This window comes from Ancylobacter tetraedralis (assembly GCF_014195655.1).
GTDB lineage: Bacteria > Pseudomonadota > Alphaproteobacteria > Rhizobiales > Xanthobacteraceae > Ancylobacter > Ancylobacter tetraedralis.
The window spans coordinates 225,499-283,169 of sequence record NZ_JACICD010000005.1; the positions used below are offsets into that span (position 1 = coordinate 225,499).

The following is a 57,671-nucleotide window of genomic DNA, read 5'->3' on the forward strand; positions in this document are numbered from 1 at the left end:
CTACTGGTACTATTACAAGCACGGCGACCATCTCGAGGGCCGCACGCTGGAAAGCGTCGATCCCGGCGGCAAGCAGTGGAACGGCCTGCGGCCGGAACGCGCCATCGGCTGCATCGTCTATCCCGCGACCGAAGTGGTCGAGCCGGGCGTCATCAAGCACGTCTATGGCGACAAGTTCCCGCTCGGCGAGCCCTCGGGCGAGATCACCGACCGTGTGACCAAGCTCTCGGAGGCCTTCGCCGCCGGCGACATGCGCGCGCCCGTGCTGCCCAACATCCGTGACGAGTTGTGGCTGAAGCTCTGGGGCAACCTCTGCTTCAATCCGATCAGCGCGCTGACCCACGCCACGCTCGACACCATCGCCTCCGATCCCGGCACCCGCGCGGTGGCCAAGTCGATGATGCTGGAAGCGCAGGAAATCGCCATCCAGTCCGGCGTCAACTTCCGCGTCGGTGTCGAGCGCCGCATTGACGGCGCGGGCGCGGTGGGCGCGCACAAGACCTCCATGCTGCAGGACCTCGAGCGGTCGCGCGCCATGGAGATCGACCCGCTCGTCACCGTGGTGCAGGAAATGGGTCGCCTCGCCGGCATCCCCACCCCCACCATCGACATCGTGCTCGCCCTGGTTCGCCAGCGCGCGCAGATCGCCGGCTGCTATAACTAGAGTCGACTAACAATGGCGCATTGGGTTCGTTTCAGCCACGCGGGCGTGACCGGCTTCGGCACGCTCGACGGGGCATCCATCACCGTTCACAGCGGTAACATGTTCAATGGCGCCCAGCCGACCGGAGAGCGCCTTGCGCTCTCCGAGGTCGCGCTGCTCGCCCCAACCGAGCCGACCAAGGTCATTGCGCTGTGGAACAATTTCCACGCGCTGGCCGCCAAGCTCAACTCGCCCGTGCCGGCCGACCCGCTCTATCTGCTCAAGGCCGGCTCCTCGCTCACCAGCCCCGGCGCGGTGGTGCACCGCCCGGCCTCCTATGACGGCAAGGTGGTCTATGAGGGCGAGCTGGGCATCGTCATCGGCACGCGCGCGAGCAGCGTCTCCGAGGAGGAGGCCGGCGCCTGCATCTTCGGCTATACCTGCGTGAACGACATCACCGCCGCCGATATCATCAACAAGGACGCCACCTTCGCCCAGTGGGTGCGGGCCAAGAGCTTCGACGGCTTCGGACCTTTCGGCCCGGTGGTCGCGACCGATGTCGATCCGGCCAGCCTCGTCGTGCGCACCGTGCTCAACGGGCAGGAACGGCAGAACTACCCGATCAGCGACATGATCTTCTCCGCCCGCCAGCTGGTGAGCCGGATCTCGCATGACATGACGCTCAATCCCGGCGATGTCATCTGCTGCGGCACCTCGGTCGGTGTCGGCACCATGAAGGATCCCTCCAACACGGTGGAAATCGTGATCGAGGGGATCGGGACGCTCAGCAACACTTTCGTGCAGTAGCGTCCTGGCGCGCTTGCGCCTATAGGGAAATAGGATACGCCAATCGACGGGAGAGCCATGCCGCCTCGCGCCATGCGCCCTCTCGGCCATCCGGTTGTGGAGGAGCGGGATTAATGAATATCCATGAATATCAGGCAAAGGGAGTGCTCCGCGAATTCGGAGTCCCGGTGCCCAACGGCGTTGCCATCCTGAATGCGGCCGAGGCCGACGACGCGGCGGCGAAGATTCCCGGCCCCGTGTGGGTGGTGAAGAGCCAGATCCATGCCGGCGGTCGCGGCAAGGGCAAATTCACGGAGGCCGATGCCGGCGAGAAGGGCGGCGTGCGCGTCGTCAAGTCCGCGGCGGACGCCGCCGCCAATGCCAAGCAGATCCTCGGCAAGACGCTGGTAACGATCCAGACCGGCCCCGCCGGCAAGCAGGTCAACCGCGTCTATATCGAGGAAGGCTCTGACATCGACAAGGAGTTCTACCTCTCGGCGCTCGTCGACCGCGCCACCTCGCGCGTTGCCTTCGTGGTTTCCACGGAAGGCGGCATGGATATCGAGGAAGTCGCGCATTCGACGCCTGAGAAGATCCACACCTTTGCCGTCGACCCCGTCACCGGCGTGATGCCCCATCATGGCCGCACGGTGGCGCAGGCGCTCGGCCTCACCGGCGATCTCGCCAAGCAGGCCGGCTCGCTGGTCGACAAGCTGTACAAGGCCTTCGTCGCCAAGGACATGGCGATGCTGGAAATCAACCCGCTGGTCGTGACCAAGACCGGCGAGCTGAAGTGCCTCGACGCCAAGATCTCCTTCGATTCGAACTCGCTCTACCGTCATCCCGATATCGTCGCCCTGCGCGACGAGACCGAGGAAGACGCCAAGGAGATCGAGGCGTCCAAGTATGACCTCGCCTATATCGCGCTCGATGGCACGATCGGCTGCATGGTCAACGGCGCCGGCCTCGCCATGGCGACGCTGGACATCATCCAGCTCTACGGTGAATCGCCCGCCAACTTCCTGGATGTCGGCGGCGGCGCAACGGAAGAGAAAGTGACGGCGGCGTTCAAGATCATCACCTCCGATCCGCAGGTGAAGGGCATCCTCGTCAACATCTTCGGCGGCATCATGAAGTGCGACGTCATCGCGCGCGGCGTCATCGCCGCGGTGAAGGCGGTCGGACTCGAGGTCCCGCTGGTGGTCCGGCTTGAGGGAACAAATGTCGAGGAAGGCAAACAGATCATCCGCGACAGCGGCCTGAACGTCATCCCGGCGGACGACCTCGACGACGCCGCCCAGAAGATCGTCAAGGCCGTGAAGGGAGCCGCCTGATGTCCGTCCTGCTGACCAAAGACACGAAGATCATCACCCAGGGCTTCACCGGCAAGAACGGCACGTTCCATTCCGAGCAGGCCCTCGCCTACGGCTCCAAGATCGTCGGCGGCACCTCGCCCGGCAAGGGCGGCTCGACCCATCTCGGCCTGCCGGTGTTCGACACCGTCGCCGAGGCGCGCGACAAGACCGGGGCCGACGCCTCGGTGATCTACGTGCCCCCGCCGGGCGCGGCCGATGCGATTCTCGAGGCGATCGCCGCCGAAATTCCGCTCATCGTGTGCATCACCGAGGGTATCCCGGTGCTCGACATGGTGAAGGTGCGCCGCGCGCTCGACGCCTCGAAGTCGCGCCTCATCGGGCCGAACTGCCCCGGCATCGTCACAGCCGGCGAATCGAAGATAGGCATTATGCCGGCTAATATCTTCAAGAAGGGCTCGGTCGGCGTGGTGTCGCGCTCGGGCACGCTGACCTATGAAGCGGTGTTCCAGACCAGCCAGGAAGGCCTCGGCCAGACCACGGCGGTCGGCATTGGCGGCGATCCGGTGAAGGGCACCGAGTTCATCGACGTGCTCGAACTGTTCCTCGCCGATGACGCCACCGAATCGATCGTGATGATCGGCGAGATCGGCGGCTCGGCCGAGGAAGACGCGGCGCAGTTCCTCAAGGACGAAGCCAAGCGCGGCCGCAAGAAGCCGATGGTCGGCTTCATCGCCGGCCGCACCGCCCCTCCCGGCCGTCGCATGGGTCATGCCGGCGCCATCATCTCCGGCGGCAAGGGCGGCGCGGAAGACAAGATCGCGGCGATGGAAGAGGCCGGCATCGTGGTCTCCCCCTCCCCCGCGCGCCTCGGCAAGACGCTGGTCGACGTGCTCAACAAGCGCGTCGCGGCCTGACGCTTCGCGCGTCTTGAAACATGAGAACCCCGCGCTGGCCTGGTGCCGACGCGGGGTTTTTCTTTGCGCAGCCGCCATTCAATGAAGAGCGGCAGACCGAACTGACCTGAGGAGCCGGCCGAGATCGCGCCTCTCCGATCGGAAGCGCTGGACAGCGCTCCCTCGCCAGCCGTAGCGACGTCGCCAAAGCTTGAGGAATTCCCGGAAGCCGCGCCCTCAGACCGGGAAGCACTCGGGCGGCAGCACTGCCATCTCATCGCTCTCCAGAGTCTGCGCGAGGAGGATGGTCATCCATGCATGGCACACAATCAGCAGCGGCAGCACGGGGAAAACCGTTTCCAACATCTGCAGTCTCCAAGTCTCGATCCTGTTGCACTGCAACCTAACCGACCCCGGCATTTCCTGGTATACCTAATGCCAAATACCAACCTTGCATTCGATGCATGGCTCCGCCACGCATCACCATGCACCCGTAAGCGTGCAGGGTGATGCGCGAGCCTTGCCAAATGTCAGGATATGGCGCGCCTCCACCTCCCGACAGGGAGGCGCTCCGCGCTCATGACGCGGTGAAGAACGGGCCGAAACCGGCAATTCACGACATCCGGCAGCGGAACTTCGGCAACGCCCGGCGAAAATGTTCTCGCGGGCTCTCTACCGTCACATCGCTGCGCGCGAACGATCTTTCAGTTCTCGTTGGGAACCGGCAATCCCCACGCCATGAAGGCCTGGCGGAAGGCAAGGTCGCCCGGAGGGCCCTTCTCGAGCACCATGATGGCCCGGCGCCCATTCTCGAAAGCCACCGGCAGATCAAGGAAGTTGCGGGTGATCAGCAGCCCGAGATTGCGCTGCTTGTCCGCATCGAGCGAAGACAGGCCGATCAGGAAGAAGCCCGGCGCCACACGCACGGCAAGGCCGGTGAGCGGCAGGCCCTGCGCGCTTTCCGATGCCTTGGCACGCATGCCCGGCACGCTGGTCGCGTTGCCGAGATCGAAATTCGGCGGCAGATCGAACTGCACCTCGACAATGTGCGAGGCCGGGATGCTGGGATCCTGATTGCGCCGGATGAGCAGCGTCACCTTGAAGTTGCGGTCGGGAATGGTCGCGACCGCGCGGATACCGATGTCAGGCGCCTGACCGTCGCCGGGCTGGAAGGTTTCCGCGCTCCAGACGACGCTGCCGACATATTGCTGCAGCCCCTGCTCGCCCCCGCCAGCGCTCTCCTCGAACATCACCGCGCGCTGCGGCGCATTGATGTTCACCGGATCCGTCCGTGCCGGCGTGGCAGCGGCAGCCGCCGGCGCGGATGGCGCGGGCTGGCCCGACGATGCCGCGGGTGGCGAATCCGTGGCGGAGGAACCGCCCGGCGCCTGCGCGATCCGGTCGTTCGATTTCGCCGCCGCTTCCGGCTCGGGCTGCGCAGCCGGCGCCTGCGCCACCTGCCGGGTGGGCCCGGACAGGCTGCGCACCAGCGTGAGGATCGTGTCGCGCTGCAGGAAGCCAACCACGCCGCCACCAACCAACAGCAGCAGGATGATTACGAAGGCAAGAATGCGGCCGTTACCACGGCGAGGGGAATACTGGCCTTGATCGGCAAATTCGACCGGATCCTCGCCATCGCCCTCGCTGAGCGCCGTCGCGACATCGGCATCGGGATTTGCCCCGGCGGTGGGCGCGCCCCTGGCGGACCAACCCGGCCCGTCGCGGCGGGAAACGCTCAGCCGGCTGACATAATCATCATCGTCATCGCCCCCCGTGGGCGCGGCAACGCCCGGCGGACGGGCCGGGGGAGCGCGTTCCGGCGGCTCGCGCAGCAGCGGACGGCCGGGCGGGGCGAGAGGAGCGGAAGGCGCCGCAGGCGTCGGGGCGGAAGGCGCCGCGTTCGCGGAAGGATCGCTCGCTCCTTGCGAAACCGGGCGGCCCATATCCCGCCCGAGCGGCGCGGCGGGCCGCGCGGGAGGCGGCGCGACGGGGCGTGAACCGCCCGTCGGAGCGCTCGCCGGAGCAGGCGAAGGTACGCCACGCCCGGCAGCGGGCGGCAGCGGGTTGGCAGGTGCAGGCGGCGCGCCCGGCGCGGGCTTGTCGCTCATCGCATTTGCCAGATTGGCACCGAGATTGCGGAAAGTGTCCGGCGTCCGGGCAAAATCCCGCTCAAGCCGGGCGATCGCCGCGTCGAGCGCCTGCTGCTCGCGCGTGACATCTCCTTCCCGCAGAGTCGGTTCGGCGGCGCGCAGCTGGTTCAGCAGCGCTCGCCGCGCACGATCGTACACGACTTTGCGGCCGGCCTCGGACTTGTCGGGGAGGCCTTCAATGGCACGCGCGAGAAGCGGATAGTAATCGGCCATGCGCTAGAGGTTCTTCACCGTTCAGGATTCGAAGGGATTCTGCACGAGAATGGTATCATCCCGCTCCGGGCTGGTGGAAAGCAAGGCCACGGGGCAACCGATCAGTTCTTCGATGCGACGCACATATTTCACCGCCTCGGCCGGCAGGTCGGCCCAGGAACGGGCTCCGGCGGTGGACTGGCTCCAGCCCGCAATGGTCTCGTAGATCGGCTCCACCGAGGCCTGCGCGTCCTGGCCAGCGGGAAGATAATCGATCTCCTTGTCGCCGAGCCGGTAGCGCGTACACACTTTCAGTTCATCGAAGCCGTCGAGCACATCGAGCTTGGTGAGCGCGATGCCGTTAATGCCGGAGGTACGCACGGTCTGGCGCACGATCGTGGCATCGAACCAGCCACAGCGCCGCGGCCGGCCGGTGACGGTGCCGAACTCGCGCCCGCGCTCGCCGATCTTGCGGCCGATCTCGTCATGCAGCTCGCTCGGGAACGGGCCCTCGCCGACGCGGGTCGTATAGGCCTTGGTGATGCCGAGCACATAGCCGATCGCGCCCGGGCCGAGGCCGGAGCCCGTCGCCGCCTGCGCCGCCACCGTGTTGGAGGAGGTGACGAAGGGGTAGGTGCCGTGGTCGACATCGAGCAGCGCGCCCTGCGCGCCCTCGAACAGGATCTTGGAGCCGTGCCGGCGCTCGTCGTCGAGCAGCGACCATACGCGGTCCATATAGGGCAGCACCTTGGGAGCCACCTCAAGCAGTTCGGCGCGCAGCCGGGCCGCATCGACTTCCTCGATGCCAAGGCCCCGCCGCAGCGGGTTGTGATGGGCCAGCAGCCGCTCGATCTTGGCATCGAGCGTCGCGGGATAGGCAAGGTCCATCAGCCGCACCGAACGGCGACCGACCTTGTCCTCATAGGCGGGGCCGATGCCGCGCTTGGTGGTGCCGATCTTGGTACCCGAGGCCGCCGCATTCTCGCGAATGGCGTCCAGTTCGCGATGCAGCGGCAGAATCAGCGCGACATTCTCGGCTATGCGCAGCCGCTCCGGCGTGACCGCGATGCCCTGCGCGCTGATGCGGCCGATTTCGTCGACCAGCGCCCACGGGTCCAGCACCACGCCGTTGCCGATAACCGAAAGGCGCGCGCCACGCACCAGGCCGGACGGCAGCAGCGACAGCTTGTAGGTGGTGTTGCCAACCACCAGCGTATGGCCGGCATTGTGACCGCCCTGGAAGCGAACGACGACATCCGCCTGCTCGCTGAGCCAGTCGACAATCTTGCCCTTACCCTCGTCGCCCCATTGAGAACCGACGACGACTACATTCGCCACGAGCCAAGCTCCTGATTGCGAGGTGCGGACGGACGAGAAGGCCACGCCCACACAGACAAAACCCCGGCGAAGCTGTCCGACCGGGGCTGAAACGTCTTAAGGGATCGCTCGGGGCGAGGCAAGGAATTGTCCGCCCGGCGCGCGCGCCGCACCCGTGCATTCGCGAGAACCGCGCGGGGCCTGCGCGCGCGGCAATGGGTGCCAAGTCAACCTTGCACCGCTGCAATGCGGCGTGCCTTGCCTTTGTACCCCGCGCGCAAGACCTATGGGTAATGGCGGGTTGCCGCCGGGGAGAGCGCCCATGACCGTCGCCGCATCGACTGATTCCGCCCCGATTTCGACCGCCGCCGGCCTGCCGGCCGGGCTCGCCTTGGGCGCGGTGCGCCTGCGCGTGCGTGACGCAGCCCGCGCGATCGCTTTCTATACCGGCACACTCGGCCTCAATCTCCTGGCGGAAGAATCGGACGGCATCGTGCGCCTCGGCGCGGGCGGGCATGTGCTGGTCGAGCTGGAAGAGCGGCGCGATGCGCGCCCGCGCCCGCGTGGCACCACCGGCCTGTTCCACGTCGCCATCCTGGTGCCGGACCGGCCCGCGCTCGCGGTGGTGTTGCGCCGCCTGGTGGCCCAGCGCGTGGCGATCGGCGCCTCCGACCACATCGTCAGCGAGGCGCTCTATCTCGACGACCCGGACGGCAACGGCATCGAGATCTACCGCGACCGTCCGGCGAGCGAGTGGCGCTGGGAGAACGGCACGGTGGCGATGGCGACCGATCAACTCGACGGGCGCGGCCTGCTGAATGAGGCGCCGGCGGCGACCCCGCTCGACGAGCCGCTGCCGGCCGGCACGCGGGTGGGCCATGTGCATCTGCAGGTCGGCGACCTCGCGGGCGCGCGGCGTTTCTATGTGGATCACCTCGGCTTCGACGTGACGACCGACCGCTATCCCGGCGCGCTGTTCGTCAGCGCCGGCGGCTATCACCATCATCTCGGCCTCAATGTCTGGCAGAGCCGTGGCGGCGGACCGGCCCCGCAGGACAGTGTCGGCCTTGTCCATTACGCCATCAAGCTGCCGGATGCGGCGGCGGTCGAGGCACTGCGCATCCGCCTCGAAGTGGCGGGGGAGAGCACCGCGCCGATCCCCGGTGGCTTTTCCGCCGCGGACCCCTGGGGAACGCGGGTGCGGGTGAGCGCGGCCTGAGACGGACGCCTGAGACGGACGCCTGCGACGGACGCCTGCGACGACCAGGCCCGCGGCGGGTGTCGCATCGGCGACAAGCGGTCAGCCATCAGATTATTTCATTCCCGGCCCCGCTTCGCGGAGGGCAAAAATGCTCTAGAGCAGGAGGCGACCAAGGCTCCGCCTGAAGGGCCACCCCCGGGAATACGCCATGTTCCGCCGCCTGCTCGATGCCCCCTATCTCATGCTGACCCTGGCTCCGCTCTTTTGGTCGGGCAACATCGTGCTGGGCCGCTATGTGGCGGGACAGGTGCCGCCAATGGCGTTGGCCTGGGTGCGGTGGGTGCTTGCCTTTCTCATCCTGCTGCCCTTCACCTGGCGCCATCTGCGCGCGGACTGGCCGGTCATCCGCACCCATATGGGCGTGCTGACCCTGCTCTCGCTTTCCGGCATCACGCTCTACAACACCCTCTATTACTGGGCGTTGCAGTACAGCCCGGCGCTGAACGGATTGCTGATGACCTCCACGGCACCGCTGCTGATTGCCGGCTGGGCCTTCCTGCTGCTGGGCGAGCGGCTGTCGCTCGGCCAGGCGGGCGGCATCGGCCTGTCGCTCGCCGGCGTTCTGGTCATCCTGTGCCGTGGCGATCTCGGCGTGCTGGCGAATATCGACTTCAACATCGGCGACGTGCTGTTCCTCACGGCGGTACTGCTCTACGCCCTGTATTCGGCACTGCTGGCCCGACGACCGACGATGAGCCGCTACGGGTTTCTCGCCTTCTCGCTCGGCTGGGGCGGGGCGATGCTCACGCCGGCCTTCATCTGGGAGCGCATCAGCGGCCCGCCACTGCATTTCGACCTGCTGACGCTCGCCTCCTTCGCCTATGTCGCGGTGTTCGCCTCGGTGCTGGCCTATCTGTTCTTCAATCGCGGCGTCGAGCTGGTAGGGCCGAACCGGGCCGCGCCGTTCTTCCACCTCATGCCGGTATTCGGCTCGGCGCTGGCGATCCTGTTCCTGGGCGAGACGCCCCATCTCTACCACGCGGTCGGCTATGCTCTGGTGCTTGGCGGCGTCGTCACCGCCACGCTGTTCGGCCGCCGCGCCGCGCTCAGCCGAGCTCGAAGCTCGTGACGCCATAGAGCCGGTCGAGCGCGACGGGGCGGATCGGCCCGGTATACATGCGCGCCGTCTCGAACACCGGGGCCAGCCCGTGCCGGCGGGCCAGCGCCAGCGCCGCCCCATTGGGCTCGGGCACATCGAAAATGATGTCGTCCGCGCCGATCTGCGCCATCAGTGCCGCGAACAGCGCCTCGGCCGCCGCCTCGTCCTGTGCCACCAGCGGGGCGATCTTCCAGCCCTGCCGCGCCGGCCGCGCGACGCCCCAGCCCGCCAGTCGGCCCCCGCGCAGCACCGCGCGGCCGATATGGCCCGGAGCGGTGAGCCATGCCCTCAGGAAAGCGGCGCGCGGGGCGGGAAACACCTGGGCATCGCTCGCCTCCACCTGCGCGAAGGGCACGCGCGCCAGATCCACCGCCTCCCCGCTCGTATCCCCGCCGTCCACCCGGCCGGCGAAGCGGATGTTGCGATAGGCAAGGTGAAATCCCTGGGACGCATAGTTCGCCTGCTGGGCGGGCACGCCGTCGAGCCCGATCGTGCGCGCGCCGGCATGGGCGATCCCGGCCTGCCAGAGCCGCCAGCCGATGCCGCGACCGCGCAGGTCCGGGCGGACGATGTAGAAGCCGAGAAACGCGAAATGCGCGTCGTAATTCACCACCGAGAGCGTCGCCGCCGGCCGCCCGTCCACCTCGGCGACGAGAAATCCGCCCGGGTCGACGCGGGCAAAGGCGCCGGCATCGACAAGGCCCGGATTCCAGCCTTCCGTGGCCGCCCAGTCGACCGCCAGCTGAATTTCGTCCCGATCGAGTGGGCGTATATGCACGGGGTCGCTCATGGCTCGACCTGCTGATTCGAAGACCTGGGGGGCATGATGGTCGAAGAGCTGATCGTCGGCATAGTGATGAACATCCTGGCGATGCTCGTGCATCTGGGAGCGAGCTTCGTGCTGGTCGCGCTGGTCATGCCGTTCGAGAAATGGCTGTGGAAACAGCCGCATCTCCGGCTGATGCTGGCCCTGCTCACCGCCAACACCATCCTGCTATGCGCCCACCTCATCGAGGTCGGCCTGTGGTCGTTCATCTATGCCTATCGCGAGCTCGTCGAGTTCCCGACCGATGCCTATTACTCGGCCTTCGTGAACTACACGACGCTCGGCTATGGCGACGCGCTGCAGAACACCCGCACGCGGCTGCTCGGGCCGCTCACCGCCGCCAGCGGCATCCTGATGTTCGGCTGGTCGACCGCGCTGCTGATTTATGTGCTGCAGAGCCACCTGCCGCACCTCGTGGTCCACCGGTCCGCCAAGAAGCCGCCGCCGGAGCATTAGCCCTTCCAGTACGCGCCGGGGAACGGCCGAGCGCCGCTAATCCTGCGTGCAGGTGGCGATGGGCGGAGCGTTCTCGCCCTTGGTGAGGTCGTAGAGGCTGGCGCTGTTGCCCTTGGTCCACCAGACGAAGCGGTCGCCGGCATATTTGGCGCCGGAGCCGGCCAGCACATTGGCCATCACCACGAACTCGTGGTCGAAGGCGATGGTCGCCAGCGCGGTCGGCGGGGCGTTGATATAGGTCGCCGCGACGTTTTTCACCTTGTCGCAGGTGTAGCCGACCTTGGTGGTGACGACCGAGGAGCCCTTCGGCAGCGCAATGACGATGCGATCCGCCGCCCGCGCCGCGCCCGCGCCGGCCAGCAGCGCGACGAGGACGGGCATGGCGACCCGCACCGCCGCGCGAAGGGAAAAACGCAAAGGCACCGCCGACGGAGTGGCGGAGCCGGAAGCGGCGAAGGCGATCATCGGTTCACTCCGGCTTGTGATGTTCGTGCCAGTGCCGGGCGATGTCGATGCGGCGCGTCACCCACACCCGGTCGTGCCGGGCGATGTGGTCGAGGAAACGCTCCAGCCCGACGATGCGGCCCGGCCGGCCCACGAGCCGGCAATGCAGCCCGATATTGAGCATCTTGGGCGCTTCCGCGCCCTCTGCATAGAGCGCATCGAAGCTGTCGCGCAGATAGGTGAAGAAGGGCTCGCCATTGCTGAAACCGGCCGGAATCGCAAAGCGCATGTCGTTGGTGTCGAGCGTGTAGGGAATGGACAGATGCGGCCCGCGCGGCCCCTCGACCCAGAACGGCAGGTCGTCGGAATAGATGTCGGAATCATAGAGGAAGCCGCCCTCCTCCATCACGATGGGGCGCGAGTTCACCGAGGTGCGCCCCGTGTACCAGCCGAGCGGGCGCTCACCGACGACGCGGGTGTGCAAGGCGATCGCCGCGTCGAAATCGGCCTTCTCCGCTTCATAGGAATGATCGCGATAGTCGATCCATTTGAGGCCGTGGCTGGCGATTTCCCAGTCCGCTTCCCGCATCGCCGCCACCGCCTCCGGGTTGCGCGCCAGCGCGGTGGCGACGCCATAGACCGTGACGGGAAGGTTGCGGCGGGTGAACAGGCGCCACAGCCGCCAGAACCCGGCCCGCGACCCATATTCGTAGATCGATTCCATGTTCATGTGCCGCTGCCCCGGCCAGGGCTGGGCGCCGACGATCTCGGACAGGAAGGCCTCGGACGCCTTGTCGCCGTGCAGGATCGAGTTCTCCCCGCCCTCCTCGTAATTGATCACGAACTGCACCGCGATGCGCGCCCCGCCCGGCCATTTCGGGTCGGGCGGATTGCGGCCATAGCCGATGAGGTCGCGGGGATAGGCGGAATCCAGCTTGAACATGTGATCTACTCGGCAGGCGCGGAATTGATTTTCCCAAGCTAATGCGGGATGGCGCGCTGCGGAACATTATCTCGCGACCGCCGCATAATTCTCCCCCTGCCCTCTCGACAAGGCCCGGCGGGCCGGTCTTGATGGGCGCAAACAGCCTGAAGGTGTCCGATGTCGCTTCCCGATCCCAGCCTCCTCCTCGCCCGTGCCCCGGTTGTGCCCGTCGTCACCGTGCCGAGCGTGAGCGCCGGCGTGAAGCTCGCCCGCGCGCTGGTGGAGGGCGGCCTGCCGCTCATCGAGGTCACGCTGCGCACGCCCGCAGCGCTCGAAGCCATAGCCGCCATCGCCGCCGAGGTGCCCGACGCCATTGTCGGCGCCGGCACGGTGACGCGGCCCGACCTCATCCAGAAGTCGATCGACGCGGGCGCGCGCTTCCTGGTGAGCCCCGGCTGCCCCACCGCGCTGGCCGAGGCGCTGGCGGAAGCCCCCGTGCCGGTCATGCCCGGCTGCGCCACCGCCACCGAGGCGATGACACTGCACGCGCTGGGCTTTCCCGTGCTGAAGCTGTTCCCGGCCGAATCGGTCGGCGGCGCCAATCTCATCAAGTCGCTGGCCGGCCCGCTGCCGGACCTGCGCTTCTGCCCCACCGGCGGCATCGGCCCGGACAATGTGGGCAAGTATCTCTCCCAGCCCAACATCCTGGCGGTGGGCGGCTCCTGGGTCTGCCCGAACGAGGCCATCGCGCTCGGCGACTGGGAGCAGATCGTCGCGCTTTCCAAGGCCGCCGCCAAGCTGCACCGGGCGGCCTTCCCGGGCTGAACGCGGAGGCGACGCGCGCCCGCGTCCTCTCGACGCCTGAATGACGAAAACCCGGCGACGCGCAGGCATCTCCGGGTTTCGTCCATTTTCGCTCGCCTCAGAACACCAGCGGCTTGGCCTGCTTGACCGAGGGGATCGCCTGCACCTTGGCGAGCAGCTCGGCCGGCACCACGCCGTCCACCTCGACCAGCGCGATCGCGTCGCCGCCCTGCCGGTCGCGGCCGAGCGCGAAGGTGGCGATGTTGATGCCGGCGTCGCCCAGCAGGCTGGCGAAGCGGCCGACGAAGCCGGGCCGGTCCTCGTTGGTGACATAGAGCATGGAGGCGGCGAATTCGGCGTCGACCTTGATGCCCTTGATGTCGACGATGCGCGGGCGCCCGTCGGCGAACACCGTGCCGGAGATGGAACGCTCCAGCTTGTCGGAGACCACGGTGAGCGTCACCAGGCTCTCATAGTCGCCGGCCACTTCGCGGGTGGTCTCCTCGACCACGATGCCGCGCTCCTTGGCGACGCTCGGCGCCGAGACGACATTCACGTCGGCCAGGGCCGGGCGCAGCAGGCCGGCCACCGCCGCCGAGGTGAGCGCCTTGATCTTCAGCTCCGCCACCGCGCCCTGATAGGTGATGCGCACGGTCTTGATGTCGGTGTCGGTGAGCTGGCCGGCAAACGAGCCGAGCTTCTCGGCGAGTTCGATGAAGGGTTTCAGCCGCGGCGCTTCCTCCGCCGTGATGGAGGGGAAGTTCACCGCGTTGGAAATGGCGCCGCGCAGCAGATAGTCGCTCATCTGCTCGGCCACCTGCAGCGCCACGTTTTCCTGCGCTTCCGTCGTGGAGGCGCCCAGATGCGGGGTGCAGATCACGTTGGGATGGCCGAAGAGCGGGTTTTCCGTCGCCGGCTCGGTGGAGAACACATCGAAGGCGGCGCCCGCGACCTGGCCGGAATCCAGCGCCGCGGCAAGGGCAGCCTCATCGACCAGGCCGCCGCGCGCGCAGTTGATGATGCGCACGCCCTTCTTCGTCCGGGCGAGCGCCTCGGCGGAGAGCACGTTGCGGGTCTTGTCGGTCAGCGGCGTGTGCAGGGTGATGATGTCGGCGCGGGCGAGAAGCTCGTCCAGTTCCACCTTCTCCACGCCGATGTCGCGCGCGCGCTCGATGCTGAGGAAGGGATCGAAGGCGATGACCTTCATCTTCAGCCCGATGGCGCGGTCGGCGACGATGGAGCCGATATTGCCGCAGCCGATGATGCCGAGCGTCTTGGCGGTCAGCTCCACGCCCATGAAGCGGTTCTTCTCCCACTTGCCAGCCTGGGTCGAGGCGTCGGCGGCGGGGATCTCGCGGGCCAGCGCGAACATCATGGCGATGGCGTGCTCGGCGGTGGTGATGGAATTGCCGAACGGCGTGTTCATCACGATCACACCCTTGGCGGTGGCGGCCGGGATGTCGACATTGTCGACGCCGATGCCGGCGCGGCCGACCACTTTCAGCCGCTTGGCGTTTTCGAGGATCTTCGGCGTGACCTTGGTCGCCGAGCGGATGGCGAGACCATCATAATTGCCGATGATCTCGGCCAGCTTGTCCTTGTCCTTGCCGAGGGCCGGCTGGAAATCGACCTCGATGCCGCGATCCCGGAAGATCTGCACCGCGGCGGGGGAGAGGGCATCGGAAATCAGAACGCGGGGAGCCATCGGCTTCATCCTGTTCAAGAATGGGAAAATCGACCCGCGCGACGCGGGAGCCATCCCCCGCCGCTGGCGGGAGAGGACGACGAAGCGTTCGTCGGGCAAAGGCCCTGAAGGCGCGACGGCGAGACGCGGCCGGGAGAGAAAAGCCAATTCGCCGTCGACGCGGAGCCTCGACCCCTTCGCCGTCCCCTCGCGTCAGCGGCGGGGCACGCACGAGAAGGCGTCAGGCGGCTTTGCGCAGGGCCGTTTTGGCGTCCGCGAAGGCCCAGTCGAGCCAGGGCAGCAGCGCCTCGAGATCGGCCGTCTCGACCGTGGCGCCCGCCCAGATGCGCAGGCCCGCCGGCGCGTCGCGATAGGCGCCGATGTCATAGGCGACCTTGGCCTTTTCCAGCGCGCCGGCGATCGCCTTGGCGAAAGCCGCCTGCGCGTCGGGCGCCAGCGCCTTCACCTCGGGATCGCTCACGATGAGGCAGACCGAGGTGTTGGAGCGCGTCGCCGGATCGGTCGCGAGGAAGTCGACCCACGGCGTGCGGGCGACATAATCGGCCAGAACCTTGAAATTGGCGTCCGAGCGCGCCCGCAGCGCGGCACCGCCGCCGATCGCCTTGGCCCAGTTCAGCGCGTCGAGATAGTCCTCCACGCAGAGCATGGACGGGGTGTTGATCGTCTCGCCCTCGAACAGGCCCTCGACCAGCTTGCCGCCCTTGGTCATGCGGAAGATCTTCGGCAGCGGCCAGGCCGGCACGTAGCTCTCCAGCCGCTCCACCGCGCGCGGCGAGAGGATGAGCATGCCGTGGCCGCCCTCCCCGCCCAGCACCTTCTGCCAGGAGAAGGTCACGACATCGAGCTTGGCCCAGTCCATGTCCTGCGCGAAGGCGGCGGAAGTGGCGTCGCAGAGGGTGAGGCCGGTGCGGTCCGCAGAAATCCAGTCGGCGTTCGGCACGCGCACGCCCGAGGTGGTGCCGTTCCAGGTGAAGACCACGTCATGGTCGAAATTCACCTGGGCGAGATCGGGCAATTCGCCATAGCCGGCCTTGAGAACGCGGGCGTCCTTGAGCTTGAGCTGCTTGACGACATCCGTCACCCAGCCCTCGCCGAAGCTCTCCCATGCCAGCAGGTCGACCGGGCGGGCGCCGAGCAGCGACCACAGCGCCATCTCCACCGCCCCGGTGTCGGAGGCGGGAACGATGCCGATGCGGTAGTCGGCGGGAATGTCGAGAATCTCGCGGGTGAGGTCGATGGCCAGCTTCAGCTTGGCCTTGCCCACCTTGGCGCGGTGCGAGCGGCCGAGCGGTGCGTCGCTCAGGCCTTCCAGCGTCCAACCGGGACGCTTGGCGCAGGGGCCGGACGAGAAATTGGGATTCGCCGGCTTGATCGCCGGCAGAGCGCTGTTCGTCATGGATAACCATCCTTCCAGATGGGTGCCCCTCGGTGGGGAGGGGTGGCCCGATCCGGGATGTACTCCCGCCCGGCGGGCGGCGCAAGAGGCCCCGCAGCCCAGCGCAGCCCCGCGCCAAAAGGTCGCCGCTCAGTCGAACAGGAAGCGCAGGCCGAGCCGGAATTCGTGCGCGTTCTGGTTGAGCGAGCTCCAGCCGCCGCCGATATCGGCGCTGTCGATGGCGATATAGCGGTAGCCCGCATCGACCACCCATTTCGGCGCGAGTTCCACCGACACGCCGGCCATCAGTGCCCAGGCGAAGCCCCAGCCATCACCGCCCTTGAGCGAGCCGGCGGGAAAGCTGATGTCGGAAATCGAGAGATAGCCGGCACCGGCGCCCGCGCCGACATAGGGCGTGAAGCCATGCCAGCTGCCGAGATCGACATAGGCATTGGCAAGGGTGGTGAAGACGCTCAGCTCCCCGGTACCGCCGGCCACGCGCAGATCCGCCTGCGTGCGGTAATCCGCCGTCACGTCGACCCGCAACCAGTCGTTGAGCCGCACGCCGGCGCCGATGCCCAGCATCCAGGCGTCGCCGGTATCGGCCGCCGCCGGAAGAAACCCGAAGCGCAGCCCGTCCGGGGTCTCGTTGACGACATAACCGAGATCGCCGCGCAGGTACCAGCCGGCCCCCTCCTCGATCTGCGGCGCGTTCGCCAGCAGATCGTGAGCGAACACGTCGTCCGCCGATTCGCTCGCCACCTCGTCGGCACGGGCCGGCGCGGCGACGACGGCATTCATCGCGAGGCCCGCCGCCACGAGGCCGACGGAAAGGGCGATGACGCCCCTCAACCGCGAGATGATGGCCGTCCCACGCATAAGCGACACCCCCGATGCGCCGGCACCTGCCGACGGCTTTCGATGGAGGCAATGTCGCGGGGATTGTTTAAGGAGCGATTAACCCTAACGATTAACCACGTTGCCGAGGGGAGCGTGCACCCAGGCTGATGCCGTCCCCCATGCCACAGCCGGTGGGAGGACCGCTCGCGGGAAACGCGGCGGGAGCGTTAACCCCGCCGCGTTTCCCGCCGCGTCCGCGCCACTCCCGTTATACTCTCACGGCTGCCGCGCCGCGCGGGCCGCCGCTTCTAGATGCGGCACCAGCTGCGCATCGAGCCGCAGCGCGCTGGCGAGGCGCGCGAGGAAGGCGCGCTCGGAAATGGTGTCGGCGTCGATGGTGAGCAGGGCCGCGATATAGACCTCGGCCGCCTGTTCCGGCGTCGCCGCCTCGCGCGCCAGCGCCTCGACGCTCGCCGGATTGGCCAGTTCGGCGGAGAGGAAACGCTCGGCCTCGTCCAGCCCGGCTCCCTCGTCGTTCAGCTTGGCGCCGATGGCGAGGCGCTCGCGCTCATCCACATGGCCATCCGCCAGCGCGGCCGCGATCATCGCGCGCAAGAGCAGCACCGGCAGACCATTCGCGCCGGCCTGCGCGGGGTGGAACGGCGATTGCGCGGGCGGCAAGGCCGCATCGGCCGGCAGCGGCGTTGCCGCCTGCTGCGGCTGCTGGCCCTGCTGGTAATTCTGGTAGGCCTTGTAGGCCAGCGTGCCCACGAGCGCGAGGCCGCCCAGCGCGACGGCGTTCTTGGCCACCTTGCGCCCGCCCTTCGAGCCGAGCACCAGCGAGACCAGCCCACCCGCCGCCGCGCCGGTGGCCAGCGAGCCGGCATTGCCGGAGAGATAGTCCCGGGCGCGGCCCATCAGGTCGCCACCGGCGCCCGGGGCGGATGGCGCGCCACCCTGCGCACCCGTCAGCCCGCCGGTGAGCCCGCCGATCAGGTCGCCCAGCGAGGAGCCCCCGGTCGCGCCGCCGTCCTGGCGGGCGGGGACACCGCCCTGCGTGCCTGCCGGGGCGCCGAGGAACTGGTCGAGGAGCCGCTTGGCATCGAAATTACCGCTGTTGAACATGTCGCGTCCCGTTCTGTTGTCCGCTCGCAGGTAAGGCCCGATCGTGACTTCCGTAAGGAGAGGACGGTGTGGCCGATCAGCTTTCGGTGATAGGCGCCCGCCCTCACGCTCGCATGACGCGCCGAGTGCCGCACGGCCGCGACGGCAGCCGCGATTTCGTGGGGGCGCGCGTCGCCGAATGACAAGGCATGTCGCATTCGTTCAACGCCTGCGCCGAAACGATGCTCGCTCTTCGAGCCGGTCCGCGCGAGCATGTGCCATCCGGTCATGCGGGATGTCAGACCGCAGACGACGACGTCACCGTCGGAGGCTCAACATGCAGAAATTCTCCGGCTTCGAGCTGTTCCGCCGCGCGCTTGGCGGCCACAAGAGCTGGCAGCCGCAATGGCGCAATCCTGAACCCAAGGCCGAATACGATGTGATCATCGTCGGCGCGGGCGGGCATGGGCTGGCGGCGGCCTATTACCTCGCCAAGGAGCACGGCATCACCCGCGTCGCGGTCATCGAGCGCGGCTGGCTGGGCGGCGGCAATACCGGGCGCAACACCACCATCGTGCGCTCCAACTACCTGTTCGACGAGAGCGCCGCGCTCTACGAGCACGCGGTGAAGCTGTGGGAGGGCCTCTCGCAGGACCTGAACTACAACGTCATGTATTCCGCGCGCGGCGTGCTCATGCTGGCGCACAACCATCACGACGAGATCAGCTTCAAGCGCCATGTCCACGCCAACCGCCTGAACGGCGTGGACAATGAGTGGCTGAGCGCCGAGCAGGTCAAGGAATTCTGCCCGCCGCTCAACATCCGCTCGATGCGCTATCCCATCATCGGCGGCGCACTGCAGCGGCGCGGCGGCACCGCCCGGCATGACGCGGTGGCCTGGGGCTTTGCCCGGGCTGCGGATTCGCGCGGCGTCGACATCATCCAGAACTGCGAGGTGACCGGCATCCGCCGCGGGCCGAGCGGCGCGGTCGAGGGCGTGGAAACCTCGAAAGGCTTCATCCGGGCGAAGAAGGTGGGCGTTTCCGCCGCCGGCCATACCAGCGTGGTGATGGCGATGGCCGGCGTGCGCATGCCGCTGGAGAGCTATCCGCTGCAGGCGCTGGTATCGGAGCCGGTGAAGCCGGCCTTCCCGACCGTCGTCATGTCCAACACCATCCACGCCTATATCTCGCAATCGGACAAGGGCGAGATGGTGATCGGCGCCGGCACCGACGCCTACACCTCCTATTCCCAGCGCGGCGCCCTGCACGTCACCACCCACACGCTGGACGCCATCTGCGAACTGGTTCCGCAGTTCCGGCGCCTGCGCATGCTGCGCAACTGGGGCGGCATCGTCGACGTGACGCCGGACCGCTCGCCGATCATCGCCAAGACGCCGGTGCCGGGCCTCTATGTGAATTGCGGCTGGGGCACCGGCGGCTTCAAGGCAACGCCCGGCTCGGGCAACGTGTTCGCCCACACCATCGCGAAGGACGAGCCGCACAAGATCAACGCGCCCTTCACGCTGGAGCGCTTCCGCGACGGCTTCCTGATCGACGAGGCGGCCGCCGCCGCCGTCGCGCACTGAGGGCGGAGAGACCGACATGCTCATCATCAATTGCCCGTGGTGCGGCGCCCGGCCGGAAATCGAGTTCCGCTATGGCGGCGAGGCGCATGTCGCCCGCCCGGCCGATCCCGCCGCCATGTCCGACCAGGAATGGGCCGACTTTCTCTATAACCGCACCAACCCCAAGGGCCTGCACGCCGAGCGCTGGCGGCACATCCATGGCTGCGGACGCTATTTCAACGCCGTGCGCGACACGGTGAGCGACTTCTTCGTCACCACCTACAAGGCCGGCGAGCCGCGTCCGGACATCGGGGAGAGCGGGCAATGATCCGTCCTCTTCTCCCTCTCCCCGGCGGGGAGAGGGTTGGGGTGAGGGGTCTTCCCTTCTCCCTCGCCGCCCTTCCCCTCACCCGCCGCTCCGCGGCGACCTCTCCCCGGCGGGGAGAGGTGAAGACAGCATCGGAGTCGCGGTCATGACCAACCGCTTCCGCACCCATTCGGGCGGCCGCATCGATCGCGGCGCGCCGGTCTCGTTCCGTTTCGACGGCAAGACCTATTCCGGCTTCAAGGGCGACACGCTCGCCTCGGCGCTGATCGCCAACGGCGTGCATCTCGTCGGCCGCTCGTTCAAGTATCACCGCCCGCGCGGCTTCCTCTCCGCCGGTTCGGACGAGCCGAACGCGCTGGTCAATGTGGCCCGCGACGCCGCCCGCATGAGCCCGAACCTGCGCGCCACGCAGGTGGAACTCTATGAAGGGCTGAAGGCGACCAGCCAGAACCGCTGGCCCTCGCTCGGCTTCGACGCCGGCGCGGCCAACGACTTCGTCTCGCCCTTCCTGCCGGCCGGCTTCTACTACAAGACCTTCATGTGGCCGGCCGGGGCGTGGAAGCGCTTCTACGAGCCGAAGATCCGCGCCATGGCGGGCCTCGGCGTCGCGCCCACCCTGCCCGATCCGGACCGCTACACCCAGAACTACGCCTATTGCGACGTGCTGGTGGTCGGCTCCGGCCCTGCCGGGCTCGCCGCCGCGCTGGCGGCCGCGGAGAGCGGCGCCACGGTGTGGCTGGTCGACGAGCAGCCGGAACTCGGCGGCTCGCTGCTGGCCGAGCGCACCGCCACGATCGAAGGCAAGCCGGCTCAGCAATGGTTGTCGGACACGCTCGCCACGCTGGCGGCGAAGGACAACGTCACGCTGCTGCCCCGCACCACCGCCTTCGCCTATTTCCCGCACAACATGATCGCGCTGGCCGAGCGCGTGACCGAACATCTCGCCGCCCCGGGCGCCGACCTGCCGCGCGAGCGGCTCTGGCAGCTGCGGGCGCGCGAGGTGGTGCTGGCGACCGGCGCGCTGGAACGCCCGCTGGTGTTCCCGGACAATGACCGGCCCGGCGTGCTGCTGGCCGATTCCGCGCGCACCTATCTCAACCGCTATGGCGCCAAGCCCGGCGATCGCGCGGTGATCTTCACCGCCTGCGATGCCGGCTACCGGACCGCGCTCGACCTCGCGGCTGGCGGCGTCGCCGTCGTTGCCGTGGCCGACCTCAGGCGCGAAGTGCATGGCGAACTGCCCGCCCGCGCGCTGGCGGCCGGCATCGACGTGCGCCCCGCCACGGTCGTGACGGGCACGACGGGGCGCCTGCGCGTCTCCGGCGCCAGGCTCGCCAAGATCAAGGGCGGGCCGAGCGTCGATCCGGTCGGCGCGTCCGAGACCCTTGCCTGCGACACGGTGCTGATGTCGGGCGGCTTCACCCCGAGCGTGCACCTGTTCTCGCAGTCGCGCGGCAAGCTGGTGTGGGACGCGGCGAGCGGCGCCTATCTTCCCGGCAGCTCGGTGGAGCGCGAGCGTTCCGCCGGCGCCTGCCGCGGCATTACCGGCCTGCAGCGCGTGCTGGAAGACGGCTATGGGCAGGGCGAAGCGGCGGCGAGGGCCTCCCGTGACGCCTCCTCCCCCGCGCGCGGCGCCACGCCGCCGCCCGGCGCCTCCTCAAAGAGCTTCCCGGCCCAGGCCGACGATCTCGGCACGGACGGCTTCATCGGCGCCACCCCGCACGCGCGCAACCCGGCCTTCACCAAGGCCTTCGTCGACTGGCAGAACGACGTCACCGCCAAGGACATCACGCTCGCCACCCGCGAGGGCTTCCGCTCCATCGAGCATGTGAAGCGCTACACCACGACGGGCATGGCGACGGACCAGGGCAAGACCTCGAACATGAACACCCTCGGCATCGTCGCCGAGGCGCTGGGCGAGAGCGTGCCGAAGATCGGCCTCACCACCTTCCGCCCGCCCTTCACGCCCACCACCTTCGGCCTGTTCGCCGGAGCGGCGCGCGGCGACCAGTTCGATCCCGTTCGCAAGACCGCGATCCACGACTGGGCCGCCGAGCACGGCGCCGCCTTCGAGGACGTGTCGCTGTGGAAGCGCGCCTGGTATTTCCCCAAGGCACTGCCGGACGGGCGCCGGGAGGACCTGCACGCGGCGGTCGCCCGCGAATGCAAGGCGGTGCGGTCCTCGGTCGGCATGTTCGACGCCTCCACCCTCGGCAAGATCGAGGTGGTGGGACCGGATGCCGCCGAGTTCATGAACCGCATGTACACCAACGCCTGGGCCAAGCTGGAGCCCGGCCGGCTGCGCTATGGCGTGATGCTGCGCGAGGACGGCTTCGTCATGGATGACGGCGTCGTCGGCCGGCTCAGCTCCGACCGCTTCCACGTGACGACCACCACCGGCGGCGCGCCGCGCGTGCTCGCCCATATGGAGGACTATCTCCAGACCGAGTGGCCGGAGCTCGACGTGTGGCTGACCTCGACCACGGAGCAATGGGCGGTCATCGCGGTGCAGGGGCCGAAGGCCCGCGAGGTGCTCGCGCCCCTCATCGAGGGCATCGACCTCGCCAAGGAAGCCTTCCCGCACATGAGCGTGCGCGAGGGCACCATTCTCGGCGTGCCGACCCGGCTGTTCAGCGTATCCTTCACCGGCGAGCTGGGCTTCGAGGTCAATGTCCCCGCGCACTATGGCCGCGCGGTATGGGAGGCGATCTTCGCCGCCGGCCAGCCCTTCGGCATCACGCCCTACGGCACCGAGACGATGCACGTGCTGCGCGCCGAGAAGGGTTACATCATCGTCGGCCAGGAGACGGACGGCACGCAGGTGCCGGACGACGTGAATCTCGGCTGGGCGGTGGGCAAGGCGAAGAAGGACTTCGTCGGCAAGCGCTCGCTCGCCCGTGCCTCCATGAGCGCGCCGGACCGCAAGCAGCTGGTGGGCCTGCGCACCACCGACCCGAAAGTGGTGCTGGAGGAAGGCGCGCAGATCGTCGCCGATCCCAAGGCGCCGGTACCGGTGCCGATGCTCGGCTTCGTCACCTCGTCCTATTACAGCGCCGTGCTCGGCCATTCGATCGCGCTGGCCGTCATCAAGGGCGGCCGGGCGCGGATCGGCACACGGCTGTCCGTCCCCATGCCCGACCGCGTCATCGAGGTCGAAATCGTGGAGCCGGTCTTCTACGACCCCAAGGGAGAGCGCCTCAATGGTTGAGACCACCGCAACGGCCGAACCCCTGGCCCACTACCCGCTGGACGCGCTGGCCGCCGGGACGCGCGCCATCGGCGCCGCCCGGCTGACCGCGCTCGGCCCTGTGTCACGGCTGGCCTTCCGCGGCCGCGAAGCCGCCATTCAGGCGGCCGGGGAGGCGTTCGGCGTCGCCCTGCCGCGCGAGGCCAACCGCCGGAACACGGCGAACGGGCGCCACGCCCTGTGGCTCGGGCCGGACGAATGGATCCTGCTCGCCCCCGGCGCGGACCCCGCCCCGCTCTTCGCCGCCATCGAGACGGCGACCACCGGCCTGCCGCACTCGCTGGTCGACGTGTCGGCGCGCAGCGTCACCCTCGAGGTAGCAGGGTCGAAGGCTGCCTACGTGCTCAACCAGGGTAACCCGCTCGATCTGTCGCTGGACGCCTTCCCGGTCGGCACCTCCACCCGTACGCTGTTCCACAAGGCCGAGATCGTGCTCTCGCGTATCACCCCGGACACGTTCCATGTCGACGTGTGGCGCTCCTTCGCGCCCTATGTCTGGGAAATGCTCGAGGACGCCCGGCGCGAACTGGCCTGAGCCTTCTCAACGCGGAATGCCCTCGATGCCGGATGGACACATATCCACCGGGATCGGGGGCCAACAAGAAGCCGAACAACAACAAGAACTACTTCCAGAGGACAGATCCGGCGCTCTCGCCCGTGCCGGACGAGGGAACAGTTGCGCCCATGATCAGCGCCTTCGAGCTCTTCAAGATCGGCATCGGCCCCTCCTCCTCGCATACGGTGGGGCCGATGGTGGCGGCGGCGAGCTTCATCGACCGGCTCGATGCGGCCGGCGCGCTCACCATCACAGCGCGCGTCGAGACCACGCTCTACGGCTCGCTCGCCTGGACCGGCCGCGGCCACGGCACCGACAAGGCGGTGATCCTCGGCCTTGCCGGCGAGCGGCCGCGCACGGTCGATCCCGACCGCGCCGACGCGCTGGCGGCGGAGGTCGCCTCGCAGCAGCGCCTGGCGCTGGCGGGCCGGCACACGGTGCGCTTCGAGAGCGAGCGCGACATGCTGTTCGACGGCGTCTCGCCGACACCCCGGCACCCCAACACGCTCGCCTTCCGCGCGCTCGATGCGGGCGGCAACGTGCTGGCGGAGGAACGCTGGTGCTCCATCGGCGGCGGCTTCGTGGTGCCGGAGGACGAGGTCGGGCGCCCGCTTGGTGCCGACGATGTCGCCCTGCCGCATCCCTTCCGCAATGCCCGCGACCTGCTGGTCATGGCAAACAAGGCCGGCCTCACCATTGCCGAACTGGTCTTCGCCAACGAGGTCGCCCGCCGCCCGACCGAGGAGGTGATGGGCCATCTCGACGGCATCGTCGACGCGATGATGGCGTGCGTCGATCGCGGCATCGCCACGTCAGGCGAGCTGCCGGGCGGGCTCAAGGTGCGCCGGCGCGCCAAGGCGATCCACGATACGCTGATCTCGCGCAACGCGCGCACCCCGCATGAGGTGATGGACTGGGTGAGCCTCTACGCCATCGCGGTGAACGAGGAGAACGCTGCCGGCGGGCGGGTCGTCACCGCCCCCACCAACGGCGCGGCCGGCGTGGTGCCGGCGACGCTGCGCTACTATCTCGATCATTGCTCGACCGCCTCGCGCTCCGGCATGCACGCCTTCCTCCTCACCGCGACCGCCATCGGCGCGCTGTTCAAGATGAACGCCTCGATCTCCGGCGCCGAGGTCGGCTGCCAGGGCGAGGTGGGCGTCGCCTGCTCCATGGCGGCGGCGGGGCTGGCGGCCGCGCTCGGCGGCAGCAACGAGCAGATCGAGAATGCCGCCGAAATCGGCATGGAGCATCACCTCGGCATGACCTGCGACCCGATCGGCGGGCTGGTGCAGGTGCCCTGCATCGAGCGCAACGCCTTCGGCGCCATCAGCGCGGTCAATGCCGCCTCGCTGGCGCTGCACGGCGATGGCACGCATATCGTCTCGCTCGACAAGGTCATCGCCACCATGCGCGAGACCGGACGCGACATGGCCTCGAAATACAAGGAAACCTCGCTCGGCGGCCTTGCGGTGAACCTGCCCGAATGCTGAAACGTGAACGCGACCGCGTCGGAACGGCACCGACCTTGCTACGGCATGCCTTGCTGCGGCAGGCAGGAAATTTGCTATGCTGTGAGCCGGAGCAGGCAATGAGCACCCAGCGTCCCACATCGACCGGTCCTTCGGCCAACGGCCCTTCACCTGCGGGCGGCGCCCTCGCGCCCGCGCTGAATGTCGGCTTTCTGCTGACCGACAATTTCACCCTGTCGGCCTTTTCGCTGATGGTGGACCAGTTCCGCCTCGCCGCCGACGACGGCGACCGCTCGCGCCCCATCCGTGCGCGCTGGCAGGTCATGTCCGCGAAGGCCGATGCGATCCGCGCCAGCTGCGGCGTCACCGTCTCGCCCTCCGGCCCGCTCGGCGACCCCGCGGCGTTCGACTACATCATCGTGGTCGGCGGGCTGCTGCATGGCGGGCAGCACATGGACGAGGAGACGGTCGCCTTCCTCAAGCGCGCGGCCCGCGCCGGCGTTTCGCTGGTGGGCGTGTGCACCGGCTCCTTCGTGCTCGCCCGCGCCGGACTGATGACCGGGCGACGCTGCTGCGTGTCGTGGTATCACTACCAGGACTTTCTCGAAGAATTCCCCCACCATACGCCGGTGGCCGACCGGCTCTACGTCATCGACGGCGACCGCATCACCTGCGCGGGCGGCGGCGGGGCGGCGGACCTCGCCACGGCGCTGGTGGAGAAGTCGATGGGCCGCTCCGTGGCGCAGAAGGGCCGCCACATCCTGCAGCTCGATCGCCAGCGGCCGGGTTCGGAATCCCAGCCGCACCCGCCGATCGCCGATCTGGTGGCCGACGACCGGGTGCGCCGGGCGCTGCTGCTGATGGAGCAGCACCTCGCCGACCCCTTACCCATCGCCGATATCGCACGGCGCCTGCAGCTCTCCACCCGCCAGCTGGAACGGCTGTTCCAGACGGTGATGGGCCAGCGCCCGGCCGAGTTCTACCGGCGGCTGCGGCTGCGCTATGCGCGCTTCCTGCTCGACACGACGGGACGCTCGGTGACGGATATCGCGCTGGAGGCCGGCTTTTCCGACTGCGCGCATTTCTCCCGCCAGTTCAAGGCCCAGCACGGCTTCACCCCCTCCGATGCACGGGCCCAGTCGCCCGGGCCGATGGCGCGCAACCTCGCGGCGCAGCGCCTGTTCGACTGAGCGGGCCCGTCAGCGGATCGACAGGCGGAGAAAATCCGCGCTGACCCGGATCTGCGTCGCGCCGTCGCTGTCATTGGTGCGCGCCGTGTCGACCAGCGCCGCCTTGGCGTCGACCCGCCAGCCCACGCTCGCCTGCATCGGCAGGGTGATATGCGCGTCGAGCGAGCCGACCGCGAGATTGACCGCGCGCGGCGCCGCCTCGCTCAGATCGAGCCGCACCCTGAGCGCGGTCCCGCGCAGGTCGACGCGCTCCACCGCACCGGCAAGGACGAGATCGCCGGCGCGCGTCTGCGTGTCGAGCGCGGCGAAGCGGCCGTCGAGTTGCGCTTCCACGGCGGCGAGGTCGATTCGCACCGAGACATCGGGAGGAAGGTTCGCCGTGAGTTCCACCACGCAGTCCGAGGATTCCAGCAGGGACGGCGTGTGCGCCTCGACGCGCAGCACCGTGCCCTCCACCCACATGCGGCTCGACGTGCGACAATCATTGTAGAACCAGCTTGAATACCAGCGGGAGAACCAGCCGGTGCGGCGCTCGGCGAGTTGCGCCTGCGGCGTCTCCCCCGCCCGCGCGGTCAGCGTCACCGTGGCGGCATCGCCGGTGATCTCCACCCGCTCGACACCTGCGAGATCGAGCCGCCTCTCATCGGCGCGGGCAAGGGACAGGCCGACCAGCAGCACGGCGAGGACGAAAACAAGCATCTTCATGTCAGGGCATCCGTGTGAACAGCGATGCCCCATCCGTGGCCGCATGCCTCCGTCCCGGCGACCTCGATCGCGTTTCAGGTCGACCTGAGGCGCGATCCGGGCCAGAACCGATCACCTGACGCCCCGAAATCCCGACTCCCATGATCTTCGTTCCGCTGCCCTTCGTCGTCGCCCTCATTCTGGCGCTGCTCGCCATCCGGCTGCTGCGCTCGGAGGAGAGCGGACGCCATCACGCCCTCTTCCTCGCGCTCATCGCCGCCTATGCGCTGCAATCCGTGCTGGTCGGGCTGCGCTGGGGCTATGATCTGCGCGCCGTGCAGCCTTTCCAGGCCGCGTTGGCCAGCCTCATCGCGCCGCTGGCCTATGTCGCGTTCCGCAGCCTCACCGAGGACGCGGCGGAGGGGACCCGGCCCGCATGGCTCTGGCCGCATCTGCTGCTGCCGCCGCTGCTCGTCGGGCTGTGCTTCGCCTGGCAACCCGCGCCGATCGGGCCGCTGATCGTGACGCTGTTTCTCGGCTATGGCGGCGCTCTGCTCTGGCTCGCCCGCCGGGGGCCGGACGGGCTGGTCCGCTCGCGGCTGGATGGCACCCTGCGCTCCTATCGCGCGCTGGTGATCACCGCGAGCGCGCTCATCGGCTCGGCGGTGACGGACATGCTGATCTCCGTCGACCTCGACTGGACCGGCGGCCGCAACACCCCGGCGATGATCGCCTCCTTCAACGTCGTCGCGCTGCTCGTGCTCGGGGCCGCCGCCGCCGCCGCCGATTCCGCCGCGCCGGGAACGGAGGCGACGCGCGCGCCCTCGGGCAGGGCGGAGGGTTCGACGCGGGACGATGCTCCTCGCGATGCCCCGTCCGAGGAGGAACGTGACCCTGACGACCTGCCCGGCTCCGGCTCTCCCGACGAGGCCGCGCAGGATGCCGCCGTCATCGCCGCGCTGGAGGCGCTGATGACCGAGCGCCGACTCTTCACCGATGTCGACCTGGATCTCGGCCGCCTTGCCCGCCGCCTCGGTTTGCCCGCGCGGCGGCTGTCGCAGGCGATCAACCGCACCCATGGGGTCAGCGTCTCGCATTACGTCAACGGCCTTCGCGTCAATGAGGCGCAGCGCCTGCTCGCCGGCACCGACCTGCCGGTGACGCGGGTGATGCTGGACGCCGGCTTCCTCACCAAGTCCAATTTCAACCGCGAATTCCGCCGCGTCGCCGGCACCAGTCCCTCCGCCTGGCGGCGGGAGCGGGCGGGCCCGTGAGCGCCCGCGCGCAGCACCGCATGACCGCCTGAGCGCTTGCGGGCCAGACGACCTTCCGCTCCCGTGAGGAAACCGCGCCGCGCCGCCCTCCGGCGCCGATCTCCTCGCCTCGTGAACGGCAAATGTCGACTTCAAGAAAGCGTCTGTCGGATTTATGAAAGTCGTCGCGCCGCTTTAGTCGAACAATTCCATTCCAGACGACAAGCGGGCCGGGACCCGCGAGGGAGAACTGTCGATGCTGGATTCCACGCAAACGCCGCTCAAGGCGCTGCTGCGCCGCCGCCAGCCGGGCTACAGCCTCGAGGCGCCGTTCTATACCAGCCCCGAGATTTTCGAGGCGGACATGGAGGTCATCTTCGGCCGCCACTGGATCTTCGTTGGCGTCGATCCCGACATCCCGGAGCCGGGCGATGCGATGACCTTCAACATCGGCAAATACGCGATCTTCGCGGTGCGCGACGATGACGGCGAGGTGCGCGCCTTCCACAATGTCTGCCGCCATCGCGGCGCGCCGATCGTGCACGACTATAAGACCACGGTCGGCAACCTGGTCTGCCGCTATCATTCCTGGACCTATGGGCTCGATGGCAAGCTGCTCTTCGCCGAGCACATGGGCGCGGACTTCGATCCCGGCTGCCACGGCCTGAAGCCGGTGCATGTGCGCTCGCTGGAGGGCCTCATCTTCGTGTGCCTGTCCGACGACCCGCCGGCCGATTTCGACATCATGGCGGCGAAGATGGCACCCTATCTCGCCCCGCACGACCTGAAGAACGCCAAGGTCGCCTTCGAGAAGGACATCATCGAGCCGGGCAACTGGAAGCTCACCATGGAGAACAACCGCGAGTGCTATCACTGCGCGGGCAACCACCCCGAGCTGACCGTGCCGCTCTTCGCCTATGGCTTCGGCTTCGCGCCGGAAGAGCTCGACGAGCATGGTCGCAAGGAAGCCGAGGATTACGCGAAGCTCGTCACCAACTCACATCGCGAATGGGAAAGCTGCGGCTTCCCCTCGGAAATGATCGAGCACCTCGACGACATGGTGACCGGCTATCGCACCGAGCGCCTGCCGCTGGCCGGCGAGGGCGAGAGCCACACCAACGACACCAAGGCGGCGTGCAAGAAGCTGCTCGGCTCGATCAACGATCCCCGGCACGGCGCGCTGCATTTCTGGACCCAGCCGAATTCGTGGCACCACTTCATGTCGGACCACGCGGTGGTGTTCTCGGTGCTGCCGCTCGATGCCGAGCGCTCGCTGCTGCGCACCAAGTGGCTGGTGCACAAGGATGCGGTCGAGGGCGTCGATTACGACCTCGAAAACCTCGTCGGCGTGTGGGACGCCACCAACGACCAGGATTCGACGCTGGTCGGCTACTGCCAGGAAGGCGCGCGCAGCCCGGCCTACGAGCCCGGCCCCTACTCGCCGCATACCGAGATGCTCGTGGACAAGTTCTGCAACTGGTATATCGGCCGCATGGCCGAACATACCGGGCGCTGAACGGTCCCTATCATCGCCCGCTCTCTCACGTCCCTCTCCCCGACGGGGAGAGGTGGCCCGCGACGCGGGTCGGTGAGGGGTGACACCATCGCGACGCCGCAAGCCCCCTCACCACGCCCCTCTCCCCTCGGGGAGCGGGGGCAAAGCGGCTCTCCCGGTGAGGGCTACCGAGATCGAGAATCGAACGCATGAACGCCTCCCCGCCGACCGTCTCGCCCGACCCCGCCAGCCCGCGCCTTGCCGGCAACCTGCCGCTGTGGAATCCCGAGGTGGACGATGCGCTGATCGTGCGCGAGATCCGCAACGAGACGGCCGACGTGAAGACCTTCGTGCTCGCGCCGAAGGACCCGTGCCTGTTCCGCTACGCGCCGGGCCAGTTCCTCACCCTCGACCTCGACATCGGTGGGGAGAGCGTCAACCGCTGCTACACCATCGCCTCCGCGCCCACCCGCCCGCACACGCTCGCCATCACCGTGAAACGCGTGCCGCACGGGCCGGTGTCGAATTTCCTGCACGACCATGTGAAGGTCGGCTCGGTGCTGCGGGCGGTGGGGCCGATGGGCGACTTCTCCTGCCTCATACAGGGCACCCCCGCGCAGACACCCGATCGCGCGCCGAAATATCTGTTCCTCTCCGGCGGCAGCGGCATCACCCCGCTGATGTCCATGGCGCGCACCTTTCACGACCTGGGCGAGGCCCGCGACATCGTCTTCGTGCACGCGGCGCGATCCCCGGCCGACATCATCTTCCGTGCCGAGCTGGAACTGATGGCGCGCAACCAGCCGAGCTTCCGCTTCGCCCCGGTCTGCGAGGCGGACAGCGCGTTCGAACCGTGGCACGGACTGCGCGGCCGGCTGAATCTCGGCCTTCTCCATCACGTTGCGCCGGATTATGCGCAGCGCGAGATCTTCGTCTGCGGCCCCTCGCCCTTCATGGCCGCGGTGCGCGAGATGCTGAAGGACGCGGGCTTCGACATGGCTCGGCATCACGAGGAGAGCTTCGACTTCGCCGAACTCGCGAAGGCCGAACCCGAAGTGGCGGCCGAGGTGATCGGCGCCGAAGCGCTGGAGGCCGTGGAACGCGCGCTGGAAGCGCCGGCCGTGACGACCTACACGGTGGAATTCATCAAGCAGAAGCGCACCATCGAGTGCCGGTCCGACATGTTCGTGCTCGACGCCGCCCGCCGCGCCGGGGTGCGGCTGCCCTCGTCCTGCTCGAAGGGCCTGTGCGGCACCTGCAAGTCGAAGCTGATCGATGGCACGGTGGACATGAAGCACGGCGGCGGCATCCGCCAGCGCGAGATCGATGCCGGCATGGCGCTGCTGTGCTGCTCGAAGCCGACCAGCAACCTGGTGGTGGACCGCTGAGCGGCCGGCGGCCGGCGCACTGTCTCAGCGCATGAACGAAAAGGCGTCGCTGACCGCGCCGCGCACGCTGTCCACTGCGGCGGCCGCGCCGTTCTTCACCGCACCATAGGCGGAAGCCGTGCCCTCGACCGTGCGGTCGACAATGGCGCCGGCGCTGGGCAGGCCGAAGAAGCCGCCCGATTCAGCTTCGACCACAGGTGCGGCAGGAGCGGGCGTGACAGCAGCGGGTGTCGCTGCCAGCACCGCGTGCGCACCGGCCGGAGCCACCACGGAATCGGCGTCCGCGGAGGTCATGCCGACCTGATAGGAGGCGCGGATGATCATCGGATCGCGCGTATCGCACGCACCCTCGCAGCGATCGAACCGTTCGACGCCGGCCGGCATCGCGGTCGCGACATGCGGCGCCGCATGCTTGGGCACCGCAGTCGATGTGACCACCGCGACGCTCGACTTGTGCTCGGCCCCGCCATGATAGACGGCGGTGGGGTCGATCGCCCGCAGCAGGCCGGGAATGCCCTCCCGGTCGCTCTTGGCGGCGGCTTCCGCCTCGCCCAGCAGAGCCTCGCTTGGCTCTTCGGCGATCAGCCGGGCCTCGCTCTTCTGCGGGGCCTGCTCGGCCAGCGCACGGTGGTAGCCATGATCATCGGCAAAGGCGTAGATTCCCACCAGCACGGCGGCCCCGAAACCCAGCGGCAGCAGAATCCGGCCGGGCAGCCAGCCATGGAATGAGGCGTATGAAGTTCCGGCGAAACGCATGTTGCGACTCCCGCGTTGCTATGTCCCCATTTCCAATGAACGCGGCGACATTTTTGCGGCGGCTTTCTTGCCTGCGCATGACGATGCCCGGGTATTTCCGAGCGATTTATTGCGTGATAGCGCTCCGTGGAAACATTGCGAAACCAAACAATACGCTCGGCAAGCTAAATCACCCGTTTCGGGACATGACGAGACGTAAGAACCCACTCTTTCGATTGATTCAAGACTGAATGCGACCGAAATTGGACAGCATCCCGTGCTCAACCTCGCGACGCTTTCGCATATCGGCTTCCTCACCCTGCCGAACCATTCGATGATCGCCTGCGCCAATGCGCTGGAGGCGCTGCGCATGGCGAATTACGTCGCCGAGGCCGCGCTTTATTCCTGGCGCGTGGTGACGCTGGACGGCACGCCGGCACCGGCCAGCAACGGGCTGACGCTCTCGCCCACCGTCCCGCTCGCGGAGGCCGGCCCGCTCGACCTCATCATCGTGTGCGGCGGCACCGACATTCGCCATGCGGCGACACCGGCCATTGCCGATGCGCTGCGCCGACTGGGCCGGCGCGGCACCGCGCTGGGGGCGCTGTGCACCGGCAGCTTCGTGCTGGCCGAGGCGGGGCTGCTGGATTTCCACCGCTGCGCCGTGCATTGGGAGAATCTCTCGGCCATTCGCGAGGAATTTCCCGAGATCGACTTCGTCGAGGAAGCCTTCGTGATCGACCGTGACCGGCTCACCTGCACCGGCGGCGTGGCCCCGCTCGCCATGATGCTGGCGCTGATCGAGGCCAAGGCGGGCCGCGCGCTGGCCGACAAGGTGTCCGAGCAGTTCATCGTCGATCCCGCGGGGCGGCGCTCCGGGGAGCGGATCGCGGCGCGACCCCGCCCCGCCCTGCCCGACCCCACGCTCGCCCGCGCGGTGCGGCTGATGGAAGGAGCGATCGAGCGCCCCCCCGGCATCGGCACCATAGCCCGCCGGCTCGACGTCTCGGCGCGCCATCTGGAGCGGCTGTTCCGGCGGCATCTCGGCGTCACCCCCGCCGCCTATCATCTGGGCCTGCGGCTGGAACGGGCGCGCGAATTGCTGCGCCTGTCGCCCCTGCCGGTGACCGATGTCGGTCTCGCCTGCGGCTTCCAGTCGGCGGCGCATTTCTCCACCGCCTATGCCCGCCGCTTCGGCCGGCCGCCCAGCGCCGAGCGCCGGCCCCGGGCGGCGACCGTCCCGACCATATGACCCACGCGTAAACGGAGCCCCCACCGCACCGCAATGTGAGCGCTGTTTACTCTGGCGCAGGGCGGCGCATGCTATTAGTGACACAGCGATCTTCCGATCTGGTCGATCCCACCCCGGCCGATGAGCGCGGATATCCGCCGCGCAACCGATATGAACGCGCCCCTGAAGCCAACCGGCTACCGCCAGCTGGCCGCCCGCTACACCACGCTGACCGCCGACATGCTGGCGCCGCAGCGAACGCCGCTGGCCGATGCGTGGCTCGGCCTGCCCATGACCTTCGTCGCCGGCGCCACCAATGCCGGCGGGCTGCTGGCGGTGGGCCAGTACACCTCGCACATGTCCGGCATCATCTCCTCCGCGGCGGACCATGCCGTGGTCGGGGCGCTGGACCTCGTCGTCTCGGGCGTCGGCGCGCTGATCGCCTTCCTGCTCGGCGCCGCCACCTCCGCCGTGCTGGTGAACTGGGGCCGGCTGCACCATGCCGGCCGCGAATACTCGCTGCCCCTCGCGCTGGAAGCCTGCCTTCTGCTCGCCTTCGGCGTGCTCGGCGCCTACACGCGCTCGTCCAGCGTCGTGCTTGGCATGGAAGTGGCGGTGCTCTGCTTCATCATGGGGCTGCAGAACGCCACCGTCACCAAGATGTCGGGCGCCAAGATCCGCACCACCCACATGACCGGCATCGTCACCGATATCGGCATCGAGCTGGGCAAGCTGGTCTATTCCAACCGCCGCCGACGTGGCACCGGCGCCCCGCTGGTGATGGCCGACCGCGAGAAGCTGAAGCTGCTGTGCTATTTCCTCGGCTGCTTCTTCTTCGGGGGGATCACCGGCGCGCTCGGCTTCAGCTATGTCGGCTTCGTCTTCTCGGTCCCGCTCGCGCTGATCGTGTTCGCGCTGGCCGGTCCCTCGTTCCTGCGCATCCTGTTCCGCTGAGGAGGGGTCGCAGTCCTACCGGGGCGATGGCGCAAACCTTCTGTTCGCCATAGGCAGAAGCGACCTATCGTGGGAACAATCGCAGATGGCCCCGCATCGGGCGCCGGATCGCGGTCGAAGGAGCGCGCGACCATCATGATCGCCAATGCCGAGGCCTTGCTGAAACCCTTGACCATCAAGGGCCTCACCATCCGCAACCGGGTGATGTCGACCTCGCACGCGCCCGGCTACGGCAAGGATGGCAAGCCGCAGGAGCGCTACCAGCTCTACCACATGGAAAAGGCCAAAGGCGGCATCGGGCTGACCATGTTCGGCGGCTCCTCCTCCGTCGCCATCGACAGCCCCGCCGCGCCCTGGAACCAGATCTCGGTCGCCGACGACAGCGTCATTCCCTATTTCCAGCAATTTGCCGAGCGCGTGCACGCCCACGGCGCCAAGCTGATGATCCAGCTCACCCATATGGGCCGGCGCACCAAATGGGACACCGAGAACTGGTTCCCCACCCTCGCCCCCTCGGTGCGGCGCGAGCCAGCCTCGCGCACCATTCCCCGCGCCATGGACAAGCACGACATCCGCCGCGTGGTGAAGGCCTTCGCCGACGCGGTGCGCCGCTGCAAGGAAGGCGGGCTCGACGGCTGCGAGATTTCCGGCGCGCATGGCCACCTCATCGACCAGTTCTGGTCGCCCAGCGTGAACCAGCGCACGGATGAATATGGCGGCAGCCTCGAAAACCGCATGCGCTTCGGCATCGAGATTCTGGAGGCCATGCGCGAGGCGGTCGGGTCGGACTATGTCATCGGCATGCGCATGTCCGGCGACGAGATGATCGCCGACGGCCTCAGCCACGAGGACTGCGTCGCCATCGCATCGACCTATGCGCAGGCCGGGCTGGTCGACTTCCTCAACATCCTCGGCGGGCAGGCGCGGGACGAGATGAGCCACGCCGTCTCGCTGCCCAACATGTCCTTCCCGGTCGCGCCCTTCCTGTTCCTGCCCAGCGCCATCAAGCGCGAGGTGGATGTGCCGATCTTCCATGCCCAGCGCGTGACGGACCTCGCCACCGGCGCCCGCGCCGTCGCCGAGGGCCATGTCGACATGATCGCCATGACGCGCGCCCATATCGCCGACCCGCATCTGGTCAAGAAGCTGATGGAAGGGCGCGACGACGACATCCGCCAGTGCGTCGGCGCTGGCTATTGCATCGACCGCATTTATGTCGGCGGAGACGCGCTGTGCCTGCAGAACGCCGCGACCGGGCGCGAGGCCACCATGCCGCACGTCATCCCCAAGGCGGAGGTGGCGCGCAAGGTGGTGGTGGTCGGCGCCGGCCCGGCCGGGCTGGAAGCCGCGCGCGTTTGCGCCGAGCGCGGCCACCAGGTGGTGCTGTTCGAGAAGGACAATGTCGCCGGCGGGCAGGTCAACATCGCGGCCAAGGCTACCTGGCGCGAGGCGCTGTCGGGCATCCCGCGCTGGCTTTACGCGCAGGTCGCCAAGAAGGGCGTCGATATCCGCCTCGGGCGCGAGGCGACGCCGGCGGACGTGCGGGCCGAGAATCCGGACGTCGTCATCCTGGCGACCGGCGGATTGCCCAATCCCGGCCATGTGAAGGGCCATGAGCACGCGGTCTCGACCTGGGATGTGCTCACCGGCAAGGTGGAGCCCACCGGCTCGGTGCTGGTCTATGACGAGATCGGCGGCCACAACGCCGCCTCCACCGCCGAGGTGCTGGCCAAGCGCGGCTGCCTGGTGGAACTGGCGACGCATGATCTGCAGATCGCCCAGGAGGTCGGCACCACCAACAAGCCGGTGCACCTGCGCGAACTCTACAAGCTCGGCGCCGTGCTGACGCCCAACATGGAGCTGATCGAGATCTACCCGGAGGGCAACCGGCTGGTGGCGGCGCTGCGCAACACCATGACCGAGGCGGAGGAAGAGCGCGTGGTCGACCGCGTGGTGGTCGATCACGGCACGCTGCCGGTGGACGGCCTGTTCGAGGCGCTGCGCGCTCAATCGGTAAACGATGGCGAGACCGACCTCGACGCGCTGGTGGAAGGCCGGCCGCAGCGCTGGACCGGGCAGCCGGGCTTCGCGCTCTACCGCGTCGGCGACGCCTGGACCGGGCGCAACATCCACGCCGCGCTCTATGATGCGCTGCGCCTCTGCAAGGACCTGTGAGGGGGACGAGCGCCATGATCCCCCCCGGCCCCCCCGCCACACCCGCCGCCTTCTGCCTGTCGCTGGTCATCCTCTCGCTCGCCGGCCTCGCTCTGGCGCTGGCGGCGCGGCGCGCGCGGCTGTGGTGCGTCGGCCGCGGCGTGCGGGTGGAGTGGGTGCGCGGGCTGCTCGCGCTGCCGAAGCGCTATCTCGTCGACGTGCACCACGTTGTCGGCCGCGACCCTTTCGCGGCGCGCATGCACGCGCTGGCCGCCGGTGGGCTGCTGGGCGGTTCGGGGCTGGCGCTGCTGGCGCTCATTCCCACGCTGGGCGGCGCGCGGCTTTACTGGGCGGTCATCGCCCTCGCTTTCGCGGGCGCCCTCGCCGGCGGGGTCATGGTCGGGCGCCGGCGTTATCCCACGAAACCCGCGCGCCTGTCCGGCGGGCGCTTCCAGATCCTGCCCTTCCTGCTCACGGCCTATGCCGCCGGCGCGATGCTGGTGGCGTTCGACGCCGCGCTGGGCGGCGCCCTGCCGGCGCTGGCCTGGCCGGCTCTCGCTCTCGCGGTGATCGGCGGGCTCGGCCTCGCGCTGCAGGTCGACCGCGGCCCGATGCGCCATGCCTTTGCCGGGGCGACCCATCTCGTCATCCATCCACGTCCCGGCCGCTTTGAGGGTGAGCGGGCCACCGACCTTGTGCCGCTCGACCTCGACGCCCCGCGCCTCGGCGTCGCGACGCCGTCCGACTTCGCCGTCAACCGGCTGGTGGGGTTCGATGCCTGCATCCAGTGCGGGCGCTGCGAGATCGCCTGCCCCGCCTTCGCCGCCGGCCAGCCGCTGAACCCCAAGCGGCTGATCCAGGACCTCGCCGCCGCGATCCAGCCGAACGCCGCCAACGCGGCTTACAAGGGCAGCCCCTATCCGAACGCCCGCGCGGTGGCCGGCATTGGCGGGCCGGACCTGCCGCTCATCGGCGCGGGGGCGATGATCCATCCGGACACGCTGTGGTCCTGCACCACGTGCCGCGCCTGTGTCGAGGAATGCCCGATGATGATCGAGCATGTCGACGCCATCATCGACCTGCGCCGCTACCAGACGCTGGAACTCGGCGCCCTGCCGGCCAAGGCCTCGCCGCCGCTGATGGAACTGCGCTATGCCGATGAGCCGGGTGGACGGGCGCTGGCCGCGCGCACCGATTTCGCCGCCGGCCTGACGCTTCCCCTGATCTCGGCGACCGGCCGCGCCGAGGTGCTGCTCTGGCTCGGCGAAGGCGCCTATGAGCTGCGCTACGGCCGCACGCTGCGCGCGCTGGTCACGCTGCTACACACGGCAGGCGTCGACTTCGCGGTGCTCGGGCCCGAGGAGCGCGATTGCGGCGACCTCGCCCGCCGGCTCGGGGACGAAGCCACCTTCCAGCGCCTCGCCGCCGAGAACATCGCAACGCTGGCGCGCTATTCCTTCACGCGCATCCTCACGGCCGATCCGCACGCCCTGCACGCGCTGCGCAACGAATACCGGGCGTTCGGCGGCGCCTATGAGGTGATCCACCACACCGCCCTGCTCGACGAACTGGTGGCGGGCGGGCGGCTCACCGTGGGCGCGCTCCATGAGGCCCGCGTGACCTATCACGACCCCTGCTATCTCGGCCGCTACAACGGCGAAATCGATGCCCCCCGCCGCCTGCTCGACCGGCTCGGCCTCGCCCGGCTGGAGATGGAGCGCGCCGGCAAACGCTCCATGTGCTGCGGCGGCGGCGGCGGCGCGCCGGTGAGCGACATCGAGGGCGAGCGCCGCATCCCCGACATCCGCATGGCGCAGGCCGCGGCGACCGGCGCGGGCATCGTCGCGGTGGCCTGCCCGCAATGTTCCGCCATGCTGGACGGCGTCACCGGCGAGCGCCCCGAGGTGAACGACATCGCCGAACTGGTGCTGATGGCCGTGGAGGCGGGCCGCGCCAAGGCCGCCCGCAAGGATGTCGCCCGCAAGGATGCCTCCCGCCCGCCGGAGCCGGTCGCATGAGCCGCCTTCGCCGCGACCTGCGCATGGAGCGCGCCACCCATCGCATCGAAGGCACGCCCCGGCCACGCTTCGATCTGGCCGCCATGTTGGCCGCCACACCAGCGGCCGCCGGGCGCCTCCGCCGGGACCCACGCGGCGAGGAGCGGCTCGCCCTCGTTCCCGGCACGCTGCGCCGCCGGCTCGACCGCACCCAGCGCGTCGCCGCTTCGGCGGTCGCCGCGCCCGCTGCTGCCGTGGCGGAGATGGCGCCGAAACTGGTCGTCATCGCCGAGCCGGCCTATCTCGTCGCCGTCGTGCCGGATGCGCCGGGCGGGCGCCTCACCCCGCATGACCGGCAGGTGATCGGCGCCGCGCGCCTGCTGGCGGATGCGGGCGGGGGGGCGGTGCTCGCGCTGGGCGAGATGCCGGGCGAGGACCTCGCCGCCGCCGGTGTCGATCGCGTACTCGGCCTGCCGGTCGCCGGCTACGACCCGGAAGCCAGGGCCGCGCTGCTGCATGCCGTGCTGGACGGGCTCGACATCCGCCACGCGCTGTTGCCGGAAAGCGCGGACGGCGCCGACCTCGCCCGCCGCCTCGCCGCGCTCACCGGCGAGACGCTGTTCGCGGGTGCCGAAAGCCTGACCGCGAAGGCCGTCACGCGCGCGGCGCAGGGCCGGCGCATCGAGCAGCGGCGAGCGCCGCCGCGCCTCATCACTCTGGCGGCCGATGCCAGCGCCCCGCATGGCGGCGCGCCGCACGAGGCGATCCCGGTCGTCTTCGCGCTGCCGGCGCTGATGCCGGGAGCCATTCTCTCCGCCGAGTTCGTGCCGGCCGATCCGGCCAGGGTCGGGCTTGACGAAGCGGACTTCGTCGTCTCGGCCGGCAATGGCGTCAGGGATTTCACGGCGTTCCGCGCCTTGGTCGAGGCGCTCAACGCCACGCCGGGGGCGAGCCGCATGGTGTGCGATGCCGGCCTCATGCCGCGGGCGGCGCAGGTCGGCGCCTCCGGCACGGTGCTTGACGCCCGCTGCTATTTTGCCCTCGGCATTGCCGGCGCGCCGCAGCATTTGCAGGGTGTGGCGCGCTGCGAGCATGTGGTGGCCGTCAATACCGACCTGCACGCCGCCATGATCGAGCGCGCCGGCCTCGCCATCGTCGCCGACGCGCAGAAAGTGATGCCAGCGCTCATCGAAGCCCTCACCGGAGCGCTCGCAGTGGAGGCGCAGCCATGAGGATCGCCATCCTGCTCTCGGCCGGCCGGCATGCCGTCTCCGGCCGCCCCGCGCCCGTGTCGGTGGAGTTGCAGGCCATCCGCCTCGCGCGCGAGTTGATCCGCCAGATGGCTGGCGAGGTGGACGGCAACGCGGCCGGCGACATCACCGGCTTCCATGCCGGCCCGGATGCCGGCCCGCTCAAGGACGCGCTCGGCCATGGGCTACCGCGCCTCATCCAGCTTTCCATCGGTGCGCAGGACGACCCGCTGCCGAGCCTTGCCGCCGCGCTCGGCGCGGAGCGCTTCGACCTCGTGCTCGCGGGGCGCAGTGGACAGGGCGGCGAGGATGCCGGCCTGCTGCCCTACGCGCTCGCCCGCACGCTGGGCCTGCCGATCGTGGCCGATGCCTGCGCGCTGGCGGCCGGCCCGCAGCACGGCACCGTGAGCCTTGAGCAGGCCCTGCCGCGCGGCGCCCGGCGGCGGCTCACCCTGCGCCTGCCGGCGCTGGTCACCGTGCACCCCGCCGCGCCGGCGCCGCTGCCCTTCGCCTTCGCCGCCATGCGTCGCGGCATGCTGGAGACGCGCGAGGGCGTGCCCGCGCCGCGCGCGGCAGGCGAGGTGGAGGAGCGGGCCTATCGGGCCCGGCCGAAACTCATCGCGAAGAGCGCCGCCGGCGCCTCGGCGACAGAACGGCTGAAGGCCGCGACGGAGGCCGCCAGCAGCGGCGGACGCCTCATCGTCGACCCCGCGCCCGAGGACGCGGCGCGTGCAATTCTCGCGCATCTGCGACAGATCGGCGTGCTGCGCGACTAACCCAGGGGAAAGCCGGCAGGGCTTACGGCACAACGCGTTGCGGGCGCTCGCCCGTCACGCAAACGACATCATTGGCCACGCAAAAGACACCGCGCGACTCCATCCAGATCGCACACCAGAATGCAGCGCGCGCAAGCCGATGGGAGACGGGTCGATGGACGAGACGATGGGCGCGGCAAGGAACGCGGCTGCAACCCTTCCCCCGCCCGCCCGCCTTGTGCCCCTTGCCGAACCCTGGCGGGCGCTCGCGCTCATCCTTCTGGTGCTCGTCTGCCTGCTGCCCGGCTTTTTCAGCCTCCCCGTCGTCGACCGTGACGAAGGCCGCTTCGCGCAAGCCTCGCGGCAGATGCTGGAAAGCGGCGACTATGTCGTGCCGCGCCTGGGCGAAGAGACCCGCTTCAAGAAGCCGATCGGCATCTACTGGCTGCAGGCCGCGGCGGTGAAGGCCACCGGGCTCGGTGCCGAGGCGCCGATCTGGGCGTTCCGCCTGCCCTCGCTCATCGGTGCGCTGATCGCGGTGCTCATCACCTATGCGGTCGGCCGGCGGCTGTTCGACGAGGATACCGGCTTCATCGCCGCCGCCCTGCTGGGTGCCTCGCTGATGCTGAGCGTCGAAGCCCGCCTTGCCAAGACCGACGCCGCCCAGCTCGCCGCCGCGCTGGCGGCGCAATGGGTGCTGGCGCAGGCCTATCTCGCGGGGGTTTCACCGGAGAAGGCGCGCGAGCGCCTGCCGACCGGCGCGGTGCTGCTGTTCTGGGGGGCGCTCGCCGTCGGCATCCTGATCAAGGGGCCCATCGTCCCGCTGCTGGTCGGGCTCACCATTGCCGCGCTGCTCGCATGGGATCGCAAGGCCGCCTGGCTGAAGCAGCTGCGCCCCGCCATCGGCCTGCCGTTCCTGCTGCTGATCGTGCTGCCCTGGATCGTCGCCATCGCGGTGCAGGCGGGGGGCGGCTTCTTCCATGAATCGGTCGGGGTGGATCTGCTGGGCAAGGTCGCGACGGGCCAGGAATCGCACGGGGCCCCGCCCGGTGCGCATCTCATCGCCTTCTCCATGGCCTTCTGGCCGGGCGCGGCGCTGGCGGTGGCGGCGGCGCCCTGGGTGTGGCGCAACCGCGCCGTACCCGCCGTGCGCTTCTGCCTGTGCTGGCTGGTGCCGTTCTGGCTGGTATTCGAGTTCATCGCGACCAAGCTGCCCCACTATACACTGCCGGCCTATCCCGCCATCGCGCTGCTCGCCGCCGCCGCCCTCACCGCGCGCGGCACGGCGCGCGAGCCGCTCTGGATGCGGATCCTCGTCGCCATGGCGGCGGCGGGCGGTGCGATCAGCGCGCTGGCCGGCCCGATCGGCCTGCATGTGCTGGAGCATCGGCTCTCCCTCGCGGCATGGGCGCTGGCCGGCCTCGTGATCCTGCTCGGCGCCTATGCGCTGCGTCAGGCGCTGGTCGCCGGCACGCGCGCCGCGCTGCTGCCGCTGCTGGCCGAGGCCGCCATGCTCTATGCGCTGCTGTTCGGCCTCGTCGCGCCGCAGATCAACAGCCTGTGGATCGCCCCGCGGCTCGAAGCGGCGATCCACCGCGTCGCCTGCCCGAACCCGCATATTCTCGTCGCCGGCTATGGCGAACCCAGCGTGCTGTTTGCCCTCGGCGCGCGGACGCGGTTCGGCAATGGCCTGGACGCCGCCAACCTCATCGCCACGGGAGTCGACTGTCGGGTCGCCGTCGTCGCGGAGCCGCATATGGCGCTGTTCGAGGCGCGCCGCGCCGAGCTCGGCCTCAGTGCAACGCCGGTCGATGTCGTCACCGGCATCAACAGCGGCAACCTGCGGCCGATGCGGCTGAACCTGTTCGTCGCCCCGGCGGCGGGCCCGGCAGCCGCGGCGCCCGTCCAGCCCCCATCCGCCCCGGCCTCTGCGCAAGGAGCACAGCCGTGACCCTCGTCCAATCCGCCATGGGCGGCATCGCCCTGCTCAATCCCTGGGTTGTCATCGGCTTTGTCGGTCAGGGTCTGTTCACCGCTCGCTTCCTGACGCAATGGATCGCCAGCGAGCGGGTGGGGCGCAGCGTCGTTCCGACCGTGTTCTGGACCTTCTCGATCTGTGGCGGCGTCACGCTGCTGGCCTATGCGCTCTACCGGCAGGACCCGGTCTTCATCGTCGGCCAGGCCGCCGGCCTGCTGATCTACGCGCGCAACATCTATTTCATCCTGCGCGAGCGCACCGCCGCCAGAAATGCCGCCGCGCCGGTCGCCGAAGCGCCCGACAATCTCCTCTAGGCGGCCAATCACCTCACTTTTCACGCATCGCAGCCGAAACTGCCCTACGGTAAATTTCACGAGAGCTTCATATTTGTCTGATCTAGTTCAAAGAAATGCCTGCTTGATACGAATAGATTGCCTGATCGCATGGAACGGACAATTCATTTGCGCACGTATGAGCGTCTCAAGAATTACCCGATTACCTCTTTTTGTCTGCTGACCGCGGTATTATCGCTGTTATTCTACGCCGTTCCGGAAATAGACAAGGGTTTCACCCATCTGTTCTATGAGCCAGGAATCGGCTTTCCTGCAGCGAAGAAGAGCGCACTGATCGATTTCCGCAATCTCGCATCGAACCTCTCGATCGCGCTGCCCATAACGCTCGTCCTCGCGCTCGGGTTGAAGCTGCTTTACCCGTCCAAGCCGTGCCTGTGCTCGCCGCGCATGTCGCTCTATTTCATCAGCCTGTTCCTCATCGGCCCCTCGCTGATCGTGAACGGTGCGCTGAAGAGCTTCTGGGGCCGGCCCCGCCCGGTCAGCGTCATCGATTTCGGCGGCGTGTGGCCCTTCAGCGAGGCGTGGGTCATCGCCGATCACGGCTGGTTCAACCGCTCCTTCAGTTCAGGTGAGGCCGCCACGGTCGCCTGCCTTTTGCCGCTGGCGCTGTTCGTGCCGCGCGCATGGCGCGTGCAGGTTGTCACGCTGGTCGGCCTGCTGGTGGCGGCGACCTCGCTCAACCGCATCGCCTTCGGTGCGCATTTCCTCTCGGACGTGACGATCTCGATCGGCATCGTGCTGGTCGTCGCCGCAGTGCTGCACCGGATCTTCTTCGTCACCCATGCCGAGGCCCTGTCCGATGAGGCGCTGGAGCGCCGGCTCACCCGGATCGGCCGGGACTGGGCGGGTAGGCGCGCCGCGCTGCGCGCGCGTTCCGGCCGGATGGTAACGGACGGCGTGAATGCCCTTGCCCGCTTCGGCCGCGCTCAACTGAGGCGCGCACGCGCGGCGGCCGCCATGGCCTCCGCTTTCATAGCCGCCCGGCGCGAGGTCGGACGGCGCACGCCGCTCAGCCCTCAGTGACCGGCGGCAGAACGCTGCGCCGCCGCAGCCAGGCGACTCCGAACAGGTCGTAGATCCCCACCAGCGCACGCCCGAAATTGGTGTATTTGGACTGACCGGCGAGACGCGGGCGGTCGTTCACCGGCAGATACGCCACCTCATGGGCATAGGTGAGGAACAGCGCCGGCAGATAGCGGTGCATGGTCGCGAAATAGGGCAGCGTGAGGAAGGCGGCGCGGTGAAACGCCTTGATGCCGCAGCCGGTATCGGGGCACTCATCGGCCAGAAGATAGGCCCTCAGCCGATTGGCGAACAGCGAGGCCCAGCGGCGCGAGCCGGTCGCCCGCCGGTTGGTGCGCACGCCCCCGACCAGTGCCGGCTCGCCCCGTTCGGCCTCGCCCAGACGCCCGACCAGCGCCGCAATGTCCCCGGGGTCGTTCTGCCCGTCGCCATCCATGGTGACAATGACCGGGAAGCGCGCCGCCCGGACGCCGGAACGCAGGGCCGCGCTCTGCCCGGCGCGATGGCCATGACGCAGGCAGCGCAGCGTGGCGAGCCCGAGCGAGCGCAACTCGGCGGCGGTCGCATCGTCGCTGCAATCGTCCACCACGATGATCTCGCCAAGCAGCGCCTCGGGGACGGAACTCACCGTCTCGGCGACGAGGCGCGCGATGTTCCCGGCTTCGTTATAAGCCGGGATGACGACTGAAATAGGCATGGACTCACCTGCACAAAGGGAGCGCATCTGGCGCGCCCTCCATGACATTTGTGTGAAGTCGCGAAGCGCCGGCCTGCCCTGCGGCCGCCGCCCTCCGCTACCGCGCTCAACGCTGCGCGGTGCGCCAGTCGGGCGCCACGTAATAGGGCGCGTTGGAGGGCGCCAGAAGCGGCTTGCCGAGGATATGATCGGCGCCCTTCTCCGCGATCATGATGGTCGGCGCGTTGAGATTGGCATTGGTGATGGAGGGCATGGCGGAGGAATCCACCACCCGCAGCCCCTCGACGCCGATCACCCGCATCTGCGGGTCCACCACCGCCAGCGGGTCGCTCGCCGCGCCCATCTTGCAGGTGCAGGAGGGGTGATAGGCGCTCTCCACATGCGCCCGCACGAAATCGTCGATCGCCGCGTCGCTGGTCACGCCGGCGCCGGGCTGGATCTCGCGGCCGCGATAGGGGGCGAGCGCGGGTTGCGCGAAGATCTCGCGGGTGAGGCGCACGGTGGCGCGGAACTCGACGAGATCGTCGGGGTGGGTGAGGTAATTGAACTGGATGCGCGGCTTGTCGGCCGGGTCGGCCGAGTTGAGCCGCACCCAGCCGCGGCTCTTGGAGCGCATCGGCCCGACATGGGCCTGGAAGCCATGCTCGCTCGCCAGCCCCTGCCCGTCATAGGTCACGGCCAGGGGGAGGAAATGATACTGGATGTCCGGCGAGGCGACACCCGCGCGCGAGCGGATGAAGCCGCAGGTCTCGAAATGATTGGTCGCCCCCAGCCCGTCCCTGGTCAGCAGCCAGCGCGCGCCGATCAGGCCACGGGCGAACAGCCCCATCTGCGAAAACAGCGTGATCGGCTGGGTGCAGGCCTGCTGGAAATAGATTTCCAGGTGGTCCTGCAGGTTCTCGCCGACGCCGCGCCGATGCGCGATCACCTCGATGCCGTGCGATTTCAGCTCGTCCGCATCGCCGATGCCCGACAGCTTGAGCATCTGCGGCGAGGCGATCGAGCCACCCGAAAGGATCACCTCGCGGCCGGCGCGCGCACGGTATTTCTCGCCGCCGCGCGACCAGGCGACCCCGACCGCCCGGCGCCCCTCGAACAGGATGCGCTCGACCCGGGCATGGGTCTCCACCCGAAGGTTCGCCCGCTTCATCGCCGGCTTGAGATAGGCATTGGCCGCCGACCAGCGCACGCCGTCCTTGACGGTCATGTCCATGCGGCCGAAGCCTTCCTGGTTGAAGCCGTTGACGTCGTCGCTGGCGGCATAGCCGGCCTGCACCGCCGCCTCGACGAAGGCGTGGTAGAGCGGGTTCTTCAGCGGTCCGTAGCGATTGGCCAGCGGGCCCTCGGCGCCGCGATATTCGTCGCCCCCCGAGTCGCGGCTTTCTTGCCGGCTCTCCGCCCGGCGGAAATAGGGTAGCACGTCGGCATAGGACCAGCCCTGCGCGCCCTCCTCCTGCCAGCGGTCGAAATCGGCCGGGCTGCCCCGCATGTAGACCATGCCGTTGATGGAGGAAGAGCCGCCCAGCACCTTGCCGCGCGGGCAGTGCATCCGCCGGCCGCCGAGCCCGGGCTCCGGTTCGCTCTCATACATCCAGTTGTATTTCGGCATGTTCATCGGGATGGAGAGCGCGCTCGGCATCTGGATGAACATGGAGCGGTCCGACCCGCCATATTCCAGCACGAGCACCCGGTTGGTGCCGTCCGCGCTCAGCCGGTCGGCCAGCACGCAGCCGGCCGAACCGGCGCCGATGATGACGTAGTCGAAGATGTCGGGAGAGGAACTGGCCATCAGTAGGGTGCCTCGACATGGCCGAGATTGACATAGACGCTCTTCAGCTGAGTGTAGTGCTCGATGGCCGCCTTGCCGTTCTCGCGCCCTAAGCCCGATTGCTTGACCCCGCCAAAGGGCAGCTCGATCGGCGTGATGTTGTAAGTGTTGATCCAGCAGGTGCCCGCGGCAAGCTGGGCGATCACCCGGTGGCCGCGCGCGAGATCGCGGGTGAACACGCCGGCGGCGAGGCCGAATTCGGTGTCGTTGGCCCGCGCGATCACCTCGTCCTCGTCGGTGAAGGACAGCACCGCCATTACCGGCCCGAAGATCTCCTCGCGCACGATGCTCATGCCGTCGGTGCAGCCGTCGAACACGGTGGGCGCGATGAAGGCGCCGGCGCCAAGCCCGTTCGCCGTGACCCGCCCGCCGCCGGCCAGCAGCCTCGCGCCCTCGGCCTTGCCCCGCGCGATATAGCCGAGCACCTTTTCCATGTGATCGGGCGAGATCAGCGCGCCGACCTGCGTCGCCGGGTCCAGCGGATCGCCGACGACCATCTTCGCGACGCGGGCGACCAGCTTCTCAAGGAAGACCGGCCGCACGCTCTCGTGCACGAAGACGCGCGTGCCGTTGGAGCACACCTCGCCGGCCGAATAGAAATTCGCCAGCAGCGCGCCGGACACCGCGTCGTCGAGATCGGCATCGTCGAACACGATGAGCGGCGATTTTCCGCCCAGTTCCAGCGTCACATATTTCAGCGTGCCGGCCGCGTCGGCCATCACCTTCCGGCCGGTGCCGACCTCGCCGGTGAGCGAGACCTTGGCGATGGCGGGATGGCGGGTGAGCAGGCGGCCGGTCTCGGCAAAGCCCTGCACCACGTTGAACACGCCGTCCGGCACGCCGGCCTGCGCATAGATCTCCGCCAGCTTGAGCGCGGTGAGCGGCGTCAGTTCGGCCGGCTTGAACAGCATCGCATTGCCGCAGGCGAGCGCGGGCGCCGACTTCCAGCAGGCGATCTGCAAGGGATAGTTCCACGCGCCGATGCCCGCAACGATGCCCAGCGGCTCGCGGCGGGTATAGCCGAAGGCCGAGGGGCCGAGATCGACATGCTCGCCCGACAGGCCGGCGGCGAGGCCGGCATAATAGTCGAGGCAGTCGGCGCCCGAGGCGACATCGACCACTAGCGTTTCCTGGATCGGCTTGCCGGTATCCAGCGTTTCCAGCCGCGCGAGCTCGTCATTGCGCGCCCGCAGCAGGTCCGCGGCGCGCTTGAGAATGCGGCCGCGCTCGGCCCCGGTCATCGCGGCCCAGCGCTTCTGGCCCGTGCGGGCGGCGGCGATGGCGGCCTCGACCTCGGCCTCGCCGGCGATCTCGATTTCCGCCAGCACCTCGCCGGTGGCCGGGTTGCGGGTCTCGAAGGTGGCGCCGCCGGTGGCGTGGTAGCGGCCGCCGATATGATTGGCGTGAAGCGGGGGCGTTGCGTTCATGACGTCAGGTCCGTTGCGGGAGGCGGCCGGGGCTGCGGCCGCGATCTGGGCATCGACGAAGAGGGCGGCGATCTGCCGGGCGCTGACCGAATCGGTCTCCCCGGCCGCCGAGAGGCTGGAGCGCAGCCACAGGCCATCGATGACGGCGGCGATGGTGATGGCGAGGCGCGCCACCTCGCCTGGCGCGACGATGCCGCGCAGGTCGTGACGCAGATTGGCCAGCATGCGCGCCTGGTAGACCCGCTGCACCCGGCGCAGCCGCTCGGAATGCAGCACCTGCCCCCAGAAGGCGAGCCAGACGCTGGAGGTGCGCTGGTCGAACTCCTCGGGCGCGAGATTGGCGTCGATCAGCGCCTGCACCCGGGCACGGGGCCCGCGCGCCGCCCGCAGCCGTGCCGCCGTGGCGCGGGTGAGCCGCAGCGCGAGGAAACGCAGCGTCGCCTCCAGCAGCCCATCCTTGTCGCCGAAATAATGCGCCACCAGCCCGGGCGAGACGCCGGCGCGGCGGGCGATCTGGGCCAGGGTCGAGGCGTTGAAGCCCACTTCCGCGAGGGATTCGATTGTGGCGTCGATCAATTGCCGGCGGCGCACATCCTCCGGCGCGCGACGGCGGTCGGGTGCGGCGTCGGCACCCTCGGGCGGCGGGCCGGAAATCGAGGCCGAATGCTGGGTGGAATCTTGCGTGGAATTCTGGGCGGAATTCTGGGCGGAATTCCGGGGAGGAACACGGGCATGCGCGTCGGATCCGGCCACCTCCACCTCCTCCTGATCGGCCATGCTCCGTCTCCGGGGCGCGGCGCCGACGGCCCGCGCGACGGGACATGCGCTATTGAATGACCATACAATACACAGTTCGCGATCGCGCGGAAGACCCTGCCGAGCGGCAGACACGGGAGCGGCAGGGCACGTCGCGCGGATACTGCCCGCGTGGCGGATATCGTCAAACTGCCCCCAAATGGCCCGAAAAATAAGAATTCCTGGGCAAAAATTACGCGTGACAAAAAGCCCTTTCACGTTTTGAATGACTGTTCAAAAGAAGCCTCCAGAGGCCGCATCTCCAGGTCGCCGGCATGAGCGACGCGATGCGGAGAGGGTCGATCGCACGCCTGCCGAACCGCCGCCGCGGCGACGGCCCGGCATGACGACGCCGCGCCCGCGCGGTGGATCGAAGCGACCCCGACTTGTCGAAACCGGTCGTGCCGGGGCTTGGCGTGTCGCCGGCCCGGTTCCATGATCCAGGCAGGATGCAACGGGAACAGCCATCTATGCGCACGTTCAACACTCTGGCCGCGGCCGCCCTCGGGCTGGTGCTCGGCTTCACCCCTGCCCTGCGCGATGTGGCGCAGGCCGCCGAGCCCGCCGCCTGCAAGACGGTGCGCTTCGCCGATGTCGGCTGGACCGACATCACCGCCACCACCGCGCTCGCCTCCACCATCCTCGAGTCGCTGGGCTACACGACCAAGACGCAGGTACTCGCGGTACCCGTGACCTACAAGTCGATGCAGACCAAGGACATCGACGTCTTCCTCGGCAACTGGATGCCGACCATGGAAGCCGACCTGAAGCCCTATCGCGACGACAAGAGCGTCGAAGTGATCGGCGTGAACCTCGAAGGCGCCAAGTACACGCTCGCGGTTCCGACCTATCTCTATGACGAGGGCCTCAAGTCATTCGCCGACATCGCCAAGTTCAAGGAAAAGCTGGGCGGCAAGATCTACGGTATCGAGCCGGGCAATGACGGCAACCGGCTGATCCTCGACATGATCAAGGACGACAAGTTCGGCCTGAAGGGCTTCGATCTCGTCGAATCCTCCGAGCAGGGCATGCTGGCGCAGGTGGAACGCGCCTCCAAGCGCAAGGAAGCCATCGTCTTCCTCGGCTGGGAGCCCCACCCGATGAACTCCAAGTTCAAGATGAGCTACCTGACGGGCGGCGACGACGTGTTCGGCCCGAACTATGGCGGCGCCACCATCTATACCAACACCCGCGCCGGCTATGCCGCCGAGTGCCCCAATGTCGGTACCTTCCTCAAGAACCTGAAATTCTCGCTCGATACCGAGAATGTGGTGATGGGCTACATCCTGCTCGACGCGATGGAAGGCCCGAAGGCGGCGACCACGTGGCTGAAGGCCAATCCCTCGGTGTGGGAACCCTGGCTCGCCGGCGTGACCACGATCGACGGCAAGCCGGCCGTGCCGGCCGTGAAGGCCGCGCTCAAGATCTGAGCACCGCACCCCGGCTCCGCCCGACCCGCGAGGTGGCGGGCGGAGCCGGGCGATGCGCCCGTGCGATCATCCCGCGCCAAGCCGGGCGATCCACGCCCCCGGAATGGCGCGCGCAGGAGCTCACCGCGATCGGCGAAGAGCCAACAAGCGGGTCCAGCGACGCTCTCCCTCGGCTAGCGGCGACACTGCCGGTGCCGCCCGAGGCCTGATCTTCGACGTCCCGCCATGACGGAAATGTTCAAGCGGCACTGACCTCCGGCGTGAACAATCGCCCCCCACCCGCCCTCACACCCCTCCGCCCGCCGGGAGCGCGCCATGTATGACTGGCTGACCGAGCACAAGATCCCACTCGGCATCTGGCTGAGGGATTTCGTCGACCTGTTGACCACCCACGGGCAGAGCGTGTTCGACTTCATCTCGCTGGTTCTCGGCGGGTTGATCGGCGGATTCACCGCCGCGCTGCTCTGGGTGCCGCCGCTGCTGCTCATCGCGATTTTCGCGCTGGTCGCCTGGCTGGTGCACCGCTCGGTCGGGCTGGTGGTGTTCATCCTCGGCGCGCTGCTGCTGGTCACCAATCTTGGCTACTGGCAGGCGACGATGGAGACGCTCTCCCTCGTCTTCTGCGCCACCTTCGTCTGCGTCGTGGTCGGCGTGCCGATCGGCATCGCCGCCGCGCACCGGCCCTGGCTCTATACCGGCATCCGGCCGATCCTGGACCTGATGCAGACCATTCCCACCTTCGTCTATCTCATCCCGACGCTGGTACTGTTCGGCCTCGGCGCCGTGCCAGGGTTGATCTCCACGGTGATCTTCTCCATTCCCGCGCCGATCCGCCTCACGCATCTGGGCATCTCCTCGGTGCCGCCGGCGCTCTATGAGGCGGGCAAGGCCTTCGGCGCGACCAAGACGCAGCTGCTGTTCAAGGTGGAGCTGCCGCATGCGCTGCCGACCATCATGGCCGGCATCACCCAGTGCATCATGCTCAGCCTTTCCATGGTGGTCATCGCCGCGCTGGTGGGGGCTGACGGGCTCGGCAAGCCGGTGGTGCGCGCGCTGAACTCGGTGAACATCGCCATGGGCTTCGAGGCGGGCCTCGCCATCGTGGTGCTCGCCATCGTGCTCGACCGCGTCTGCAAGCGGCCCGAACGCCGCTCGCGCAAGGGGTGAGGTGCATCATGTCCGCCGTCGAATTCCGCAATATCGACATCGTCTTCGGCGCCGACCAGAAGGGCGCGCTCCGGCTGATCGACGAAGGCCGCACGCGCGATGAAATCCTCAAGGCCACCGGCGCCGTGCTGGGCGCCGCCGGGGTGAGCCTTTCCATCGAGCGCGGCGAGATCTGCGTGCTGATGGGCCTGTCGGGCTCGGGCAAGTCCACCATCCTGCGCGCCATCAACCGGCTGAACGAGGTGGCGCGCGGCGCGGTGCTGGTGGAGCACAAGGGGGCGATGATCGATGTCGCCCGCTGCGACGAGGCCACGCTGCGCGACATCCGCATGAACACCGTCTCCATGGTGTTCCAGCAATTCGGCCTGCTGCCCTGGCGCACGGTGCGCGACAATGTCGGCTTCGGGCTGGAACTGCGCGGCACGCCCGCCGCCGAGCGCCGCCGCATCGTCGACGAGAAGCTCGCCATGGTCGGCCTCACCAACTGGGCCGAGAAATACACCAACGAGCTTTCCGGCGGCATGCAGCAGCGCGTGGGCCTCGCCCGCGCCTTCGCCACCGATGCCGACATCCTCCTGATGGACGAGCCGTTCTCCGCGCTCGACCCGCTGATCCGCGACAAGCTGCAGGACGAGTTGCTCGATCTGCAGCGGCGCATTCACAAGACCATCGTCTTCGTCAGTCACGACCTCGACGAGGCGCTGAAGCTCGGCAACAAGATCGCCATCATGGAAGGCGGTCGCATCGTGCAGGCCGGCACGGCGGAAGACATATTGCTGCGCCCGGCCAATGCTTATGTCGCCGAGTTCGTGAAGCACATGAACCCGCTCAACGTGCTGCGCGGCACGGCGGTGATGCGCCCGGCGGCCAGCCTGCCGCGCCAGGGCGACCAGGTGGTGCTCGACAAGAGCGGCCGGGTGAAGGTGACGGTCGATGCGCAGGGGCGCCCGATCGCGCTCGATCTCGACGGCCGCGTCGGGCGTCTCGCCACCGCCGATGGCGAGGCCGGGCGGATCGACGACCGGCTGGCCTTCGAGGCCGACTGCATCGTCGCCCCCGTCGACCTCAAGCTGCGGGCCGCCATCGAGCTGAAGCGCCACACCGACCTGCCGATCCTGCTGGTCGACAATCTCGGCTGCCTCGCTGGCCTGTGCGACGATGACGAGATCTATCGCGGCCTGCTGCGCCGGCTGGACGGATGACCCCGAAACCCTCTCCCCGTGTGGGAGAGGGTCGCATGAGAGGGCGGGCCTGAGAGACCGGGGAGCGGCGCAGCCCCTCGCCGATCTGCGTCGCCGGCCCGCTCTCCCTAAGGGAGAGGGAGCGAAGCGTTACGCCGCGGCCTTGCCCACCGCATCGACAATGTCGTTCACCACGGATTCGACCAGGTCGCGGTCGTCGCCCTCGCCCATCACGCGGATCACCGGCTCGGTGCCGGAGGGGCGGATGAGCAGCCGGCCATGGCTGTTGATGCGCAATTCGGCGGCGGCGATAGCCTTGATCACGCCGTCATTTTCCAGCGGGTGCCCGTTCTTGTAGCGCACATTCTTGAGGATCTGCGGCAGCGGGTCGAAGCGGTGGCACACTTCCGACACCGGGCGCTGGCGCCGCTGCACCATGGCGAGCACCTGCAGCGCGGCGACCAGCCCGTCCCCCGTCGTGGAATAATCGGACAGGATGATATGGCCGGATTGCTCGCCGCCGACATTGAAGCCGTTGGCGCGCATATGCTCCAGCACGTAGCGGTCGCCCACCGGGGTGCGCTCCAGCGAGAGCCCGAGCCCGTTGAGGTGCCGCTCCAGCCCGAGATTGGACATCACGGTGGCGACGATCCCGGGCCGGGTGAGCCGCCCGTCCTCCTTGAAGCTCTCGGCCACCACGGCCATGAGCTGGTCGCCATCCACCAGATGCCCCTTCTCGTCGACGATCAGCACGCGGTCGGCGTCGCCATCGAGCGCGATGCCGAGATCGGCGCGGACTTCGCGCACCTTCGCCGCCAGCGCCTCGGGCGCGGTGGAGCCGACTTCGCGGTTGATGTTGAAGCCATCCGGCTTGTCGCCGATGGAAATCACCTCGCAGCCCAGTTCCCACAAAGCTTCCGGCGCCACGCGATAGGCCGCGCCATTGGCACTGTCCACCACCACGCGGATGCCCTCGAAGGACTGGTTGCGGGGCAGCGTGCGCTTGGCGAACTCGATATAGCGCGCGTGCACGCTTTCCAGCCGCTTGGCCCGACCCATCTGCGCCGGCGGCGCGAGGCGGGCCGACATGTCGCCGGTGAGCAGATCCTCGATCTGGCCCTCGATGGCGTCGGACAGCTTGTAGCCATCCGGCCCGAACAGCTTGATGCCGTTATCGTCGAACGGATTGTGCGAGGCGGAGATCATCACCCCGACATCAGCGCGCATGGAGTGGGTGAGCATGGCCACCGCCGGGGTGGGCATCGGGCCGAGCAGCAGCACATCCATCCCCACCGCGGTGAAGCCGGCCACCAGCGCGTTCTCGATCATGTAGCCGGACAGCCGGGTGTCCTTGCCGATCACCACGCGATGGCGGTGCTCGCCGCGATGGAACACCAGGCCGGTGGCCATGCCGACACGCAGCGCCAGTTCGGGTGTGATGATGCCGTTGGCCCGGCCGCGAATGCCGTCCGTGCCGAAGAACCTGCGCGCCATTCTGTGCCTCAATGCTCCGGCGGGGCCTGCCGCCGGACGAAATTTCGGGCGAGGCCAGATAGTCAGCCTCTTTACGTTGAATTCCTTAGCATTGAGGCTATTGCGGGACGCTTCACAAAGTGTAAGCGCACCTTACGGGCGGACTCAGCCGTGTTCCACGGCCGCCGCCGCGCTCGCGGCCGCGCGCTCCACTTCCGCGCCGCTGCGCAAGCCGTTGAAGAAAGCATTCAGCCCCACCGCCACCAGCGCGGCGAGCAGGATGCCCGATTCCAGCAAGGGCTGCAGCTCGTGCGGCAGGTTCTTGAAGAAATGCGGCGACACAAGCGGGATCATGCCGAAGCCAACCGACACCGCCACGACATAGAGATTGAACCGGTTGGTGCGGAAGTCGACATTGGTGAGAATGCGCGCGCCCGTGGCCGCGACCATGCCGAACATGACCAGCCCCGCCCCGCCGAGAACGACTTGCGGCACCGCCTCGACGATGGCCGCCATTTTCGGCAGCAGCCCCAGCGCCAGCATGATGACGCCGCCCGCCGCCGTCACGAAGCGCGAGCGCACCCCGGTGACGCCGACCAGCCCGACATTCTGCGAGAAGGAGGTGTAGGGAAACGTGTTGAAGATGCCGCCGATCAGCGTGCCGACGCCGTCCGCCCGCAGCCCCGCCGTCAGCGCCGCGCGGTCGAGCTTGCGGCCGGTCATGTCGGCAAGCGCGAGGAACATGCCGAGCGATTCGATCATCACCACCACCATGACCAGGCACATGGTGAGGATCGGCACGAGGTGGAAGCTCGGCACGCCGAAATGGAACGGCAGCACCGGCGCAAACCATGCCGCCGCCGCCACGTTCTCGAAATGCATGATGCCCAGCACGCTCGCCAGCGCGCAGCCGGCGACAATGCCGAGCAGTACAGCGACATTGGCGAGGAAGCCCTCCCCCCACTTGGTCAGCGCGAGGATGACGAGCAGCACGAACAGCGCGATGCCGAGCCCCTGCAGCTGCCCGTAGCCGGGATTGGGAAAGGAACCCGGCACGCCGTCCACCACGCGCGTCAGCATCGGCAACCCGCCGCCGGCCCAGTTGATGCCGACCCGCATCAGCGAGATGCCGATGACCAGGATGATGGTGCCGGTGACGACCGGCGGGAACAGCGGCAGCAGCCGCGAGACGAAGGGCGCGATGAGGATGCCGAACACGCCGGCCGCGATCACCGAGCCATAAATCCCGAGCAGGCCGATCGAGGGATCGCCCGCCATGGCCAGCATCGGCCCCACCGAGGCGAAGGTCACGCCCATCATGACCGGCAGGCGGATGCCCATTCCGGGAAAGCCGAGGCTCTGGATCAGCGTGGCGATTCCGCAGGCGAACAGGTCGGCGCTGATCAGAAAGGCGACATCCTCCGGCGGCAGCTTCAGCGCGCGCCCGATGATGAGCGGCACTGCGACCGCACCGGCATACATGACCAGCACATGCTGCAGCCCGAGCGTAGCCAGCCGCGGCCACGGCAGCACGGCGTCGACTGGATGTACCTTGCCTGCCATGCTTGATCCCCTTCCGCTGTCAGCCCGGCGATTGCGCACTATTCACGCAGCGGAAAGGATACAATGATCGTGCCATGCGGGCGCACCCCCGCTATCCGTCATTGGTATCGCCAGACGGCGCCGTCATCGCGCGGACATTGCCGGGCGCCGTGCCACCTGAAAGCAAGGCCGCCCATGGCGGACGCGGTGGAGGGCACGGCCGCCAGAGGGCCGGCTGCCGGAGGGCCGGCAGCCTGGAGGCACCGGACGCGCTTTTGCACCCCACATGAAAAAAGCCCCGGCGCGAGGCCGGGGCTTTGATGTCGTGTCGTGAACCGTGTCCGCGTCAGGCCTGCGGCTGCGGCTCCATGCCGGCATCGGGACGCGGCGGGCGATTCTTGCCCGCGCTGGGCACCACCGAGCCGCGCGTATGGGCGGGCTCGATCGTGGTGTCGCGCACCGGGGCGTTGCCATCGAGAAGACCGATGATCTCGTCGCCGGACAGGGTCTCGTATTCCAGCAAGCCGCGCGCGAGCGCCTCGAGCTGGTCCTTGTTCTCGGTCAGGATGCGCTTGGCTTCCGCATAGCCCTCATCCACCAGACGTCGCACTTCACTGTCGATGGTCTGCGCCGTCGCCTCGGAAACATTCTGCTGGCGCTGCATCGACATGCCGAGGAACACCTCGTCATTGTTCTCGCCATAGGCGACATTGCCGAGCTTGTCCGAGAAGCCCCAGCGCGTGACCATCATGCGGGCAAGGCGGGTGGCCTGCTCAATGTCGGAAGCGGCGCCGGATGTCACCTTTTCCGCACCGAAGATCAGTTCTTCCGCCACGCGCCCGCCCATCATGATGGCGAGGCGCGAGGTCATCTGCTCGTAGGACATGCTCAGCTTGTCCCGCTCGGGCAACTGCATCACCATGCCGAGCGCGCGGCCGCGCGGAATGATGGTGGCCTTGTGCACGGGGTCCGTCGCCGGAACCTTGAGCGCGACGATGGCATGGCCGCCTTCGTGATAGGCGGTCAGCGCCTTCTCGTCCTCGGTCATGACGAGCGAGCGGCGCTCCGCACCCATCATCACCTTGTCCTTGGCATCCTCGAAATCGCTCATCGTCACCATGCGCTTGTTGCGCCGAGCGGCCATGAGGGCGGCTTCGTTGCACAGGTTGGCGAGATCCGCGCCGGAGAAGCCGGGCGTGCCGCGGGCGATGACCTTGAGGTTGACGTCCGGCGCGACCGGGATCTTGCGGGCGTGAACCTTCAGGATCTGCTCGCGGCCGACCACGTCCGGGTTCGGCACGATGACCTGACGGTCGAAGCGGCCGGGACGCAGCAGCGCGGGGTCGAGCACGTCGGGGCGGTTGGTCGCGGCGATAAGGATGATGCCCTCATTCGCCTCGAAGCCGTCCATCTCGACGAGGAGCTGGTTCAGGGTCTGCTCGCGCTCGTCATTGCCGCCGCCGAGACCGGCGCCACGATGACGGCCGACCGCGTCGATTTCGTCGATGAAGATGATGCACGGCGCGTTCTTCTTGGCCTGCTCGAACATGTCGCGCACGCGGCTGGCGCCGACGCCGACGAACATCTCCACGAAGTCCGAACCCGAAATGGTGAAGAACGGCACATTCGCCTCACCGGCGATGGCGCGGGCCAGAAGCGTCTTGCCGGTGCCGGGGGGGCCGACGAGGAGCACGCCACGCGGGATGCGGCCGCCGAGGCGCTGGAACTTCTGCGGATCGCGCAGGAATTCCACGATCTCGGTAAGGTCGCTCTTGGCTTCGTCGATGCCGGCGACATCCTCGAAGGTGACGCGCCCATGCGCCTCGGTGAGCAGCTTGGCGCGGCTCTTGCCAAAGCCCATGGCCTTGCCGCCGGCGCCCTGCATCTGGCGCGACAGGAAGATCCACACGCCGATCAGCGCGATGAAGGGCAGCCAAGAGATCAGCAGGCTGACGAACCACGGCACGTTGTCGGTCAGCGGCTTGGCCGTGATCGCGACGCCCTTGCCATAGAGGCGCTGCACCAGCGAGGGATCATTGGGCGAATAGGTCTGGAACGAGCGCCCGTCGGTGAAGGTGCCGCTGATTTCCGGCCCCTGGATCACCACGTCGCGCACGCGGCCCTGATCGACCTCGTTGAGCAGCTGCGAGAAGCTGATGTCGTTCGCCGCCTGGCGCTGGGCCGGGTTCTGGAACAGCGAAAAAAGCGCCAGAAGCAGGAGAACGATGATCACCCAAAGGGCGAAGTTGCGAATATTGGCGTTCATCACGTTCCTTTCGGCGCCGGCCGATCGCCGACGCGCGGGCTCCGCCGTCGCCGGCGGTCCTCCCTTGTCGCAGAGTAATTTAGGTGTCGCATTGAGGCTTGCCAAGATGGCGGGCACAA

47 protein-coding genes (1 of these 47 running past the window's edge) are annotated in these 57,671 nt (G+C 68.5%); 29 read left to right on the top strand and 18 right to left on the bottom strand.

The window, feature by feature from the left end:
* The 4 genes from FHS55_RS14625 to sucD form a co-directional block, all read left to right on the top strand.
* Positions 1-664, top strand: partial view of a 2-dehydropantoate 2-reductase gene (locus tag FHS55_RS14625; protein ID WP_183190504.1) — the 3' portion only. It extends 314 nt beyond the left edge of the window; the window shows 664 of its 978 coding nt (coding positions 315-978); its start codon lies off the left edge, out of view; its stop codon occupies positions 662-664.
* A 12-nt stretch (positions 665-676) separates the two neighbouring features.
* Positions 677-1,450, top strand: coding sequence for a fumarylacetoacetate hydrolase family protein (locus FHS55_RS14630; protein ID WP_183190505.1), 774 nt, complete (start codon positions 677-679; stop codon positions 1,448-1,450).
* 113 nt (positions 1,451-1,563) lie between these two features.
* Positions 1,564-2,763, top strand: a complete 1,200-nt coding sequence (sucC, locus tag FHS55_RS14635) for an ADP-forming succinate--CoA ligase subunit beta (RefSeq protein ID WP_183190506.1) — start codon at positions 1,564-1,566, stop codon at positions 2,761-2,763.
* Positions 2,763-3,659, top strand: a complete 897-nt coding sequence (sucD, locus tag FHS55_RS14640) for a succinate--CoA ligase subunit alpha (RefSeq protein WP_183190507.1) — start codon at positions 2,763-2,765, stop codon at positions 3,657-3,659. Before sucC ends, sucD begins: the two co-directional genes overlap by 1 nt.
* A 216-nt stretch (positions 3,660-3,875) precedes the next feature.
* Here sucD and FHS55_RS23735 read toward each other — a convergent pair whose 3' ends face one another.
* The 3 genes from FHS55_RS23735 to FHS55_RS14650 all read right to left on the bottom strand — a co-directional run bounded on the left by FHS55_RS23735 (position 3,876) and on the right by FHS55_RS14650 (position 7,318).
* Entirely contained in the window at positions 3,876-4,004 is a 129-nt protein-coding gene (locus FHS55_RS23735; protein WP_281379637.1) for a hypothetical protein, read from the bottom strand.
* Between the two features lie 338 nt (positions 4,005-4,342).
* Positions 4,343-6,001, bottom strand: a complete 1,659-nt coding sequence (locus FHS55_RS14645) for a hypothetical protein (protein ID WP_183190508.1) — start codon at positions 5,999-6,001, stop codon at positions 4,343-4,345.
* Between the two features lie 21 nt (positions 6,002-6,022).
* Positions 6,023-7,318 carry an adenylosuccinate synthase gene (locus FHS55_RS14650; RefSeq protein WP_183190509.1) on the bottom strand — a complete coding sequence of 432 codons (1,296 nt, stop codon included), beginning with the start codon at positions 7,316-7,318 and terminating at the stop codon, positions 6,023-6,025.
* Between the two features lie 301 nt (positions 7,319-7,619).
* On the opposite strand from FHS55_RS14650, the gene FHS55_RS14655 reads away from it, so the two are divergent.
* Positions 7,620-8,516, top strand: a complete 897-nt coding sequence (locus tag FHS55_RS14655) for a VOC family protein (protein ID WP_183190510.1) — start codon at positions 7,620-7,622, stop codon at positions 8,514-8,516.
* 190 nt (positions 8,517-8,706) lie between these two features.
* Positions 8,707-9,627, top strand: coding sequence for a DMT family transporter (locus FHS55_RS14660; protein WP_183190511.1), 921 nt, complete (start codon positions 8,707-8,709; stop codon positions 9,625-9,627).
* Here FHS55_RS14660 and FHS55_RS14665 read toward each other — a convergent pair.
* Positions 9,605-10,447, bottom strand: coding sequence for a GNAT family N-acetyltransferase (locus FHS55_RS14665; RefSeq protein WP_183190512.1), 843 nt, complete (start codon positions 10,445-10,447; stop codon positions 9,605-9,607). The genes FHS55_RS14660 and FHS55_RS14665 overlap by 23 nt on opposite strands.
* A 33-nt stretch (positions 10,448-10,480) precedes the next feature.
* Here FHS55_RS14665 and FHS55_RS14670 point away from each other — a divergent pair, with 33 nt between their 5' ends.
* Positions 10,481-10,939 (top strand): potassium channel family protein, encoded by a 459-nt coding sequence (locus tag FHS55_RS14670; protein WP_183190513.1) that lies wholly within the window; start codon positions 10,481-10,483, stop codon positions 10,937-10,939.
* A gap of 36 nt (positions 10,940-10,975) precedes the next feature.
* On the opposite strand, the gene FHS55_RS14675 is transcribed toward FHS55_RS14670, so the two are convergent.
* Positions 10,976-11,404: an MliC family protein gene (locus tag FHS55_RS14675; RefSeq protein ID WP_183190514.1), complete on the bottom strand. Its 429-nt coding sequence runs from the start codon at positions 11,402-11,404 to the stop codon at positions 10,976-10,978.
* 4 nt (positions 11,405-11,408) lie between these two features.
* A complete protein-coding gene (gene puuE, locus FHS55_RS14680; RefSeq protein ID WP_183190515.1) occupies positions 11,409-12,326 on the bottom strand; it encodes an allantoinase PuuE in 918 nt (305 codons plus the stop codon).
* Between the two features lie 159 nt (positions 12,327-12,485).
* Here puuE and eda point away from each other — a divergent pair, with 159 nt between their 5' ends.
* Positions 12,486-13,133, top strand: coding sequence for a bifunctional 4-hydroxy-2-oxoglutarate aldolase/2-dehydro-3-deoxy-phosphogluconate aldolase (gene eda / locus FHS55_RS14685; RefSeq protein WP_183190516.1), 648 nt, complete (start codon positions 12,486-12,488; stop codon positions 13,131-13,133).
* 97 nt (positions 13,134-13,230) lie between these two features.
* On the opposite strand, the gene serA is transcribed toward eda, so the two are convergent.
* The 4 genes from serA to FHS55_RS14705 all read right to left on the bottom strand — a co-directional run bounded on the left by serA (position 13,231) and on the right by FHS55_RS14705 (position 18,157).
* Positions 13,231-14,817, bottom strand: a complete 1,587-nt coding sequence (serA, locus tag FHS55_RS14690) for a phosphoglycerate dehydrogenase (protein WP_183190517.1) — start codon at positions 14,815-14,817, stop codon at positions 13,231-13,233.
* Positions 14,818-15,037: 220 nt separating this feature from the next.
* Entirely contained in the window at positions 15,038-16,213 is a 1,176-nt protein-coding gene (locus FHS55_RS14695; protein ID WP_183190518.1) for a phosphoserine transaminase, read from the bottom strand.
* A 129-nt stretch (positions 16,214-16,342) separates the two neighbouring features.
* Positions 16,343-17,071, bottom strand: a complete 729-nt coding sequence (locus FHS55_RS14700; RefSeq protein WP_183190519.1) for an outer membrane protein — start codon at positions 17,069-17,071, stop codon at positions 16,343-16,345.
* A gap of 237 nt (positions 17,072-17,308) precedes the next feature.
* Positions 17,309-18,157 (bottom strand): tellurite resistance TerB family protein, encoded by an 849-nt coding sequence (locus tag FHS55_RS14705; protein WP_183190520.1) that lies wholly within the window; start codon positions 18,155-18,157, stop codon positions 17,309-17,311.
* A 316-nt stretch (positions 18,158-18,473) separates the two neighbouring features.
* Here FHS55_RS14705 and FHS55_RS14710 point away from each other — a divergent pair, with 316 nt between their 5' ends.
* From FHS55_RS14710 to FHS55_RS14735, 6 genes are all read left to right on the top strand, one after another.
* Positions 18,474-19,724, top strand: coding sequence for a sarcosine oxidase subunit beta family protein (locus FHS55_RS14710; RefSeq protein ID WP_183190521.1), 1,251 nt, complete (start codon positions 18,474-18,476; stop codon positions 19,722-19,724).
* Positions 19,725-19,740: 16 nt separating this feature from the next.
* Positions 19,741-20,031: a sarcosine oxidase subunit delta gene (locus FHS55_RS14715; protein ID WP_183190522.1), complete on the top strand. Its 291-nt coding sequence runs from the start codon at positions 19,741-19,743 to the stop codon at positions 20,029-20,031.
* A 145-nt stretch (positions 20,032-20,176) separates the two neighbouring features.
* Positions 20,177-23,239 (top strand): sarcosine oxidase subunit alpha, encoded by a 3,063-nt coding sequence (locus tag FHS55_RS14720; protein WP_183190523.1) that lies wholly within the window; start codon positions 20,177-20,179, stop codon positions 23,237-23,239.
* Positions 23,232-23,813, top strand: coding sequence for a sarcosine oxidase subunit gamma (locus FHS55_RS14725; RefSeq protein ID WP_183190524.1), 582 nt, complete (start codon positions 23,232-23,234; stop codon positions 23,811-23,813). Before FHS55_RS14720 ends, FHS55_RS14725 begins: the two co-directional genes overlap by 8 nt.
* A gap of 149 nt (positions 23,814-23,962) precedes the next feature.
* Positions 23,963-25,327, top strand: coding sequence for an L-serine ammonia-lyase (locus tag FHS55_RS14730; RefSeq protein WP_183190673.1), 1,365 nt, complete (start codon positions 23,963-23,965; stop codon positions 25,325-25,327).
* 98 nt (positions 25,328-25,425) lie between these two features.
* Positions 25,426-26,496: a GlxA family transcriptional regulator gene (locus FHS55_RS14735; protein ID WP_183190525.1), complete on the top strand. Its 1,071-nt coding sequence runs from the start codon at positions 25,426-25,428 to the stop codon at positions 26,494-26,496.
* A 9-nt stretch (positions 26,497-26,505) separates the two neighbouring features.
* Here FHS55_RS14735 and FHS55_RS14740 read toward each other — a convergent pair whose 3' ends face one another.
* The gene (locus tag FHS55_RS14740) at positions 26,506-27,201 is read right to left on the bottom strand and encodes a hypothetical protein (protein ID WP_183190526.1); all 696 of its coding nucleotides are present in this window, start codon (positions 27,199-27,201) and stop codon (positions 26,506-26,508) included.
* Positions 27,202-27,341: 140 nt separating this feature from the next.
* On the opposite strand from FHS55_RS14740, the gene FHS55_RS14745 reads away from it, so the two are divergent.
* From FHS55_RS14745 to FHS55_RS14755, 3 genes are all read left to right on the top strand, one after another.
* A complete protein-coding gene (locus tag FHS55_RS14745; protein ID WP_183190527.1) occupies positions 27,342-28,454 on the top strand; it encodes a helix-turn-helix domain-containing protein in 1,113 nt (370 codons plus the stop codon).
* Positions 28,455-28,689: 235 nt separating this feature from the next.
* Complete coding sequence (locus FHS55_RS14750) at positions 28,690-29,949, top strand: aromatic ring-hydroxylating oxygenase subunit alpha (protein ID WP_183190528.1); 1,260 nt, start codon at positions 28,690-28,692, stop codon at positions 29,947-29,949.
* Positions 29,950-30,137: 188 nt separating this feature from the next.
* Positions 30,138-31,316 (top strand): FAD-binding oxidoreductase, encoded by a 1,179-nt coding sequence (locus tag FHS55_RS14755; protein ID WP_183190529.1) that lies wholly within the window; start codon positions 30,138-30,140, stop codon positions 31,314-31,316.
* A gap of 24 nt (positions 31,317-31,340) precedes the next feature.
* Here FHS55_RS14755 and FHS55_RS14760 read toward each other — a convergent pair whose 3' ends face one another.
* Entirely contained in the window at positions 31,341-32,072 is a 732-nt protein-coding gene (locus FHS55_RS14760) for a hypothetical protein (RefSeq protein WP_183190530.1), read from the bottom strand.
* A gap of 256 nt (positions 32,073-32,328) precedes the next feature.
* Between FHS55_RS14760 and FHS55_RS14765 the strand changes: the two genes are divergently transcribed.
* The 9 genes from FHS55_RS14765 to FHS55_RS14805 all read left to right on the top strand — a co-directional run bounded on the left by FHS55_RS14765 (position 32,329) and on the right by FHS55_RS14805 (position 43,746).
* The gene (locus tag FHS55_RS14765; RefSeq protein WP_183190531.1) at positions 32,329-33,303 is read left to right on the top strand and encodes a helix-turn-helix domain-containing protein; all 975 of its coding nucleotides are present in this window, start codon (positions 32,329-32,331) and stop codon (positions 33,301-33,303) included.
* A gap of 150 nt (positions 33,304-33,453) precedes the next feature.
* The gene (locus FHS55_RS14770; RefSeq protein WP_183190532.1) at positions 33,454-34,236 is read left to right on the top strand and encodes a YoaK family protein; all 783 of its coding nucleotides are present in this window, start codon (positions 33,454-33,456) and stop codon (positions 34,234-34,236) included.
* A 135-nt stretch (positions 34,237-34,371) separates the two neighbouring features.
* Positions 34,372-36,411, top strand: coding sequence for an FAD-dependent oxidoreductase (locus FHS55_RS14775; RefSeq protein WP_183190533.1), 2,040 nt, complete (start codon positions 34,372-34,374; stop codon positions 36,409-36,411).
* Between the two features lie 14 nt (positions 36,412-36,425).
* Complete coding sequence (locus FHS55_RS14780) at positions 36,426-38,408, top strand: DUF3483 domain-containing protein (protein WP_183190534.1); 1,983 nt, start codon at positions 36,426-36,428, stop codon at positions 38,406-38,408.
* On the top strand, positions 38,405-39,619 hold the full coding sequence (locus tag FHS55_RS14785; RefSeq protein ID WP_183190535.1) for an electron transfer flavoprotein subunit alpha/FixB family protein: 1,215 nt from the start codon (positions 38,405-38,407) through the stop codon (positions 39,617-39,619). Before FHS55_RS14780 ends, FHS55_RS14785 begins: the two co-directional genes overlap by 4 nt.
* Positions 39,616-40,413 carry an adenine nucleotide alpha hydrolase family protein gene (locus tag FHS55_RS14790; protein WP_183190536.1) on the top strand — a complete coding sequence of 266 codons (798 nt, stop codon included), beginning with the start codon at positions 39,616-39,618 and terminating at the stop codon, positions 40,411-40,413. Before FHS55_RS14785 ends, FHS55_RS14790 begins: the two co-directional genes overlap by 4 nt.
* A 154-nt stretch (positions 40,414-40,567) precedes the next feature.
* A complete protein-coding gene (locus tag FHS55_RS14795; protein WP_183190537.1) occupies positions 40,568-42,343 on the top strand; it encodes an ArnT family glycosyltransferase in 1,776 nt (591 codons plus the stop codon).
* 17 nt (positions 42,344-42,360) lie between these two features.
* The gene (locus FHS55_RS14800) at positions 42,361-42,684 is read left to right on the top strand and encodes a lipid-A-disaccharide synthase N-terminal domain-containing protein (RefSeq protein ID WP_183190674.1); all 324 of its coding nucleotides are present in this window, start codon (positions 42,361-42,363) and stop codon (positions 42,682-42,684) included.
* A gap of 129 nt (positions 42,685-42,813) precedes the next feature.
* Positions 42,814-43,746: a phosphatase PAP2 family protein gene (locus FHS55_RS14805; RefSeq protein WP_183190538.1), complete on the top strand. Its 933-nt coding sequence runs from the start codon at positions 42,814-42,816 to the stop codon at positions 43,744-43,746.
* Here FHS55_RS14805 and FHS55_RS14810 read toward each other — a convergent pair.
* The 3 genes from FHS55_RS14810 to betB all read right to left on the bottom strand — a co-directional run bounded on the left by FHS55_RS14810 (position 43,733) and on the right by betB (position 48,475).
* Positions 43,733-44,443 (bottom strand): glycosyltransferase family 2 protein, encoded by a 711-nt coding sequence (locus FHS55_RS14810; protein ID WP_183190539.1) that lies wholly within the window; start codon positions 44,441-44,443, stop codon positions 43,733-43,735. The two genes, FHS55_RS14805 and FHS55_RS14810, sit on opposite strands and share 14 nt — an antisense overlap.
* Positions 44,444-44,549: 106 nt before the next feature.
* Positions 44,550-46,232: a choline dehydrogenase gene (gene betA / locus FHS55_RS14815; protein ID WP_183190540.1), complete on the bottom strand. Its 1,683-nt coding sequence runs from the start codon at positions 46,230-46,232 to the stop codon at positions 44,550-44,552.
* A complete protein-coding gene (gene betB / locus FHS55_RS14820; protein ID WP_183190541.1) occupies positions 46,232-48,475 on the bottom strand; it encodes a betaine-aldehyde dehydrogenase in 2,244 nt (747 codons plus the stop codon). The genes betA and betB overlap by 1 nt, the downstream gene beginning before the upstream one ends.
* Positions 48,476-48,963: 488 nt before the next feature.
* Between betB and FHS55_RS14825 the strand changes: the two genes are divergently transcribed.
* The 3 genes from FHS55_RS14825 to choV all read left to right on the top strand — a co-directional run bounded on the left by FHS55_RS14825 (position 48,964) and on the right by choV (position 52,292).
* Positions 48,964-49,923, top strand: a complete 960-nt coding sequence (locus FHS55_RS14825) for a choline ABC transporter substrate-binding protein (RefSeq protein ID WP_183190542.1) — start codon at positions 48,964-48,966, stop codon at positions 49,921-49,923.
* Between the two features lie 315 nt (positions 49,924-50,238).
* Entirely contained in the window at positions 50,239-51,090 is an 852-nt protein-coding gene (choW, locus tag FHS55_RS14830; RefSeq protein ID WP_183190543.1) for a choline ABC transporter permease subunit, read from the top strand.
* Between the two features lie 8 nt (positions 51,091-51,098).
* Positions 51,099-52,292 carry a choline ABC transporter ATP-binding protein gene (choV, locus tag FHS55_RS14835; RefSeq protein WP_183190544.1) on the top strand — a complete coding sequence of 398 codons (1,194 nt, stop codon included), beginning with the start codon at positions 51,099-51,101 and terminating at the stop codon, positions 52,290-52,292.
* A 129-nt stretch (positions 52,293-52,421) separates the two neighbouring features.
* Here choV and glmM read toward each other — a convergent pair whose 3' ends face one another.
* The 3 genes from glmM to ftsH all read right to left on the bottom strand — a co-directional run bounded on the left by glmM (position 52,422) and on the right by ftsH (position 57,552).
* Positions 52,422-53,765 carry a phosphoglucosamine mutase gene (gene glmM / locus FHS55_RS14840; protein ID WP_183190545.1) on the bottom strand — a complete coding sequence of 448 codons (1,344 nt, stop codon included), beginning with the start codon at positions 53,763-53,765 and terminating at the stop codon, positions 52,422-52,424.
* A 144-nt stretch (positions 53,766-53,909) separates the two neighbouring features.
* Complete coding sequence (locus FHS55_RS14845; protein ID WP_183190546.1) at positions 53,910-55,307, bottom strand: nucleobase:cation symporter-2 family protein; 1,398 nt, start codon at positions 55,305-55,307, stop codon at positions 53,910-53,912.
* Positions 55,308-55,632: 325 nt separating this feature from the next.
* Entirely contained in the window at positions 55,633-57,552 is a 1,920-nt protein-coding gene (ftsH, locus tag FHS55_RS14850) for an ATP-dependent zinc metalloprotease FtsH (protein WP_183190547.1), read from the bottom strand.
* Positions 57,553-57,671 lie beyond the last annotated feature (119 nt).

Bases quoted from the DNA above. Each gene is read 5' to 3' on its own strand.
- FHS55_RS14630 (WP_183190505.1), top strand. From the start codon at position 677: ATGGCGCATTGGGTTCGTTTCAGCCACGCGGGCGTGACCGGCTTCGGC.
- sucC (WP_183190506.1), top strand. From the start codon at position 1,564: ATGAATATCCATGAATATCAGGCAAAGGGAGTGCTCCGCGAATTCGGA.
- sucD (WP_183190507.1), top strand. From the start codon at position 2,763: ATGTCCGTCCTGCTGACCAAAGACACGAAGATCATCACCCAGGGCTTC.
- FHS55_RS23735 (WP_281379637.1), bottom strand. From the start codon at position 4,004: ATGTTGGAAACGGTTTTCCCCGTGCTGCCGCTGCTGATTGTGTGCCAT.
- FHS55_RS14645 (WP_183190508.1), bottom strand. From the start codon at position 6,001: ATGGCCGATTACTATCCGCTTCTCGCGCGTGCCATTGAAGGCCTCCCC.
- FHS55_RS14655 (WP_183190510.1), top strand. From the start codon at position 7,620: ATGACCGTCGCCGCATCGACTGATTCCGCCCCGATTTCGACCGCCGCC.
- FHS55_RS14660 (WP_183190511.1), top strand. From the start codon at position 8,707: ATGTTCCGCCGCCTGCTCGATGCCCCCTATCTCATGCTGACCCTGGCT.
- FHS55_RS14665 (WP_183190512.1), bottom strand. From the start codon at position 10,447: ATGAGCGACCCCGTGCATATACGCCCACTCGATCGGGACGAAATTCAG.
- FHS55_RS14670 (WP_183190513.1), top strand. From the start codon at position 10,481: ATGATGGTCGAAGAGCTGATCGTCGGCATAGTGATGAACATCCTGGCG.
- FHS55_RS14675 (WP_183190514.1), bottom strand. From the start codon at position 11,404: ATGATCGCCTTCGCCGCTTCCGGCTCCGCCACTCCGTCGGCGGTGCCT.
- puuE (WP_183190515.1), bottom strand. From the start codon at position 12,326: ATGTTCAAGCTGGATTCCGCCTATCCCCGCGACCTCATCGGCTATGGC.
- eda (WP_183190516.1), top strand. From the start codon at position 12,486: ATGTCGCTTCCCGATCCCAGCCTCCTCCTCGCCCGTGCCCCGGTTGTG.
- serA (WP_183190517.1), bottom strand. From the start codon at position 14,817: ATGGCTCCCCGCGTTCTGATTTCCGATGCCCTCTCCCCCGCCGCGGTG.
- FHS55_RS14695 (WP_183190518.1), bottom strand. From the start codon at position 16,213: ATGACGAACAGCGCTCTGCCGGCGATCAAGCCGGCGAATCCCAATTTC.
- FHS55_RS14700 (WP_183190519.1), bottom strand. From the start codon at position 17,071: ATGCGTGGGACGGCCATCATCTCGCGGTTGAGGGGCGTCATCGCCCTT.
- FHS55_RS14705 (WP_183190520.1), bottom strand. From the start codon at position 18,157: ATGTTCAACAGCGGTAATTTCGATGCCAAGCGGCTCCTCGACCAGTTC.
- FHS55_RS14710 (WP_183190521.1), top strand. From the start codon at position 18,474: ATGCAGAAATTCTCCGGCTTCGAGCTGTTCCGCCGCGCGCTTGGCGGC.
- FHS55_RS14715 (WP_183190522.1), top strand. From the start codon at position 19,741: ATGCTCATCATCAATTGCCCGTGGTGCGGCGCCCGGCCGGAAATCGAG.
- FHS55_RS14720 (WP_183190523.1), top strand. From the start codon at position 20,177: ATGACCAACCGCTTCCGCACCCATTCGGGCGGCCGCATCGATCGCGGC.
- FHS55_RS14725 (WP_183190524.1), top strand. From the start codon at position 23,232: ATGGTTGAGACCACCGCAACGGCCGAACCCCTGGCCCACTACCCGCTG.
- FHS55_RS14730 (WP_183190673.1), top strand. From the start codon at position 23,963: ATGATCAGCGCCTTCGAGCTCTTCAAGATCGGCATCGGCCCCTCCTCC.
- FHS55_RS14735 (WP_183190525.1), top strand. From the start codon at position 25,426: ATGAGCACCCAGCGTCCCACATCGACCGGTCCTTCGGCCAACGGCCCT.
- FHS55_RS14740 (WP_183190526.1), bottom strand. From the start codon at position 27,201: ATGAAGATGCTTGTTTTCGTCCTCGCCGTGCTGCTGGTCGGCCTGTCC.
- FHS55_RS14745 (WP_183190527.1), top strand. From the start codon at position 27,342: ATGATCTTCGTTCCGCTGCCCTTCGTCGTCGCCCTCATTCTGGCGCTG.
- FHS55_RS14750 (WP_183190528.1), top strand. From the start codon at position 28,690: ATGCTGGATTCCACGCAAACGCCGCTCAAGGCGCTGCTGCGCCGCCGC.
- FHS55_RS14755 (WP_183190529.1), top strand. From the start codon at position 30,138: ATGAACGCCTCCCCGCCGACCGTCTCGCCCGACCCCGCCAGCCCGCGC.
- FHS55_RS14760 (WP_183190530.1), bottom strand. From the start codon at position 32,072: ATGCGTTTCGCCGGAACTTCATACGCCTCATTCCATGGCTGGCTGCCC.
- FHS55_RS14770 (WP_183190532.1), top strand. From the start codon at position 33,454: ATGAACGCGCCCCTGAAGCCAACCGGCTACCGCCAGCTGGCCGCCCGC.
- FHS55_RS14775 (WP_183190533.1), top strand. From the start codon at position 34,372: ATGATCGCCAATGCCGAGGCCTTGCTGAAACCCTTGACCATCAAGGGC.
- FHS55_RS14780 (WP_183190534.1), top strand. From the start codon at position 36,426: ATGATCCCCCCCGGCCCCCCCGCCACACCCGCCGCCTTCTGCCTGTCG.
- FHS55_RS14785 (WP_183190535.1), top strand. From the start codon at position 38,405: ATGAGCCGCCTTCGCCGCGACCTGCGCATGGAGCGCGCCACCCATCGC.
- FHS55_RS14790 (WP_183190536.1), top strand. From the start codon at position 39,616: ATGAGGATCGCCATCCTGCTCTCGGCCGGCCGGCATGCCGTCTCCGGC.
- FHS55_RS14795 (WP_183190537.1), top strand. From the start codon at position 40,568: ATGGACGAGACGATGGGCGCGGCAAGGAACGCGGCTGCAACCCTTCCC.
- FHS55_RS14800 (WP_183190674.1), top strand. From the start codon at position 42,361: ATGGGCGGCATCGCCCTGCTCAATCCCTGGGTTGTCATCGGCTTTGTC.
- FHS55_RS14805 (WP_183190538.1), top strand. From the start codon at position 42,814: ATGGAACGGACAATTCATTTGCGCACGTATGAGCGTCTCAAGAATTAC.
- FHS55_RS14810 (WP_183190539.1), bottom strand. From the start codon at position 44,443: ATGCCTATTTCAGTCGTCATCCCGGCTTATAACGAAGCCGGGAACATC.
- betA (WP_183190540.1), bottom strand. From the start codon at position 46,232: ATGGCCAGTTCCTCTCCCGACATCTTCGACTACGTCATCATCGGCGCC.
- betB (WP_183190541.1), bottom strand. From the start codon at position 48,475: ATGGCCGATCAGGAGGAGGTGGAGGTGGCCGGATCCGACGCGCATGCC.
- FHS55_RS14825 (WP_183190542.1), top strand. From the start codon at position 48,964: ATGCGCACGTTCAACACTCTGGCCGCGGCCGCCCTCGGGCTGGTGCTC.
- choW (WP_183190543.1), top strand. From the start codon at position 50,239: ATGTATGACTGGCTGACCGAGCACAAGATCCCACTCGGCATCTGGCTG.
- choV (WP_183190544.1), top strand. From the start codon at position 51,099: ATGTCCGCCGTCGAATTCCGCAATATCGACATCGTCTTCGGCGCCGAC.
- glmM (WP_183190545.1), bottom strand. From the start codon at position 53,765: ATGGCGCGCAGGTTCTTCGGCACGGACGGCATTCGCGGCCGGGCCAAC.
- FHS55_RS14845 (WP_183190546.1), bottom strand. From the start codon at position 55,307: ATGGCAGGCAAGGTACATCCAGTCGACGCCGTGCTGCCGTGGCCGCGG.
- ftsH (WP_183190547.1), bottom strand. From the start codon at position 57,552: ATGAACGCCAATATTCGCAACTTCGCCCTTTGGGTGATCATCGTTCTC.